Source organism: Roseiconus lacunae, assembly GCF_008312935.1.
Taxonomy (GTDB): domain Bacteria; phylum Planctomycetota; class Planctomycetia; order Pirellulales; family Pirellulaceae; genus Stieleria; species Stieleria lacunae.
Genome location: NZ_VSZO01000001.1, coordinates 749729 through 807399, shown reverse-complemented (window position 1 = coordinate 807399; position 57671 = coordinate 749729). Strand labels below are relative to the sequence as shown.

Sequence of the window (57671 nt, the reverse complement as noted above, 5' to 3'; positions counted from 1 at the left end):
GCTAAGGCTGAATCGTCCCACAACTTGCGGCTCAAACATGAGTGTCCTGTATATCGCTTTGCCAATTGCTCTGTTGCTCGGTGGGGCGGGATTGATCGCTTGCTTGTATTGCATTCGCGATGGACAGTACGACGACCTCGACACGCCTTCGGTCCGTATTTTGGTGGACGAACGCCGCGTCGACGAATCCACGCGGGGGCCGGAGAAAAAACATGCCGACTGATTCGACGCCCCCGTCAAACGCTGCCACGCCGATTTCGAACCCGCCGCTCATTGACTCCCCGAGCATTGATTCGTCCACGGCGGCCAAAGAACGGATTGAATTCACGGTCGGCGGCATGACATGCGTCAACTGTGCCCGGTCGATCGAAAAATCATTGACCCGTAACGCGGCCGTGGAATCCGCTGTGGTGAACGTCGCCGGGGGAAGTGTCGTCGTTGATTATCAGCCGGGTGAAACCAGTCGGGATGAGTTGGCCGAGGCGATTCGGCAGACCGGTTTTACCGTTCAAGATGACGAGCAATCGTTTGAAAACGACGCGCGTGATTCGGAGCGTCGCGCCCGTTGGTTGATGTGGCTTGGCGTCGCGCTGACCCTGCCGCTTTTCGTACTTAGCATGGGACGGGATTTTGGTTTGTGGGGGTCATGGGCGATGGCTCCGTGGGTGAACTATTTAATGTTCGCCTTAGCGATCCCGGTGCAGTTCGTGGTCGGTGCAAAGTTTTATGTCGGGGCGTACCGCAGCCTTCGAAACGGTGTCGCCGACATGGACGTATTGGTTGCGATGAGCACCAGTGTGGCGTTTGCTTACAGCGTCGCCGTCATGATTGCGTTGACGTTTGGCAGTCACCTACTTGGTCATCATGTTTACTTTGAAACCTCGGCGACCATCATCACACTGGTCATCTTGGGGCACTGGATCGAAAGCCGGGCACGTTCTCGCACGGGTGATGCGATCGGTGCGTTGTTGAACTTACAATCCAAGTCGGCACGCGTGCTCAAGAATCTGCAAGAGGTCGAAGTTCCGATCGATGAGGTCGTTCGCGGTGATCATGTCATCGTTCGTCCGGGAGAGAAAATTCCCGTCGACGGAACGGTGTTGTCGGGCAGTTCGGACGTCGACGAAAGTATGATTACCGGGGAAAGCGTTCCGGTCGCCAAGCAGGCTGGCAGCGATGTGATCGGGGCGACGATGAATTGCGACGGTATGCTGACGATCCGTGCAAGCGCCGTCGGTAAAGAGAGCACGCTGGCAAAAATCGTACGCCAAGTCAACGAAGCCCAGGCGACGAAGGCACCGATTCAACACCTTGCCGATCAGATCTCTGCGGTCTTTGTTCCGATCGTTGTTTTCGTGTCGTTGCTGGCGTTTTGTGTTTGGTTCTTCGTCGTTGGCGATCCCCTCGCAGCGATGCTGCGAATGATCGCGGTGTTGATCATCTCGTGCCCTTGTGCGATGGGTTTGGCGACGCCGCTGGCGGTCACGGTTGGGATGGGCCGGGGCGCAGAAAACGGTGTGCTGTTCAAATCAAGCGGTGCGATCCAGCAGGTCGGAGGGATCAATCACGTTGTTCTGGACAAGACCGGGACCGTTACGTTGGGCCAACAATTCGTCACCGACGTGGTTCCTTTTGGCGATTTCGATGCGTCGACCATACTGCGTGTTGCGGCGAGTGCCGAAAGAGGCAGCGGGCACCCGATCGCCAAAGCGATTGTTAAAAAGGCTGACGAATCACAGATCGAGTTGTCTTATCCCGATGACGTGCAATCGTTCACCGGACGCGGAATCGAAGCAAAACTCGATCGATCACAGGTCAAGGTTGGACGCCTGGAATTTGCCTGGAGTTCATCCGATGCTCCTGCGACCGACGAGATGTCAAGGTTTGAACAACAAGCTGCAAAGATTCGTGCGGAGGCAAAGACCGTTCTCGGCGTCTCAGTCGACGGAAAGCCCGCCGGTTTGATCGCAGTTGCCGATCAGATCAAGCCCGAAGCTGCCGACGCGATCCGGTCATTGCGAGATCGCGGCATCGAAGTGTCAATGCTGACCGGGGACAATCAAGAAACGGCATCGGCGGTCGCGGACAAGGTTGGCATCACCGATGTGATCGCCGAAGTGCTCCCCGGTGAAAAGACAGACCGTATCAGCCGACTGCAAGCCGCTGGGCATCGTGTGGCGATGGTGGGCGATGGTATCAACGACGCCCCGGCGCTTGCCAAAGCCGACGTCGGTATCGCCATCGGCACCGGCACCGACGTCGCGATCGAAGCCGCCGATGTGACCTTGCTCGCCGGTGATCTACACGGAGTGGATCGTGCGATCAAACTCTCGCGGGCGACGATGCGGAACATTAAGCAAAACTTGTTCTGGGCATTCGCCTATAACATCGCGCTGATTCCGATTGCGGCCGGAGTCCTTGCCGGGGTCGACGCGTTGCCGCTATGGCTTCGCGAGCTTCATCCGATTACCGCGGCGCTCGCGATGGTCGGATCCGATTTTGTCATCGTCACCAATGCGATGCGATTAAAGCGGATGTCGTTGTAAGGGCCGATTCGAAAATCGGTATGATCCAATGCGTAAGCCGACGGCGCCGCCCACGGTCCCGGTGTTCGGCAGAGCATTAAAACCAGTGGTGGTCGCGATACCATTGGCTGGTTTGGTCCAGACGTTCTTGAAGTGAACAACCAAACTTTAAATCAGTATCCTTTCGCAGTTTGTCTGCACTACAAGTCCATGACCCTGCCGCGGCTTCACGGGCTTTATCGAGATTAAGGATGTGTGGACGGTGACGCAGTTTCGAAATCCACTGGTTTGCCCCGGCGATCGCCCGCAGCACCGGCATTGGAAGGCGGATGATTCTTGCTCGCTGCCTTCCGAGTGACCGCGCGATCATGTGTCCTAGCTCTGCATAGGTGGGGCGTTCGGGGAGCGTTACAAAGTAAACGCCGTCATCGATCGCAAGCGGGCTGACCCGTTTACCGACTTGTGCCAAGCGGATTAACGCATCGCATAGATCGTCGACATGGACGACGGAGAACCGGTGGTCTTGAGATCCAGGAACGATATGAACGCCGAAACGCTTGATACCCTGAAACATTTCAAAGCCATCATGATCGTTCGGCCCCACGACAATCGGCGGACGCACGATGGTCACCGGGATCCTGTTGGCGAAAGTTTTAACTGTCTCTTCGCCGGCGAGTTTGCTACGGCCATAATCCGAAACCGGTGATGGCAGATCGGACTCCACCCGGGCGTCGTTTCCCGAACTGGCTCCGACGGCGGCGAGCGACGAAACGTGAATCATCGTGGGCGGATCATCGCATTCGGCACAGACTTGAGCGACGTGACGAGCGCCATCGACGTTTGCTTCGTGGAATGTCTGCCGCAGCAGTGCTTTCGTCGTTCCGGCAAGATGGAAGACAACCTGAGTCCCTTCGATCGCACGTCGTAGCGATGTTAGATCGTTCAGTTGGCCAACGTAGATGCGAGGTTGCGACGACTCTAATACCGAACAATCGGATGTCGGCCGAACAAAACAGCTGACTTCAGTCCCACCCAAGGTCAGATGCTCCACCAGTCGCTGGCCGATGAATCCGGTAGCGCCGGTCACAAGAGCATGCTTGATTTCACCTAATCCGTTCATGCGATTGAAAGTCGAAGTCGACAGGGGAACTCTGCCAGGGACGAAATGTCTGACCTACTTTACGGAGCCGGCGTTAGATGTTGATCGAACCAAGCGATCGCTTCGGTGATCGCGTGGTGCATGTCGCTCCCCAAGCCGTGACCGGAGTTTTCATAGACGATGAATTTGTTTTCGACATCTGCCTCATCCATCTTTTCATGGATCCATCGGCCCTGTTCGGGAAGGACGAGCGTGTCTTTGCCGCCGGAGATGATTAAGCAGGGTGCATCATCGGGAGTAACGAAGTACAAGGGCGAGACTGATTTCGCTTCCTCCTTGGAAATGTCCAGTCCGGGAAAGCGGCGATACTGGTCGGCGAGCCCCGGAGTGCTCCAGACATAATTGGTCAAGTCACTCGGCGGCACCAAGGCAACGCCCGCCGTGATTCGGCTTCCTGTCTTTTCAAGAGGATCACTGCTGTCGCGATCACCATCGTCACCAGTGGTGGCCAGCATCAACGTCAAGTGACCGCCGGCGCTCATTCCGATCGAACCGATCCGTTGGGGATCAATGTTGTACTGCCCCGAATCATTCCGGATCACACGGATGGCACGGCGCACATCCGAAACCGCTTCCGCGATCGAATACCGTGGGCTGCTGCCGTGCCGCACCGCGAAGACTTTGTAACCGCTAGCCAGAAAAGGCGAAAGCAAAATCCGCATTTGAGTCGGTGGTGACCACTTCGATCGCCAACCGCCACTGACGATGAATACGACTGCGGCCCCGTTGGCTTCGCCGTCGGGCTCAAACACATCAAATGTCATCGCCAAGCCGTCTTTATGACCGTAGATGACTTCGCGGTGAAAGACGCCACTGGGGCGTTCGGATGATTCCTGAGCTTCCACAACGGTTGCACTCGTCAGCACGACCAAGTTCAACAGTACAACAGAAGCCAATCGAACGGTTCGGGGTGTCATGAATCAGACTCATCGTAGAACTAACACGAGTGAATGACTGCCTATGATTGAAGCACGATCATCGAAAGCAGCCTTGGTCTTGAACAATCCAAGCGTCCACGCATTCTAAGCGATCGGCGAGCGACGCTCGCGCTTCGTCAACATTTGGAAACAGGATTAGCCGGTTGGCGTTAGCCACGGTTTCGGTGCAACACATGGGGCTAACACCCATCGGCTGATGAGTCGAACCCGAACAGTTGGTCTAGCGCGGTGCGCTAGCGGATTCGTCCCAGGAGCTTCGAATTGGTGCTCAACGAGACCATTCTTGTTCGTAGTATCGTACCAACGCTTGGTTGTTCAAACGGTTTGCATCGATTTTTAACGGCTGTACGTCAAGCGGCAACGCAAACATTGCCAACCGGTTTTGATCATTCAAAAAACGCAAATGATCGGGTAATTTACGGAATGCGAACGCCGATCCATCGGGAACACTCTTTAACGGTGACTTGTCCGCCAAGGCAAAGCCCCACACGCCGAAGGTAGGCACCGAGGCACGGTAGCCTTGGACGTCGAATCCGGCCTGACGGATGGTTTCTAAGATGCACCAGTATGATTTTGGCGCGACAAGTGGTGAGGTACATTGCACCGAAATAACCGCGTCATCGGTGAGGCGTCGATGAAGCAAGCTGAAGAAATGAGTCGTATAAAGCTTGCCGACCGAGTAGGTGCCGGGGTCTGGGAAGTCGATCACAGCGGCATCAAACCGTTCGTCGCCTTCGTCGATCCAGACGAAGGCATCCCGGTTGATCACTGTCACGCGCGGATCGGTCAACGAGTGTTGATTCAGTTCGGCAAGTGGCTCGAAATTCGTCGCCAGTTCCGTCATCGCGGGATCGAGGTCGACAAGTGTGACCGATTGGACATCGGGATAACGTAGAATTTCACGAACCGCCAAGCCGTCACCGCCGCCCAGGACCAGGACGTTTTCGATCGACGGTGCGGCACCGAGCACCGGATGAACGAGAGCTTCGTGGTAGCGATACTCGTCACGTGAATTGAATTGCAAGTGACCATTGAGATGAAGCTGGAAGTCATCACGATGCTTCGTCACGACGATCCGTTGAAACTCCGATTGAGACGTATGAACGATCGGGTTTTCCAAAATGGATTCTTCAGACCACTGCGTCAGCGCATCGGCTTTGATGAACACGATCGCTAAAATCCCAATCACGAGGAAACTACGACCGCGCAGCCCGCCCAGTCCACGACTCGATAACAGCGGTCGTAGCAGGTACGTCCCCCATAGGCCGACGGCGGCATTGAGAATTCCGAATACCACGGACGTTCGAACCAGCCCAAGCCGTGGCACGAGAAAGATCGGAAATAGAACGGACGCCAGCAGAGCGCCGATGTAATCAAACGTCAGGACACGGGCGACCAGTTCTCGGAAATCCAAATGCTCGCGCATGATCCGCATTAAAAGCGGTAATTCGAGTCCGACCAGGGTTCCGATCGCGACGACGGAACTGAATAAGGCGATGCGAAACCAAGTGATGTGACCGAACGCCAGAAACAACAGTGGGGTCGAAAGGCCACCGAGCAGCGCGAGCGCAAGTTCGATCTCGATGAACGTGCGGGCGAGTTTGTCGTCGACGTATTTCGACAACCATGACCCGATGCCGAGCGCCGAAAGATACACGCCGATCACGAATGAAAATTGCGAGACGCTGTCGCCGAGCAGGTAACTCGCCAGGGTGCCTGCCAAAAGTTCGTAAATCAGACCGCAGGTCGCGATGACCAGAACGTTCAAATACAGCAGGTAATTCGGCGCGCGATTGATCATCCTAGGATGGCTGCCGCGATGATGATCGAGATGCCGAGAAAGATCGCACCGAGGATCGTTCCGAGGGCTTGGTTATGCTCCTCGATGATCTCCTTGGAAATCGAAAACGGTGTCAGTTTTTCCATCAACAAGATCGCGATGCCGAGCACCACAATCCCGACGACCGAAAAGACAATCGCGGCGACCAAGTGTGCGCCCAAAAGCTGTAGCGCCGTGGGCGTCTCTTGAGCCAAGGGCAACGCCGTTTCTAAAAATATCATCGTGTGATTCTCCATCTCTTTGATTCGATCGTCGATTGTGATCGCGTTCGGTTATTTTCCAAAGCCCCATGATCCGCCATACGATCGGCCTCCACCGTAGTATCCGCTGCTCGACCGCGAACCACTGCTGATCGCTTTGGCGACGCCCAGGCTAGGTGCTTTCCAGCCGAACGCGGCGGCCATCGTGAACCAGGAACAAACTAAAAAGCCGACCGTAAGGAAGGTGATCCAGACAGTTTGTTTCATCGATCAATCCTCCGACGCGTAGGGGCTGTAGTCACTGTCCTTCCATCGTTGGACTTCGAAATTATGCAAGTACAACAGCATCAAAGCGGGGATGATGGAAACGCCGATGGCCGCGTAAAGGAACAGCCAAAAGTCTGCTTTGCCACGCCCGATCACGACGGCGGCGAACACCAGGTAGAACAGGAACCCGATCCAAGCCATCCAGAATCGTGGCCCCGGCGTCGGTTTGGGTTGGATCACGCCCACGCCCCAAGGTCGCTTCAGGTCTTTGACCCCGAAGATCGTTTCGACCTCTTCGGGGGTGATGTAGTGCGATTCGGAAATCGTGACTTCTTGCGACTTACCAAATCCGGCTCGTTCGAATGACAACATCCGTGGCGGACAGATATAGTCAGACGTCTTTACCATGTCACCGATGTTGACCTTCCAGTAGAACTCGCCGAGTAGGTATCGGACATGGGCGGTACCACGATCGTAGATGCGAAAGGTATCGCCATCGTAGCGAACCTTGGCAGAATCGCCTTTGGGAGCTTCGTTCGTCGGTGCGGCCAGTGACCAATGTCCTTCGTTACAGATCAACCATCGATAGCCGGTGTCGCGGTTGTAGAGCAAGTATTCCGCCCAGGGAAAAATCTGCCCCATCCACTTGGCATACCGTTCCATGAATCCGATCACGACGTACTTGGTGTCGCCAAACATGCCTTCGCTGCCGAGTGGGATCTGAATCAGTTCGGCTTCTTGATGCAGCGATTTGAACAACGACAATTTACCGTCATCGACATCCAGCATCGACGAACAGTTCGGACAGGCGATGCGCAGTGTGTCGTCGGGGGATCGCAAGGCGAGCGGACCGGCGCATTTCGGGCAGGAAAGCTGAACGGCGTCAACGCTATCGACGACCTCGGGTTTCAGGTGCTCGACGTCGATTCCAAGTTCACTGAGCGTGACGACGGTGCCGAGGAAAGCCGCTTGGCCTTCGTGGCTGCCTTCGTCGCCATACTCAAATGTGGCGACTTCTTTGGCGTCCCCTTGCAGGTCGACGTAGTAATGTTCTGAACCGGGAACGAACTCCCAGGGGATCTCACCTTCGGCACCTTCGGCGGTGGCAACGCCTTTTTCACGGACCGTCAGTTCGGTGCCTTTCAGCGGAATGCGCTGCATGACTTCGACGCCGTCGTAGGACGGCAGGTCGATCCCTTTATCCAAGTTGTAACGGGTTGTCAGGGCGAATTGCCCCTGCGCTTCGCTCAACCAGCCGACACGGTTGCCGGGAAATTCCAGGTACCATTCGTCCCAGCTACCGCCCCCGGAGTGACGATAACGGACACGGCCGACGATGTGAAACCGTTTGCCTTTCCAGCGACCACTGATCCCACGACGCAGGCCCGATGCCGGGTCGCTGACCTCGGCAAATTTCCCCAGGTCTTTGACGTCACGGTCGGTGCGTCCGATCGTCGTGCCACAAAAATCGCAGATCGTGACGAGCGCCCAGCTATTGCGAAAAACGGTCGGACCGCCACAAGATGGGCACTGGGTTTTGAATCCTTTCATCGAGAGCTGGCTCCGCTTCGTCGGGCGAAATTCGAAGATTCCGCTGGAGTGATCGCATCGACGTTTCGATCGATCATACGGACCCGCACCTCGGTCGCGCCAAGGTGTTGCCGCAGGGCATCCTCCCAATTCCAACGCGGACGCTGCCGGCAGCAGTACAGGTTGAAGGTCGCGAATCCGACTTCTGGGTACGTGTGGCAGGTCAAATGGGATTCGGCCAGCAGATACATCGCAGTGACGCCGCCGGGCCCACCGAATCGATGCAACAGCGGATCGGCGACGACATTTAGTTTTAAACTTGCCAGGACATCATCACAGATCGCGCGAATGCATGCCGGATCGGTCAGTCGATCGACACGACAGCCTTGGGCATCGATCAACCATTCCGTTCCGCCAGAGAAGTCGATAGATAACTCAGGTCGAGAACCGTGCACGCGATTGTTTTCGATTAGGGAGCAGGCGGAGGTGGGGGCGGGGCTTGTGCGCCGAAGAGGTTTGCCAGGGCGGGAACCGTCGACGCCGCCGACCAGCCTTGCATGCCGGAGGTCCACACCATCGTGTCCCGCGAAACCTCGCCACTGGCGATTCCCGAGGAAATCTGTGCGATCGAAAAAGGGCCCTGGGTTTGACCGTTCACCGCGATGTGCCAACCCGCCGGAGGTGGCGGCGGCGGAGCCGCACCGGCTCCCATCGCGCCTGCGTTTCCGGCATTCATCGCGCCGCTGAGCATTTGATTGGCCATCGCCATTCCCATGCCAAGCCCCATGCCTTCGGACGCGCCGCCGCCGGACGGGTTAGAAGCGGCTTCGGTAAGCGCGTTGCCCATTTGGAATTGTTGATACCGGTTCATATCTCCGATCACGCCCATGCTGGTACGTGTGTCGAGCGCCTTCTCGACCTCTTCGGGCAGCGAAACGTTGACCAGTACCAGCTGTGGGCAGTCCAAACCGTATTCGTCGTCGATTTGCTCGACAACGTGATCGCGGACACGTCCGGCGATCTCATGGTAACGGCTAGCCATGTCAAGCGCCGCGATCTGCAATTCACCCAGCGTTTGGCTGAACGCCGAAATGATCATCGATCGCAATAGCTCGGTGATTTCGTCGGACCGGAAATCATCATCGGTTCCTACAATTTCCCGCAGCAATGCTTTCGGGTCCGTCGCTTGCAACGCGTAGGTGCCAAAGGCACGGATTCGGATCGGACCGAATTCTGGGTCTCGCAGCATGATGGGGTTCGGCGTGCCCCATTTTAAATCGGTGATTTGGCGAGTGCTGACGAAGTACACCTCGGCTTTGAAGGGGCTTTCGAAGCCATACTTCCACCCCATCAACGTCGACAGCACGGGCATGTTTTCGGTGCTGAGCTCGTAGTGCCCCGGCTCATAGACGTCGGCAATCTCGCCGCCTTTGACCAATACAGCCATTTGTCCGGGACGCACAATCAACTGGGCGCCATTTTTGATCTCGTTCTGATAGCGTGGGAAACGCCAGACAAGTGTGTGGTGCGAATCATCGATCCATTCAATGATGTCGATGAGTTCGTTGCGTAAACGGTCGAACAAGCCCATGTGTCAGTCCGCTGTGTAAGTTCGCTTTTAGAAAAGGGAAATCAAAATGACTCGAACCGATCGAGTGTTGGTCTAACTGTACGATCGCTTGGTTACATGGCCACTACGGAGTGATCCAAAAATTGTTGTCTACTCACTTGTGAGCCGAACAAACGAGTGTTTCGTCCGCACCCGAATTCAGCGTTAGCCACGGTTACGGTGCAATAACCGGGGCTAACGCCCATCGGCTGATGAGCCGAATTTAGGACCAGCCGAATGGCGTTAGCCACCCAATGCCACCGATCCACCATTCTAATTTTGACGAGGCACCGGTTGGGTGCCGAAACCAACATCGGACAGGACACCACCGAAAGTCGCACCGAATCGACGTCAATTTACCAAATCACACGAGTCTCTGGGGCGACGGTCCGACGTCGTTGCCGACTTTTGCGGCTTTATCAAAACACAGGTTGGGTGGCCGGTGAAGGCGACAACGAGATTGGCTAGAAAGCCCCGCGATCGGGGCGCGAAACCCTCTGGTTTTGTCGCGATTCGCTTCTGACCACTTTTGCCGTCGCGGGTAATCCACGATGATCGGAAACACGAAGCAAACCGATTCGGCCATGATTGTTTCGATCATGAGTCCACTAGCGAAGCGAACTCGGCTTCGACTCGCCTACATTCTCGCAACATCTGTGCTCTCTCGGCAAACTGTTTGATGCCCAACGAAACCCAAGACCTTTTCGCCGCCGACAAAAAGCTGTACTTGCTCGATGGGATGGCACTGATCTACCGCGCCCACTTTGCACTGATCCGTAGTCCACGGTTCACCTCCGGCGGTCAGTGCACGTCGGCGGTCTTTGGCATGCTCAACGCGATCACGGACATCTTGGTCAAACAAAAGCCGACGCACATCGCGTGCGCCTTTGACACCGACGAACCGACGCAGCGACACGTCGATTTTCCCGACTACAAAGCGCACCGGGACGCGATGCCCGAAGACCTGTCGAGTCAAATTCCGCTGGTCGATCGCTTGATGGACGCGATGAACGTGACGGTGATTCGGATGCCGGGCTATGAGGCGGATGACGTCATCGGAACGCTGGCACATCAGGCCCAAGCCCAAGGCTTTGAGACTTGGATGGTAACGCCCGATAAAGATTACCATCAGCTAGTGACCGATCAGATCCATGTCTACAAGCCGGGGTCGAAGGGAGGCCAAGCGGAAATCCTGGGCGTCGACGAAGTTCGGCAATTGTGGGAAATCGAACGTGTCACACAGGTCATCGATGTGCTCGGTCTGATGGGCGATACCAGCGATAACATTCCCGGTGTTCCTGGGATCGGCCCAAAAACGGCGAAAAAATTGGTTCAACAGTTCGGCAGCGTCGAAGGATTGCTGGACAATATCGATCAACTCAAAGGCAAACAAAAAGAACGCGTTCGGGACAATCGCGATCAGGCGCTCCTAAGCAAGCGTTTAGTGACCATCCAGTTGGATGTGCCAACGGAAGTTGATTTGGAATCACTTCGCTGCAAAGGTCACGACGAGTCGAAGCTGCGTGAATTGTTGGTTGATCTTGAATTCGAAACCGTTGGCAAGCGGATTTTCGGTAAGTCATTTTCGGCGTCGGCGGCACGAACGGCGGTCGTCCGCGAAAAACGTAAACGCGAGATTCAGGAATCGCTCTTCGAAGAACCGAGCGAACAGAAGACCCTGGCCGACGTTCCGCATCAGTATCACACAATCGAATCGAGTGAACAGCGCGCCGAACTGATCGCAAAGATTCGTGATGCGAAGCAATTCTGTTTCGATACCGAAGCGACCGGCCTTGATCCTCGAAAAGCATTGCCGCTTGGGATCGCGATCAGCTTGCAACCACACGAAGCGTACTATGTCGTCTGCCCCCAAGAACGCGATCAATGTCGGGTGGTGTTGGAAGAGTTTGCCGAGGTGCTCCAAGATCCTTCGATTTTAAAAATTGGACACAACCTGAAGTACGATGTCTCGTTATTGCGATGGCATGGCGTGAAAGTCGCGCCGCCGTTGTTTGACACGATGCTCGCACACACGATCGCAGAACCGGATGTCCGTCATGGCTTGGATTCGTTGTGCGAGTTGTACTTGAATTACAAGCCGATCCCGACAAGCGACTTGATCGGTCCGAAGGGCAAGGAACAGCGGTCGATGGCTGACGTGCCGCTCGATCGCTTGGCCGAATACGCTTGTGAAGATGCCGACGTCACGCTGCAAATCCAACAGGTCTTGCGACCGATGATGAAAGAGCGTGAAGTCGAAGAGGTTTCCGAACGCGTCGAGTGCCCCTTGGTCCCCGTGTTGGTTGAAATGGAATACAACGGGATCACGTTGGACACTGAATCGTTGGCGACGTACGCCGAAACACTGCAACGTGAAATCGATAGTCTACAAGCGACGATCTTTGAGGCCGCCGGCCATGAATTCAACGTCGATTCGCCGCGGCAATTGGGCGTCGTCTTATTCGAAGAATTGAAGCTCGAGGAAAAGCCCAAGAAGACGGCGACCGGCCAGTACTCTACCCGAGAAGCCGAACTCGAACGGCTCAGTGGCAAGCACGATATTATCCGTGACGTGCTGGATTATCGGAACGCTCGGAAATTGAAATCGACTTATGTCGATCAGTTACCGTCGGCGGTTGATGCCGACACCGGCCGACTGCACACGCACTACAGCCAGATGTGGACGGCGACAGGACGCTTGCAATCGAACGATCCCAACTTGCAAACCATCCCGGTACGGAAGGAACGTGGGCGAGAAATTCGCGCGGCGTTTGTCCCCCGCTCCGACAACCATCTGATTCTATCTGCCGATTACTCGCAAATCGAATTGCGGATCATGGCAGAACTCAGCGGCGACGAAGCGATGATGTCGGCGTTTGTAAACGAGGAAGACATTCACACCGTCACCGCATCGAAGGTCTATAAGGTTGACCCTGCAGACGTCACTCGCGAGATGCGTGCGAAGGCCAAGACGGTGAACTTTGGGATTATCTACGGCATCAGCGCGTTCGGATTGCAGCAACGTCTGAACATCCCCCGCGCCGAGGCGGGCGAGTTGATCGATAACTACTTTGAAAAGTATCCCGGCGTACGTGACTACATCGATTCGACGATTGAATTTGCCCGGGAGCACGGCTATGTCAAAACCAAAACCGGGCGCCGTCGTTATTTACGTGACATCACCAGTCGTTCGCGAAACGCCAAGTCCACCGCCGAACGCTTGGCGATGAACAGCCCCATTCAAGGCACCGCGGCCGACATGTTGAAACTGGCGATGATCGGCGTCGACAAGGTCCTGCGTGAAGGCAACTTTCGGACGAAAATGTTGCTGACCGTTCATGATGAATTGGTCTTCGACATGGTCAAAGAAGAGGCCGACAAGGTGATGCCGGCCGTGGAGCAAGCGATGAAGGAAGCGTTGCCAATGCAAGTGCCCATCGTGGTCGAGATGGGCACCGGAAACAATTGGCTGGAAGCCCATTGAGATTCATTTCCGATTCGGCCCTTCGAAACAGCGCTGATCGCTCGCCTGCTGTTTCGCTAAACGCCTCTTCAGCGGACATGTCAGATATCGCAGCCACCGCCACAGCAGCGGGGGGCTCCGCAATCGGGGCGGGCGGTCGGCAAGCTTTTGCTACCGTTCATGTTGGGCGCCGCAGTCGCGCTCATCAAACGGACTAACTCGTGGCCGCCGCATTCAGGACACTCGGGTTTTTCCTCTGAATTGCGAACGAGAACTTCGACCTGATGATTGCACTTTGAGCAGTCGTATTCGTAAAGTGGCATGACGAAATCCATGGAAACAAGGGAAAGGTTTGCCGTCTATTTTTGTCGGCCCGGCGAAACTGGCAAGCTCAGAAAATCTGAAAATGGGACTGCGAAATGAAGCGTGACGAAGTTCGGCAAGTCGACCAGATCGCGATCGAAGAATTTGGGATCAGCGGCGTGGTTTTGATGGAGAACGCGGGGCGTGGGGCGACCGATTGGATCTTGAAAAAGACGTCGCCTGAAACCCCCGTCGGGCTGCTCTGTGGTGGCGGAAATAACGGCGGCGATGGATACGTGATCGCCCGCCACTTGGAACTGGCCGGACGCGCCGTTCGCGTCATCTCGATGGCGGAACTCGACGTACTAAAAGGCGACGCGGCGGCCAATGCCGCGATCGCCTCCAAGTCCGGGATACAAATCGAAGTCGCTCGGAGCGAGGCGGAGCTCGAAGACCTTATCCGCCCGAGTGATTGCCTGGTCGATTGTTTGTTGGGCACGGGGGCCACCGGCGAACCCCGTGGTTTGTACGCAACGGCAGTTCAATTGGCCAACGATACACCGGGGTATCGTGTCGCGATTGACTTGCCAACGGGCTTGGATTGCGACTCCGGCGAGGTGAGTGAAACGACGTTCCGGGCCGATCTCACGCTTACCTTTGTCGCTGCCAAAGCTGGCTTTTCGAACCCCGCGGCGGCGGGCGTGATCGGCGAAGTTCAGGTGGTCGGAATCGGCGCCCCAAAATGCCTGCTCGAACAGTTTGGGGTGTTTTGAAAACGGCGGTTTCCCGTTATGGTGCCCCTCCGTTGTTTCCCCATCCGATCCCTGACGAGGTCATTGAAGTGGCTACCGTAATCGAAGCATCGCCGTTGAATTTTCCGATGACCGACGCGCTGCGTTTTCTTCCCGAAGGTCCCTACCAAAACACCCCCGGGGTCTTTTCATGGGTTGGGATTCAGCACGGAAGCGATGCGACCTCCGGCAGTTTGAACCGGTTCGACCTGGCGACAATGACGAACACGTCGTCCGATTTGCCCGGGCGACCCGGGTTCGCGTTCCCGTGCAAGACACCCGGCAAGTTTGTCGTCGGTTGCGAACGAACGCTGGGCTTTTTTGATGTCGAAAGCGGGGCCTGGGAACCGTTTTGCGAAGGCGTTGATCAGGCCGTCGAAAACACAATCATCAATGACGGGTTGGCGATCGGCGACAACCTCGTTTTCGGCTGCAAAGACTTGGAATTTGCCCACAAGAAAGCCGGATTGTATCTCTATCGTGGCAGCGATTCGAAGTTAATCTGCCTGCGTGACGACCAAATCTGCAGCAACGGCAAGGCGATCGTCGAAGACGGGGACCAACTTTCATTGATCGATATCGATTCCCCAACCCGTACGGTGGTCCGATCAACATTGGATCTCCAAGCGGGCACCGTCGGAGAACCCGAGGTCGTCTTGGATCTGACCGAAGATCCTGCCGTTCCAGATGGTGCGATCCTCTCGCCCGATGGCAAAAGCTTGATCGTATCGATGTTCTTACCGTCCGCCGGACCTTACGGAGAAACCCGTCAGTACGACTTGGAATCCGGCGATTGCATGCGGGTTTGGCGAACACCACTGTCGCCCCAAAACACTTGCCCGGCGCTGGTCGAATTCAACGGCAAGCTGATGCTGATTATCACGACGGCGGTCGAGCACATGTCAAAGGATGATCAAGCGGTCTGTTCAAACGCAGGAAAGCTGTTTTTTGCCGAAACGGACTTTGATCCGGCCGGTTGGGCACCGCCGGTCTATCAAGCCTAGCGTTGCGGTTCGCTGTCGCGAAAGTACTCGGCGGGAAAGGGCGCCTGCTTGGAATGATCCGGGTGTCGCCAGGGAAACACCGGACCGCGGTCTTCCAGCAACGGTATCTCATGGCCGTCTGTGTGATGCAGTAGCGACCAGAGCGTGGTGTTCATGGCCCTGACGCGATCGGCGTGCCGAGGGACGTCGATCAAATTGTTCATCTCTTCTGGATCGTTTTCCAGATCGTACAACTCGTCACGGTCCCACAAACCATGGCAGCGAATGTATTTCCACCGTCCGCCAATGACCGCGTGAAGCGTTGGCGTATGCGGGTAGTTGCGTTCCCAGTAGTACTCGTAAAGTAGGTTGCGATCTGGATCGACCGACGCGTTGTCTCCGCAAATCGCTTTCCAGAAACTTTCGCCATCAGCATTTTTAAGCGGCGGGGCACCCGCCGCTTCTAGCAGTGTTGGACCAACATCGATGTTGCCGACGAGCCCCTCGAATTTTGGTCCGGCGGGGATTTTGCCTGGCATGCGCATCAATAGCGGAACGCGGGCGCTTGCTTCATAAGCCACGCGTTTGTCGATCAGGCCGTGGTCGCCGAACTGAAAGCCGTTGTCGCCCATGTAGACGAACAGCGTGTTTTCACGCAAACCCTCCCGTTTAAGAAACGCATCCAGCTTTCCGATGCTGTCATCGACGGCAAGCAGCGATTCGCAGTAACGGCGATAGTAAACCGCCGGTGAAAAGTCGGCGAGGTTGTATCCGAAGTCGACCCCGTGGCGGCTGTTCCGTTGATTGCGAACCCACATCGGCAGGTTGCCGCGTTTCATGTCCGCCGCGCTGGGGATATCGATCGGCAACGGTTGTTTGTCATAGCGGCCGCGATGCCGATCGGCGGGGACAAAGTCCGCATGGACACCTTTGTGACTGACATACAGGAAGAACGGTTTGTCGGTATCGCGTTCACCAAGCCACCGAAGTGCGTAGTCGGTCAACTCGTCGGTGATGTAGCCTTTTTGCGGGACACGTTTGCCGTTGATGTTGAAGCCATCGTAGGTCGTTTGCGGAACTTCGCGTGTCGTGCCATGCCCGTCAGGCCAATAGGTCCCCTGGCCTTTGAACGCAATCCAATGATCGAAACCACGCTGTGGGTCGTCGATTTCACCACCCATATGCCACTTGCCGATGAACGCGGTTTGATAGCCGGCTTTTTGGAGTTGTTGCGGAAAGAAAACCAGTTTCGGATCGACCGGATGATAGTTATCGACGACGCGATGATTGTGGGCGTACTGGCCGGTCAAGATTGACGCACGGCTGGGCGAACACAGCGAAGTGGTCACGTAGGCGCGGGGCAGCATAACGCCTTCGTGTGCCATCGCGTCCATGTGAGGCGTCTCGATAAACGGGTGCCCGGCGACACCCATGCAATCGAAGCGGTGGTCATCGCAAAGAACAAAGATGATGTTGGGTGCGTCCGCGGTGCATCGGCTGGCAGGCAGCGACAACACTGCGGCGAATGCCAATAAAGCAGAGATGCGAGCCAAACGGGCGAACGAAATCGAGGCGAGGTTCGCAGTCAGTCGCGCAGGCATAGACGGACGCGGTAAGCCGAATTGGCGCATGGTGTGAACGCTTGATAGAAGGCTGGGGAGCGGGGAAGCCCCAGAGCGTACACGACTTGGTCGCGAAAGCAATCAACCGGGCCAATCAGAAACGGCTCATGAAGAGCGTGGCCCGGTACTGTGAAGTCGCTTGCGAGCGAAGAGAAGCCGGAGTGGTTAACGTTCCCGGTAGGTAATCCGACCTTTTGTTAGGTCATACGGAGAGAGTTCGACACGGACTTTGTCGCCCGGGACGATCCGGATGAAGTGTTTGCGCATCCGTCCGGCGACGTGTGCCATGACTTCATTACCGGTTTCCAATTGAACTCGGAACCGGGTGTTTGCGAGGGCCTGCGTGACAGTGCCCTCGACCTCAAAGGCTTCTTCTTTCTTTCCCAAGTGTTTATCCAAAAGTTATCGTTTGCTGAACTGGACGCCACGTCGGGCACCACGCAAACCGGGTTTCTTTCGTTCCTTCATGCGAGAATCGCGAGTCAGGAACCCACCGTCGCGAAGCGCGTCGTGGAGAGCTTCGTCATAGCTGACCAATGCACGGGCGAGTCCCATGCGGACGGCACCGCTTTGGCCTGTCAGGCCGCCACCGCTGACCCGGACGATTACATCTAGTTTATCCGACAATTCGACTGCCGCTAGTGTCTCGGTCACGGCCTTTTGGTCTTGGTCGTTAACGAAGTACTCGTCGATCGGTCGTCGGTTGATCGTGATTTTGCCGGCGCCGTCACGAACGCGAACTCGAGCGACGCTGCTTTTACGTCGGCCAGTCCCCAACGAGTCGCCGTTAATTTTGTCTTTTTTGACCAGGGTCATCAGTACAGTTTGTCAAAAAGGGAAGTGGGTCGGTGAGGCACCGCAGCACTAGCTAACTTTCTTGCTGGTGCGCTTTAGCGGCTGGGGGTTTTGGGCCGAGTGTGGATGCTCGGGGCCGGCGTAGATCTTTAGCTTCTTGAGCATCTGTGTTGCCAGCTTGTTCTTTGGCAACATGCGGCGAACGGCGTGGTAGATCAAATCTTCCGGTTTGCGTTCGTGGCGATCGCCATAGCTTTCCAGGCGGAGCCCCGGATAGCCGGTGTACCAGGTGTAATGCCGAACTTCCATTTTGCGGCCAGTCATGGCGACTTTGTCGGCGTTGGTGACGATCACAAAGTCACCGCAATCAACGTGTGGGGTGTACTCGGGGCGATGCTTGCCCATCAAAATGACAGCGATGTCACTCGCCAGTCGTCCGAGCACCTCGTCGCTGGCGTCGACAACATGCCAGCTCTTTTCGACTTGGCCCGCTTTGGCCATGTAGGAACGTTGCACGGTCACGGAAATGTTCTGCGGTTAATGTTCGATGTACGGTAATCGCGCGTTCGACCACAAAGGGGTTGACCACGCGGGTCGGGGGCCAGCTCGTCCCGTTTCGATCGGTCTCGCTGAAGCAGCGTCACCAGTCGACTTGGGCCATGAAGCGTCTTTGTCGGAATGATTTCCGATCGCCTTGCGGACGCCGCTTGCGACGACTCGTCCGACGGAAGGTTTGCAGACCGCCGATGAAATGACTGCCGGTGAAGCTGTGTCTCACGAGCCGGAGCTGATCCGCCGCTGGCACCGTCAATTTCTGGGCCTCGGGCGGAGAATTCGGAAGGGTATCGACCCGTGCCCGGATCGGCAAGGGCTTTTCGTGAAATTAACGTGAGCGAAGCCCAATCCGAAAGGCGTCTCCCCCCCCTCGGCGTTCAATCTCGCTTCGCTCCAAACTCCGTTTCGGCCAGATTCGCCGCTGAAATGATCGATTCGCCCAATATTGCCAGAAATGCTTTCAATAGGAAGGGGGCGACGGGGACGCATCGCCATCAGCTTCACCTTCCCGCTTGGAGGTTGAGCGGTTCGAGGTGGGCCCTCACCGGGCCGGAGGCCCGACTCTCCCCGAGGGAGAGTGAAGTGATAGGAAGCAGTGTCCAGCTTGGCGTCGTTTGGTTTGCGGTTTATCGGGCATCGCGATCAGCTTCACCTTCCCGTTTGGAGGTCGTGCGGTTGAGCGGCCGGGGCCCTTTCCAGGCCGGAGGCCCGGATCTTCCCACGAGGGAGAGTGAAGCTGTGGGGTGCTATTGCTGCGTGGCCGATTCGGCGCTGTACCGGTTCAGATAGCCGTTCAACCGTAGCTTGCGTCGTGCGCTGTCGGTCGTCATGTAACGCAAGCTTCCGAAAACCGGGCGTTTGGGACCCCAGGCCCGATCGTAGCGGCCGAGTACCCAAAAGATTCCGCTGTAGGAATTGGGGTCGCGACCGTCGAGCCCATACTTGTTGTTCAGGTGAACCATGATCTGGAGTGCCTGTGACGCCGATTCGGTCCAGTGCAGGATCTTCTTGCCCCACAGCATACGAATGTAATTGTGCATCATGCCCTCACGGACCAGTTGACGCTGACCGGCATTCCAAACTTCGTCATGCGTTTGGGCGGTTTCAAACTGTTCCAGCGTGTAGGTCACCGGGCGAGGGTCCTCGGCGGTCTCGGCAATCGTTCTCTTCGCCCAATCGGGAAGCGATTCCAGCTTGTCGTACCTTCGGGGTTCACGAAACGCCAAGTTAAACCCCATCTCACGCCACGTGATGATCTGGTCCAAAAAGCCTTCGGCCGATTCGCTAGTGTTCCAGAATCCATGATTTTTCCCGTTCGGTTTGGACAGCTGATCGGGAGTCCATGATTCGTGATCGAGTACGCTTTGGACGACTTCGTGGGCGGCGATGTGGCCAAAATGCAGATGCGCGCTCAGCTCGGTTGTCGCATGTTCGTCGGGGTGATTGCGCTCGTCACCGTAGTCTTCGAGCCGTCGATCGACGAATCGGCTCAGCTGCTTTGCCGCCGCTTTACTGCCACCGGTCAGTACCGGACTGGGGCGAACGTCATGATCGATCGGAATTTGGTCTAGCCCGCCGGCGAGCAGGCGGTCGAAGTCGGCAGGTTTCCAACGCCGCGTGATCGCACCGGGCAGTCGGTCTAGCGTCGGCAGCTTCAGCCTCGCCAGCGGGTTGGCCTGCGGTAATTCGGTCAGGCAATCGAGGATATTTTTCTGCATCCAGCGGCGAAAACTGTGGGCGACGGTGAACGTCCGATCGGGCAGTCGCAGTGGGACGATCCCGTTGCCGTCGACCACTTCCAGCGGAACGGGCAATCGATGCCGGACCGCTGGGATCAAGTGCGGCAAAAAGAAACAGGGGTATTCATCGGTAACGACGGTTGCGGCCTGTTTGGCGAGTGAAACCAGGAGCGCCGAGCCGGCCCCCGGCTTCGGTTCGACATAGGGGAAATAGGTGACCGGTTTGTCGCGAAGTGACACCGCGTTGTCCCGCATCCCCTCGATAATGAACTGGTGGATGCGATCGCTGGCCCATCGATATCGCACCCGCAGGGGTTCAAAGATCACCAGCGGAAGTGCCAACTCGGTGGCTCGACGGATTGCGTGTTGCAACGAAAAGTTGTATCGAACGCGTCGGGCCGATGTCATCCAGTACAACACGTACTGGGCGTCGGGGTTGATCTCCCGATCGTTGGCTTGGGTCAGTCGGTTTTCGGGAATCGGAATCATCGGCTCGCGTTTGGATTAAAGTCGTCGTACGGGAATTCTTCCATGACGACAAGCAAGCTTGCGATCGCGCGACCATCGGCGATCGAATCGTTTCACTCCTCGCTCCCTCACTGCATCACGGACTTTCGGTTTGAAACGACATCGACTGCGGAAACGTCTGCCGCTTTTGTTCACGCTGGTTGCGATCTTGGTCGGTGTGTTGGCTTATGTCATTGGCTTGGCCTACGTCCAGTCGCGATTCTACGCGCACTACGAGTTTATAGACCTGATTCGGCCTCGATTGGTCGACGCGATGATCGCGTCATGGTTGATTTACTTTTGCAGTTCTATCGGTAGCTTTTTGAACGTCGTCGCTTGGCGGATGCCACGTGGGGAGGGAATCGGCGGTCGGTCGCACTGTCCGCGATGCCATTCGACGCTGCGAAAACGCGACAACGTGCCGATCTTGGGCTGGATCTCCCTTCGGGGGCGATGCCGAAGTTGTTCGTTGCCGATTTCTCGTCGTTATCCTATCGTCGAAGCATTGGTGGGAATCACATTAACGCTGGTAGGAATTTCCGAGTTGTACTCGCTGGCAATTCCGGCCCAAGCGGTTCACGCCCATGGCGGTCCTCTTTGGGCACCCCGTGTCGGCCCAATTTTGATCACGATTTTGACGTATCACGCGGTCGTGCTGAGCTGTTTGTGGGCGATGGCGCTGATTCGAATCGACGGCGTGCGGTTGCCTGCGGTGTTGTGGTTGTTTTCGATCGCTGTTGCGGCGGTCCCCATGTTGGTGTATCCGACGTTGATGGTCGTTCCTTGGCAGGCGAGTCGACCGGACATGTGGTTTCCGGGTGGTCAGCGTATCGACGCGTTGATGCGCCTCGTGACCGCGGTGGTGGCGGCCGCCTTCGTCGGACGGGTGCTTGCCAAGGGGCTGTGCCCGACGGCGGACCTGAAACTCGATCCTCTCGGCAAAGGAACGTCTCGGCTGGTAGATTTGATTGCGATGTTGTCGATGGCGGCGATCCTGGTCGGTTGGCAATCATTTCCGGCAATCGTCGTTGTCACCGCCATGATGTCGGTACTGCTGCGGCCGCTGTTAGCGACGATACCGATCAACGACCGGCCAGGTGCTGCCGAGCAAACCAACAGCGGGTCGGCAAGCCAACTAGAATCTCGTGGTGCGATGGAAGCGTTCGCATTTGCGTTGCCGTTTGCGACCACGCTGCATCTGGCATTTTGGCGAACGCTCTGGAGTTTCGACTATTGGCCCAGCGATCGAAGTGACCGCTGGGTGGTCATCAGTTGGTCGCTCGCCGTGTTGGTCGTTCCGGTTTTCCTTCGCGATCGATCGCAGCGGCTACCGGAGCAGCCGCCGCTTGACGCGTCCGAAGGTTACATGATCGAAGGCAGTGACCTTGAAGGCAGTGACCCTGAAGGCAGTGAAGATGTCGATCAGGAGCGAGAAAGCTGAGCTTCCAGCATCGCATCGAATTCGTAGCGAATTGAATCTCGTCGATCGGAAGTGATCACGATCGTGCGTTCATCGGTCGAGCATGTCTTCGCCAGCACTTGACGCACCGAGGGTGACGTTCTTCCGGTTTCGATGACCACGATCGGGATTTCCGGTTGCTGGCTGCAATGACGGATGATGTCGATGTCGGCCGCGCTGACCGGGACGTGATCGAAAACGATGGCGTCTGCTTTGCGGGCACGTGAAAGTTCCAAGAAGGCGTGGAAGCCGTCGTCGACCTGGCTGAATTCGACCCCGTCGCGCTGTGGGGCTGACAGGCTGCTTGCGAGATCATCGTCTTGTTTGACAATGATCACGCGACGGACCTCATCGATCGAATCAGAGCATCGTCGGTGGGAACACGCGGAGTTTTGGTAGACGGTCGCCGTTTCACCGACCGCTTGTCGATTGTCCCAAGTCGACGGATCTGACGAAGACGCTTGGTCCGAGTCGACGCGTGGGGTGGGATCATCCGCGCTGTTTTGCAGACGCAGGTGATCGAGTTCGGCGATTGCTTGACCGATCAACGCCAACGCATCGTGCTCGTTGCCCTCTTGAAGTTCTTGTCGGGCGAGAGTAATTCGATCGGTGGCAAGCTGAATCTGCTCTTCGACGTCGGCGGGAAGAGTTTGCCGGTCGTTAGCATTCAAGTGTCTCGGTCGATCCGATGGCTGATAATCCGAAAGCAACTCTTGGCGAATCACATCAATGTGCTTGGGGGCGTTGATCCCAAGCGTGGTCTTTCCACGTTGAGTTCGAGTGATACAGATACTGATACCAATCTGGGGAAAGTACACCTTTTGGTTTTCACGTCGCGACAGCACAAGCATGGCGCATCTCCATTGCAGGGTTGGGCGAACGATAGCGGTCCACTCCCTAGCATCGCCCTTCTTCTGAGAAGCCTCTCTGCTTCGTGTGGTGCGATTCTACCCGGCTTGGGCGGATCGCGGAACACCAGTCCGGGCCATGCTAGCAACGCTAGCGATCAGATCAACATTGCTGTCGTCCCCCGGACGTCTGTACGATCGCCGCGGCGTCGACACTGTTTTCAACACTGACTCGTAATCAGCATCCTTTTATTGTCGGACGGGGCAACCGCATCATGACCGGATCACTCACACCAGACCTGAACACCACTTTGCGCGCGACCTACCCTGATTTGGTCGCCGCGGATGAGCATCCCCAGACAGCCGTTTTGGGGCTTGGGGCGTTTGGGCATGACGCCGCCGTCGCGTTGGTCGATGCAAGCGACGGGCGTGTCATTCATGCGATCGCCGAAGAACGATTGAGTAATCGAAAGCACGATTGGCATTTTCCCATCGGCGGCATTCATGAGTGTTGCAAATTGGCTCGGCAGCAAGGTTACAAGATCCGCTCGGTGGCGGTGAATTTCCGAGCCGAAGAGTTCGTGGAAAAGTCTCTGCACCATTTGATCGATCAGTGTGTGTCTTCGTCGGCGATCGGCTCTGAGGTGAAGCAGTTTCTTTACAACGGTTTGCCGCAACTTGAATATGTTGACATTGAAGCGCGGAACCAACCGGCGTTGCGACTGCAGCAGTTCTTGCAGACCTTGGTAATCGACGACGCTTCGAAGCGGATGCTGATCAAACGCATCACTTGGTATTGGAACTGGGCCGTCAAGTATCGCCAGATCGAACAGACGATCGATCGCTACATGGATGGAATCCCGGTTGAGTACTTCAACCATCATCAAACACATGCGGCCTCGGCGTACTACAACTCGGGTTTCGATGCGGCGACGGTTTTGGTCATCGATGGCCAAGGCGAAGCGGACACCGTGACGGCGTACTCGGCTAGCGACGGCGAGTTGGAACGGGTCAGCGAGACACGCTGGCCACACAGCGTCGGGATCTTTTACCTGTTCGCCACTCAGCACCTCGGATTCACCATGGGGGATGAGTACAAGGTGATGGGGATGTCAGCCTATGGCCGTCCGGTTTACGAAGAAGCTTTGCGTGGCATGGTGACCGTCAATAGCGATGCGACACTGCAATTCAACGAGACGGATTACTTGCGTTTGAATGACCTCGGTCCCCATGGTCACGTCGTCTTTCAGTTCACCGAAAAATTGCATCAATTGCTTCCGGCGCGTCAGCCCGGCGAGCCTTTCGAGCAGCAACACTTCAATTTCGCCGCTTCGATTCAGGCGTTGACCGAATCGATCGGTGTCCAGTTGGCCACCCAAGCGATGAAGAAGACCGGGCATCGCAACATCGCCCTTGCCGGCGGCGTAGCACTGAACGGCTTGATGAACGAAGCGATTCGCCAAAACACAGATTGCGACGAAATCTTTATCTATCCCGCTGCCGCCGATGATGGGTGTGCGGTCGGTGCGGCTCAACTGGCCATCGCCAAAGCGAATCGATTGAAATCGGTGCGCCTGCGTTCATGCTACTTTGGCCATAACGTCCAAAATGACGAAATCGAGTCCACACTTCGGCGACGCAATGTGGTCGCAAGCCGTCCCGATTCGATTCATGCGACAATCGCCGACGCATTGGTTGAAGGTGCGATCGTCGCCCGCTGTGTCGGGCAAGCTGAATTCGGTCCGCGGGCTCTCGGACATCGTTCGTTGTTGGCTCACCCAGGCTTTGCGAATATGAAAGAAATTCTCAATGCTCGCGTCAAGCATCGCGAGGAATTCCGCCCGTTCGCCCCGGCCTGTTTGCACGATCGCGTTACCGAGTATTTCGAGCTCGAAGATGAGTCGCCCTTCATGTTGCTAATCGGACGAGCCTTGGAGCACACACAACAATTGGCTCCCTCGATCGTTCACGCCGACATGACCGCCCGGGTGCAATCGGTCAGCCCCGATGCCAATGCCGATTTGTTCAATGTGATCACGGAATTCGATCAACGGACCGGATTGCCGATCGTGATTAACACCAGCTTTAACGTGAATGGTGAAGCGATCGTCGATAGCGCCGAAGACGCCTTGGAGTCATTCGGGTACATGGACGTCGATTACTTGGCGCTGGGCGATTATTGGATCGCCAAGTCTGACAATCCAAATCTGCTTCCTAAGCTAGACGGCCCGACTTACTTGCGACGCCGAATCGATCGATTTGAAAATCGAGACCTTGGCTTGCTCGCCGAAATGGATGTCTCTCAGTTCGGTCCCGCGTTTACGGCGACCGATGAAGCGATCGCGCAGTACCTCGGTCGGCGCCGCGCGGCCTAACGGATCGACGACCAATTGGTCAAACGCGTCGGCGATGCGATCCATCGCCGATGTGCTTGATCGCGTCGTCAATCAGGGCTCGGTCTAGCTTCTTGTCGGCTGAGTCAGTGGGACGAAATTCGATCGCTTCGCATTTACCGATCAACGTTTGTACTGCGTCGCGGTCGACCCAATGAAGTTCGCGAAGCCCCTTTCGCAAGGCGTCGGCGACCTGTGCGGCGGCAGGTTTCTCGGGTAGGTGAACGGCCGACTCGATTTCGTGGCGTAAACGGCTAACCAAGGTTTTGGTTTGCCGCAGTGATGGGTCGACGCGACGACGTTTCCGGTCGATGAAAGACCAGATCAAACAAAGCAATCCAATCGCATACGCCGACCATTGAAACGCGCGATTTGCGAGCCAGCCTTCCGTTGATGCGAACAACACCGATGGCTCTGTCGTGATTGATAGGTCGGCTCCGGTCAAGACAAGCGATTGTTCTGTCCGGGAAGCAGTGGAATTCGGTTCGTCCTGCTCGCCTGAGTTTCGTGATGTGCCGTCTGATTGGGCATCGGTCGTCGAGCCGGCTTGGTTCACATTGGAACTAACGACCGCATCGGCCGTGACCATCTGGGCTGGCTTGACCCGCATCGCGATCGGACTTGACCGGGTCGTGCGGTAGCGTTCCGCCTGTGGGTCAAACCAAGAATACGCCAGCGCCGGAATCTCATCGACCGATTCATCTTCGATTCGCACCAGCACTTCGAATGATTTGCTGGACGTTTCCGGATCGTAGATACCAGTGACGTCACCGTCAGGAACTTGGAAGCGTTCACGATCTAAGCCACCGTCGGCAAAGAGTGATGGCAAGGTAGCGTTTTCAAGGTTTCCGTCACCACGCAAATTGATTGACAAGCGAATCGGATCTCCGGCATGTAGCACCGTTCGATCGGCGGCGACATCGATCGCGAATCCTGAGCCGACGGCCCCGGCGAAGCTTTCCGGGCGTCCCCGGTCGGGGAACGGTTTGACTTCGAAGTGGATCGGGTCGCCTGTCACCCGAAATAGTTGGACTTCCGCCGGACGTGATCGCCCACCAAAGGCTTCTTCGAGCAACGACCTGCCAAAACCAAAATCGCCCATGTCCAACGATTGTTGTTGCCAACGTGTGACCAATTGCACCGTCGCATTGATCGGATCGAAATCGTATTCGCCCGATCGATCTGGAATGAACGTGCGTTTGGCGGACAACACCGTGAAGGATTCGTCGTCGATGGTTTCAGAACTGGTCGTCGCCTTTAATGCTACGGTGCCCTGCGACGTTCGGATGGGCATCTTCGCGGACCGACGATCGCCTTGTTCGTCGGGGACAAAGCGAAACTGGTCGAAAACCGGTGAGCTGACTAGCAGTGAATTAATGTTGCCGGTCTCGCCTGCGAACGCCCAGCGGACTTCGATCTCGACGCGTTGATCAGGGTACGCCACTTCGGGCATCACCAGTTCGATTCGCATTTCGTCGTTTTCGGGGACGTCCTGGAACGTCAGTTTGATCGAATCGACTTCGGTTTCGGTGTTGCCTTGGCGGATAATGAAAGGTCCGACATCAAACGTCCCCGCGCGGTCGGAATCGATTTGCACTTGGACCACATGGGTAACGTTTTGAATTCGGCGGAGTTGGCCTCCGGATTGATAAAGTTGCTGAAAGATCCGTGGTGAGACGCTAGTTACGGTTCCGCCGATTGCCGGATCGGATGACTTGATTTCACAGGTCGGTTTGGGCTTGCTTTCCAGGCCGTGGACCGTGAACTGAAGCGTCACGCCCATCCCGACATAATGGGGCGGCTTTTGTTTGGCAATCTCGACGGTGACCTCTTTGTCGTCCTGGGCGGACGCGGTCATCGAAGCGAACGTCGGCATCGCGATGACCGCCAGGCAAACGATTGCCCGCTGAATCGCGGTCGGCAAATGCCTTCGGTCAGGATGGCTTTGAACAATGAAACCCTTCATTACCAATCCTTTGTTACCGGGGCTTGTCGTGTGCCGAGATTCATTTCGCGTTCTCGGCGACGCTGGGCTTCACGATCTCGAACCGCTTGCAGAATCCGAGAGGGATCCAACTGCGGTTGAGCTTGCTGCTGTTGTTGTTCTTGCTGCTGCTGATCTTGATCTTGTTGCTGGTCCTGCTGGGACTGGTTTTGCTGCTGCGATTGTTCTTGCTGTGCTTGATCTGGGGGTGGTTGGAGTTCTTGCAGTGCTTCGAGCAATTTTTGCAGTGCTTTCGTTTGTACATCGGTCGGATCGGGACGCGCTTCGGTTTCGTTCGCCAAGTCTCCTTTCGCCTGGTTCATGAATTCGCTGCCTTCGCCAATTAACTCGGAGGCACGCAGGCTTTTCTGTGCGGATTCTTGCATCGCTCGTTGTTGTTGCTCCGGTGCTTCCGGTGGAGGTGATTGTTGCGACTGTTCTTCGAAGGCGGTCGCCAATTGGGTCGCGACCTCGGCAAGCTCCGCTTGCTCCTGTGCTAGTTCCGCGAACCGAGCTTTTTCGGACGATCCATCATCGGCATCGGCTTGCGATCGAAGTCCGACGGCCAGCTGTGTTTGATCGTTCAATTCGGATTGCCGTCGGGCGGTTTCTTGTAGGTGTTCGATCAACGAGAAGAACAGTCGGCGAAGTTGTTGAAGCGATTGATGTGCGTCCTCGGCGTCTTGGGCAGCTTCGGCGGCATGATTGACTTGCCGATTCGATGGGACGGCGTCTTTCGGTTCCGTTTCAGTGTTCTCCGATTCCGTGTCTTCTGCTTTGGGACGTTCAGCTTCGTCCTTTGATTCATCTGGAACGTCCTTTGCGGACGCCTCGTCGACACTTGTTTTCGCAGCTTCTGCGAGTGACTGGTTGGTCGCTTTCATCTGCTCGATCGCATTTGATGCGAGTTGACTCGCCAGCCGATAGCGTTCCTTTTCGTGATCACTGTTTTGCTCCGTGCCCTGCTCTGATGATGGATCAGTTTCGCTCGCAGTATCGAGTTGCTGCAATTGTTCGGCGATCAAGCCGGCGATCCGTTCGGCACGTCGGATGTTGGATTGTTGCCGGGCGATCAGGTCTTTGGTGACAGCGGGATCAAGCTGGGGAGGGTCCTGAGGGGCAGCATCAGCGCCGTCAATCGATTCGTTCCATGCAGACGATACTTCGGCAATTTGTTGCTGACCATTGGCCGCGAGTTCGATCAACGCTCGCAAGTCGGCGAACTGTTCGCGAGCGTGTCGCAGACTTTTGATCGAAGCGACTTGGTGTTCGATCGATTGGATGTAATTCGGCGTCGCCAGTTCAGTTTCAGAGCGTCGCATGTGGTCGAGCGCGATTTCGAGCGATGGGAGGGCGAGTCGGATCTGCCGGAGCAGTTTGGCTTGACGTTGTGCCGCTTGAGGATCTTCGGAAGGGTCGGTCTGCTCTTGATTGTCGGCCGCTTCAAGACCTGCGGTCAAACGATTGGACAATTCATTGGTACGGGTCGACAGATTGGCCTGTGTCTCTTGTAGAGATTCCTGGTCGATCCACGCCGGAACGGGATCGGGTGTGGCAGTTTTTTCCGACGGTGTGAAGGTGGTTGGGTCTTCGCTGGCGATCAGAATTGTCTCGCGCAAATGCGGTGTGGCATCGGCTAGAAGTCCGTCGAGCATTTTGAGCGGGTCGAGCAGTTGTTCGCGGGCTCGTTTTAGCTCATCAAGAGACGCGCTAGCCCGGCGAAAGGCTCGCATCGATTGGCGACGACGCAGTTGACTTCGTGTGGCGCCGAGTCGCTGTCCGGCGGTTGCCAAATGTTCGGCGGCGGCTTGAAGTTGCAGTTCGCGGACGGCATCTTCGGGTGTCTTTTCCGATTCGTCTTTCGCCGCAATCGCATCGATTTCATCGGCAACGGCTTCGACCAGGCCTTCGAGGTCTGACAAGGCGACTCGGTGGTCGACCGCGGCACGGTTGAACTGGGCGCGATACTCGTCGACGATATTCGGATCATCAGATCGATTGATCTGCTGCACCAATCCTCGCAAGGATTGTAAACGCGTTCGTTGGGATTCGATCAGGGCCTGCAATTGTTGCATCACGTCCCCGGCTTCGTTGCGATTGATCTGATCACGAAGCTGGATGATTCGCTTTAATACAATTTCAAGATTGTGGCGGGCATCGTCGGACTCTGGACGCAGCCGCACCGCATCGCGAAACCAGTCCGCCGCTTGTTGCAACTGCGTGAGTGCCTGCGTCAACGACTCGTTTGCTTGTTGTGACGGCGAATTGATGAGCAAGTCGGCTCTCTGAACCGAAACCCAGCCGAGGTTATACGTCGATCGAAAACGCAACTCGCCATCAGTGTCGGCTTGGTCTCGGGCACTGATAAAATACTGTTCGGCATCATCAAGACGTTGTATTGATGATGATCCGAGAAGCTTCAATCCTCGGTTGTATTGATCGCGGACGTCAAGCGTTTCTGTGTCGGCCAGAGATGTTTTTGGCGATGGTGTCTTTGACGATTCGGATTCAGACGATGCTTCGGCAGTCGCGACGGCGTCTGTATTGAGTGTTTTGGGATTCGGCGTTTCTGCGATCGCAATCGACGGCGACGCGAGGGCAAGCATCAGGAGAAGCGTCGCCGCGTGCACGGTCAGCTTCGACGCAGACTCCCCCGAGGCATCCTCGCCCCGAACCGTTGCCGGGCGTGAGCCGAGATAAATAGCGATCGCGGTCAAGATCAAGCCGGCGAGGATCGCCCATTGAAATGCCTCCTGTCTGACCGCACGACGTTCGTTTTCAAGTTCATCGCGGACCAATGGTTGCAGATGAGCTTCGTAAATTGACTTTAGGTCCAACCGACCGGTGCCGGCAGGAATGTAAACGCCGTCGGTTGCCAGGGCGAGTTCACGAAGGGTTTCGCCATCCAAGCGACTGATGACCGGATTGCCGTCTTGGTCGAGCAGCGTTTTGGTGCCGCCTGTTTGTGAATCGGTAAGTCGGATTTCGCTGCCGGTTTCATCGCCAAGGCCAACGGCGATGATGCGGATGCCACGTTCCCTGGCTTCTTCGGCCGCATCCATTGGACGCGAATCATGGTCTTCGCCGTCGGTGATCAAAACCACCATGCGGGACACATCGCCACCTTCACGATAGCCTTCGATCGCCTTGCGAAGAGGCTCTTCTAAACTGGTGCCTCCGCGTCCGACACTGTTGGGGCTGGCGCCGTCAAGGATCAGTCGGAAGAATCCATAGTCGGTGGTCATCGGGCAGAGGACGCTGGCACGTCCGGCGAAGGCGATCAGTCCGACTTGGTCACCGTCGAGGTATGACAGTAGTTCGGTGATGTCCGCCTTGGCTCGGTCAAGTCGATTCGGCGCGGCGTCTTCGGCAAGCATTGACTTACTGACGTCCAAACAAAACATCAGTTGGGCACCGATTTTGGGCGAACTGACGTATCGCAATCCATATTGTGGTCGCATCAATGCGAAGACGAAGCAAATCGTCGCGATGGCATAGAGTGCCAACACCACGATGCGACGCAGTGGCGACGGTTGGCGGATCAATCGTTTTTGCATCAAGGTTGACACCAGACGTGTCAGCACCGTTGACCGCCGATACAGAAACCAAGCCAAAACGACAAACACCGGCAGCGCGATCCAGAACGTCGCGGACCAGTGTGGCGATTCGAAGCGAAAGTGGTTCATGTGTCGCGTCAGCAGGACAATGGGCAAGACGTCAATGGATTATGGCAATGATCGGAACACGGTGGCTTTGGAAACCAGCGAGACCGCCATCAGGACCAGTCCGACCAACAGCGGGACTCGGTACCACTGATCGTATTGTAGGTAACGTTGTTCGGTGACTTTTGTCCGTTCCATCGCATCGATCTCTTTGTAAACGGCCAGCAAGCCATCGCGGTCGGTCGCACGAAAGTATTGCCCCTGGGTTTTGTCGGCTATCATTTTTAACGTGTCTTCGTCCAGTTCGACTTCGATTTCCGTTAGTACCGCCCGCCCGGTGAAAGGGTCGATCGTCGGAAAGGGCGCTCGGCCGCGGGTCCCCGTGCCGATGCAATACACCTTGACGCCGCTCGCTTGGGCGACGTCGGCCGCTTGCCGTGGGGCGATGATTCCGGCGTTGTTGGAACCATCGGTCAAGAGAATCGCAACTTTCGATTTCGTTTCGCTTTGCCGAAGTCGTTCGACGGCCAGTGCAAGCGCGTCGCCAATCGCGGTCCCATCTTCGCGGCGAGTCTGGGCGATTTGTAAATCGTTGACCATCGAAACCAGGTTGCCGTGATCAAGCGTCAGTGGGCAAAGGCTATCGGCGAATCCTGCAAACGCGACCAGGCCGATCGCGTCATCATCACGTCCGTCTGTTCCCGAATCGTCATCGCCAAGGACAAATTGTCGAAAGACATCTTTCACGACTTGCAGGCGGTCGACGCTATAATCGCCCTCGACCAAATCACGCGCCTTCATCGAGCCGGATCGGTCGACCACCATCATGATCGCGATGCCTTCGCGTGAGACCCTGCTTTCTGCGTTGGGGGTCTGCGGGCCCGAGAGTGCAACGATGAAGCACGCAAACGCGATGGTCAGCAGAATTCCCGGCAACTTTGATAGCCAGAGCCGGATGGATTTGGCACCTTGATCGGGAATTCGCAGCGACGAAAACCGGAGGACACTGGGGGTTGCCACGGCCATCATATAAATGACCGGCAAAAGCAGGAGCAACAGCAGGAAAGCGGGAGTGCGGAACTCAATGCCCATCGCCTTCGCCTCCTTGTCGCGTTTCGTTCAAGAAGCGTTTGGCGGTGTCGATCGACCGAGTCATCTCGTCGGACGAAGGCGTCGCGCCGGCGAATTTAACCAAGTCCGCGTGGCGGAGGAAATCACGCAGCAGCGACTGGTGCTCCGATGAAAAATCGGGCGAGCGACTGATCGATGCGAGGAACTCTTCGGTGGTCAGTTCCGGTGCCCGCATGTCGAACCGGTCTTCGATGTACTGGCGAATGATTGCGGTCAGTTGAACGTAGAAAAGATCGATTTGTTCTTCGGTTTGTCTCGGCGTTTGCAGTAGCTTCTGGAGGCTTGCGTCGGCGATTTCAAAGGCCGATCGCTGTCGTTCTTTCCGGCCGCGTTTGTTCCAGTAGAACACACCAGCGGCAAGCACCGCGAGGCCGACGATGACCGCCGCCACGATTGCCCCAGTGCGTTTTGGAATCTGCGACGGCGTGATCGGTTCCAAACGGCCGAGTGGCGGTTTCAGTTCGTTCGTCGTGCCTTCGGGGAGCACGCTTTCGACGGTGAATTTCATTCGGTCGGTGAGGATTTCGTACGCGTCGAGCCCCTCCGGTGCGGGCGTTTTGCCCTCGCGGCGATCGACGTACTCGATCAGGATCGGCGGGATCACTTGCGGTCCGGACGAAGGCGGATCCAACCGATACGTTTGTGTCGCTACGGTCCGCCCGTCGTCATCGATCGTCTGCCTGGGAGCAAAATCGACAATCGAAAATCGGTTGAGTGCCGACCCAAAGTCCGGCATCAAGACTTCGACGTCTTTTTCCGCGGTCACTTCGATGGTCAGCTTCACGGGATCGCCGATGACCGGTTGTTCGGGTTCAAGCGACACGATCACCGTCACCGGTCCGGAGACCCGTGTGGTGGTCAGTGGTTCCGCGATCGCATCGCCAACCATAGCGACGATCAACGCAAAGCATCCTGACAGGCAAACAGCAAGTCGTGCCAACCGTTCGTGTATTCGGACGGATTCGTTCATCGTCGCATCCTCCGCTGCCGCATGTGAAAGAATTTCACTAGCGGATCGACGACGTCGCGACTGGCATCGATGTGAATGAAGTCGATGCCCGAAGCGACAAATTGGCGGCGTAGAGAATCGATCCGACGTTGGCTTTGCGCGACAACTTTTTCACGAAATGAGGATGACGATGTGTCATACTGACGGACCTCGCCCGTCTCGGCGTCTTCGAGGTTGACCAGGCCGACCGCTGGAATGTCGATCTCGCTGGGATCGGTGACTAAGACCGCGATCACGTCATGTTTGCGATTCGCACTTTGCATCGGCTGCAAATAATCGTCGTCAAGAAAGTCGCTGATGACGAAGCAAATCGTTTTGCGTGAAGAGACCGACATCAGGAACTCCATCGCGCCGGCGATATTGGTTGCTTGTCGTCCGCTTCGCCACCAAGTGCGGCGCCGAAACGGTGGTAGCCAACGACGGAACCGTTTTGGCTTGGATCTCGATGGAACTTCCTCCGTCGGTGACGCGGTGGATCGCTTGGCATCGACTTGACCGTGGGCCAAGACTTCACGCACGACCCGCAGTGAGTGTTTGCCGCCTTTACGAGCCGGGATGTACTGTTCGACGTTGCCATGGAACAGCGTCAAACCGATTTTGTCGTCATTCTGGTTGGCCGAAAAAGCCAGCAGTGCGCTCAGTTCGGCGGTGGCTTCCCGCTTGCTTCGATGGTGCGATCCAAAGTCTTGCGAAGCGGATACGTCGGCCATCACCATCAAGGTTAGTTGGCGATCTTCGACATAGCGTTTGACGTAAGGTTCGCCGACACGGGCGGTCACGTTCCAATCGATCGTCCGGATGTCGTCGCCGGGCACGTAGGGGCGTACTTCGTCGAACTCGATCCCGCGGCCTTTGAACACCGATTCGTACTGCCCGGCCAAAACGTCGGCGACCTGACGCCCGGTACGAATCTGGATTTCGCGAACACGTCGAATGACTTCCCTTGGCAGCATGGTGGGACTGGTACTTTGTTCCATTTGGAAATTTGGGTGCGAGTCTTCAGCCGACGGGCGTGAACGCCGGTTATTGCTCGGAAACCGTGGCTAATCCTAAAATGGAACTGGAACAAAGCACAAGGAATCCGAGGACGGTTTTTCAGGCGGCGAAATCACGATCGGTGTGCATCGTTTCGGGCACGTCTCGTTCGCTAGGTTGTGGCATCAAGGGACCGGCACATTGTCCAACAAGTCTTGCAGCAAGCTATCAACCGTTTTGCCTTCCGCTTCGGCTTCGTAGGTGAGCACGATTCGGTGGCGGAGGACGTCCGGGGCGAGTGACTTGATGTCGTGCGGAGTCACGTAGCTGCGACCGTCCAGGAATGCATGCGCTTTGCCGGCCTTGAGCAGGAAAATCGACGCCCGGGGACTCGCGCCCATCTCGATCATGTTTTCAAACGCCGGCGTAGATCCTTCGGTTGGCTGCCCTGGGGTGCTGTCGGAGGGACGAGTTGCACGGACCACGTCGACGGCATAGTCGCGGACTTTGTCGTCACACCAGACCTTTTCGACGACCGCGCGTGTTTCCAAAATTTCCTCCGGTGTGGCGACCGGCGTGATCTCGGGTACCGGTTTACCGCCGGCGATCCGGTCAACGATCTTGCGTTCGTCTTCGCGGCTTGGGTAGGCGACGGATGTTTTTAACATGAAGCGATCGACTTGCGCTTCCGGCAACGGATACGTTCCTTCTTGTTCGATCGGGTTTTGCGTCGCCATGACAAGAAATGGTTCGGCGAAGCGGAAGGTTTCGGTGCCGATGGTGACCTGCTTTTCTTGCATCGCTTCGAGCAGTGCCGCCTGGACCTTTGCCGGGGCACGGTTGATTTCGTCAGCCAGCACTAGGTTCGAAAAAATCGGTCCACGCTTGACGCTGTAGGTCGCGTCTTTGGGATTGAAAATTTCGGTACCGATGACGTCGGCCGGCAGCATGTCCGGGGTGAACTGGATTCTGGAGAAATCCGTTCGGATTGATTTGGCGAGGGAGCTGACGGTGAGCGTCTTTGCCAAACCGGGGACGCCTTCGAGCAGTACGTGGCCACCGGTGATCAGTCCGATCAGCAGTCGCGAGACCATACGTTCTTGACCGACTAACAGTCGTGCGACTTCGTCGGACAGTCGATTGCAAATCCGTGAATACTTGGCAATCTGTTCGTCGAGCTGAGGGGCGTTCATGCGAATGGAAGTGTCAAGCGTCGATGATCGAGTCGGGTCGGGTAGTCAGGACCGACCACTAGAACGGTTGACCGTCGTCATGACAAGGGATGCAAACACGCGGGAAGCGCTCGCCAGAAACACGGCAAGGCGTGTCGCCGGCGAGCACTTCCCGCGATCCAGAGAGACCTGCGAAAAGTGCGACGTGACGATTACTTCGTCTTGATCTCGATCTTCTTCGGAAGCACTTCGGCGCGTTTCGCGAGTACAACTTCCAAGACCCCGTTGATGTAGGTCGCTTCGATCGATTCCGGGTTGACCGAATCGGGAAGCGGGATCACTCGGCGGACTTCGCCCCAGTGACGTTCGTCATGCAAGTACTTGCGTGATTCGTTCTCGTCACGAGTTCGGGACGCCGCGACCGACAGATGCCCGTCTTCGAACGACACGTCCAGATCCTCTTGCGTAAAACCGGGAAGGTCCATTTGCAGATGGAACTGATCGCCTTCTTCCCAAATCGAAACCGGTGGTGCCCAGCGACGCCCGTTGTTGGTCACGACCGGGTGGAACAGACGATCGAACAACTCATCCATTTCACGACTCGCCAAAGCCAGAGGGCTGTTGCCGAGCGAGCGAGACAGAGCCGAATTTAAATTACCCATCGTTCAAATCCTCCAAATCACTCGTAGTGAATGAAACACTGTGATTGACAAACTTTCCAAACCTTGCCTGCAACTTTGACAGGCGTTTTGTTCGCCGGCTACAAAAAGCAAGGGGCGTGCCAATTGAGGACGACAGTGAGGGCAATCCTTATGGATTTTGTTTCTGATCTTTCTCCGTCGGGTTCGTAGGTCGGCTTCATTCGTTGTTAAAATCCAATGGGTCAATCCCCTCGCATGCTTCTCAACTCCTTTGCCCCCACCGCGCCCGAGACTGCCGCCGCCGATGCAGATCAAGTGTCCTCATTGTCAAACCACGCTCTCGCTCGGTACCCCCAAGGCGGGCCGATACAAGCCGACGTGCAAGAAGTGCAATGAGCCGTTCCTGTTGACGGTCAGTCAGGACCTTCCGCCCAAGGTGCGTGTTCGAAAGCCTCAGCAAAAAACTTCGTCGTCTGCGAATCAGTCGTCAGCACATCGCTCAGCATCGCATCGCCCAACCGAGGCGGCTTCGCAATCCGCCCGTCGCGGCAGCCAGCGGGATGCGAAGCCAGACGAATCGATCGATCAGTCCAATTTGACGCGCCCGGTGATCGATCCGAATCGAACCCGCGGCGGGTCGAGCAGCGACGGGGTTCAGCAAACCGGGCTTCCCCAGGATTCTCGCGACCCAGCCGCGTCGATCGCAAACGGCGACTTACGCTCAAATTCAAAGTCCGCCGAATCGGAGGCGGCGGATCGCAACGCGCAAGAGTCCGCAAACATGCCGGCGCGACTCGGTGGCTACAGGCTCATTCGCTTGCTTGGCCGTGGTGCGATGGGAGCGGTGTATCAGGCAAAGCAAGTGTCCCTCGACCGTGACGTCGCGCTCAAGACGATCCGAGGTCGCCTCACCAGTAGCCCCGCATCGCTTGCTCGATTCACTCGTGAGGCCTACGCGGCGGCCCAGTTAACGCACCACAACGTGGTTCAAATCTATGACTTCGGCGAAGATAACGGGCAGCATTACTTTTCGATGGAGTGGGTTCGCGGCGGTTCGCTCGCCGATTTAGTACGCGAGAAGGGTCGCGTCGCACCGAAGCTAGCCGCCACGTATATCTTGCAGGCGGCACGAGGACTTCAATTCGCCCATCGCAACGGTATGGTGCACCGCGACGTCAAACCGGCGAATTTGCTTCTGGCCGATGACGGGGTCGTCAAGGTCGCGGACTTGGGGCTGGTCAAGATTCCCGATCAAGTCGACCCGGATCCGGTCAGCGAAGGCGCGCTGCTGAGCGGACTGCAAAGCGGCACTCAGGTCACGATGCAAGGCACCGCGGTGGGAACACCGGCTTACATGGCGCCCGAACAGTCAGCCGATTCAAGTTCCGTGGATCATCGCGCGGACATCTATTCACTTGGCTGCAGCCTGTTTTATTTATTGGCCGGCCAGTCGCCGTTTCTTGGCGATGAACCGGCGGATGTGCTTCAGCAACATGCGTCCGCCCCGCCGCCAGATCTGACCGCCGTCAATGCACGGGTGCCGGATAAGCTGGCTCGCGTCGTCGCCAGATCGATGGCGAAGCGGCCGAGCGAACGCTACGCGTCATTGGCGGAAATGATCGATGACCTGCAGGCATTCTTAGGGTTGGAATTGACGGTTGGGTTTTCTCCGACCAACGAACAGGCCGATCGCTGGGAAAGTCTTGCCAGTGCTTACGCAAAAACACAACGGATGGCGCGACTGACCAGTCCGTTGTTGTTAGGCTTGACCATCGTGATGCTGATGCTCACGTTGGCGATGCCGTTTGGTTCACTCTCGATGATCCTTCTTCCGCCGGCGTTATTGATTGCGACGTGCCTGACTGTCATTGTCATCGGTGGTATGACGGGCCATCATCCGGTTGCCGATCACCTGCGCCGCTGGCTGGAAACGCTGTCGATCTTTGAAATGCTTGTTTGGGGCGTGGCCGCGATCGCACTGACTTTTGTTACCGTGATGATGGGGCTATGGCTCGGAGCGATCATCGGTTTGATTGTTGGCGTTGGCTTGGGGACCGCGTATCACTTTGCCGTGTTGGCAACGGCCGAGCAGGCCGGTCGCACACCGCTCGACAATGCCAAACGCTTTATCCGGGATTTACGAATCGAAGGTATCGAAGAGAACAGCCTTCGTGATTTCGCCGCACGCTTCGCGGGGCCATCGTGGCAGACAGCGTTTGAAGCTGTTTTTGGTTACGAAGCGATGGCCGGCATACGTTCTCGGTTGGCGGCCGATCAAGCGTTTACCGGCCCCACCAAAGCAGATTCTGTGAGAGACCGTTTGTGCCGGTACCTCGCCGACAAAATCAAGGCGAAACGTGAAGCGGAGGATCGACGTAAGCTGGCAAGACTTGAACAGCAATCGCTGGTCAGCCAGGGTGTTTCCAATAAACAAGCCGAAGAGCAGGCATGGCAAGTCGCCGCGGCGGTGATGGAAGGCGTGCAAAAGGTCGTCGATTCTTCGTCCGGAGATGAACGAGTACAAGCCGAAGCGAAACGCCAACGTATCAAGGCGATGTTGGCGGACGCTCGGAGCGGCAAATACAAACGCCCACGCGATCGTCACGCGAGTTGGAAGCTGGCCTTATCGGGATACACTCGGATGTTGCTTGGGTGCATGCTATTGACGGTCTTTGCGTTTGCGGTTCAAGCATCCGGCGTCGTCGACGAAGCATTGATTGCCAGCGCACGCCAGGGTGACTTACACTTGCAGGATCTGCCGCTTGATGCGACGACCGATGTCTTAGGAGTCCGCACGAGTGTTTGGTCGGTCGGGATCGCAGGTTTGTTGCTTTGCATGTCTGCGTTCGTCTCCGGTTGGCGGATGTCACCGTTTGCCGCCGTCGCGACAATTGTCATTCTTTTCGGGCCGGCGTTGGCGATTCCCTCGCTCGCGATCGCAGGATCGGTGACGATCCTGCCTTGGATGATCGCGGTCGTAATCGCAATGGTGATCTATCTACCCGGTGTGATCTATGGTGAAGAGGCCGAGCGATAGAGCCGATTCGGAAACCAGGGCGTCAAAGAACCCGGCGAAATTCATGCGCCGAACGCGCTAACGTCGGGCCGGCATCGCAAATGCCATGCAATAAGTGGGGCCCGCGGCTAGCGCCGTCGGCTCGCAAGCTGACAGACATCCGTCCCCAGTATGCAACCTTGGCGGGGCATTCGACGATTGCATGCGGATGCGAAGCAGTCAGTTCACCGCCTATCCGCTGAAGTAGCGATTGCGGACGCGGCGTTCACAGAGTGGAGGGCGATGATGCCTAAATCGACCGGCCGATGCAGGTATCAGCCGATCGCTCCGAAAGAACGAACGCTACCGGTCGTTCTTCGCGCCCAGTCCTAGTTTTTGCATCCAACGCGTCGACGCACCGCTACCGACTTCGAGGTCCAGGCGTTGCTTTAGATCTTCGACTTGACGCTGCAAGTTATCGTTCAGTTTTTGAAGCTCATTGGAACGACGTGAAAATTGAGCACGTTCGAGAGAAGACCGGATTTCGATCGTGCGCAGTTTCTCTTCGACCTCCTCTTGAAGTAACGTCAGTCGTTCGCGTTCTTGGGCGATGATTTCATCGTTGGCCAAAATCGCGTCAGCCTGTTTATCACCTGTGCCCTGTTGATCACCCGTACTTAGATGAGTGGGGCCTCCCGATCGTTCGGCCCCTAAGTGAAGCGTTTCGAGTTCTTCACGCAGAAGATGTAATTGATCTTGGTAGATCTCCTCTGCCTCGCGCAATTGGACGAGTTCGCCGTAAAGCTGCTCGACCATCGAAGTGGCTTGATCGAGAGCAGCCGTCGGCGATGCAACAGCGTCATCTCCGGGCGGCTTGATATCGATCGCCGATTTGGCGGGGCCGCCTCGGAGGCTGGACAGGAACGCCTCGGCATCGAACGAGCCGTTTTCGAGTTGCTCAATTATTTGTTGCTTCCGTTCGTTCCAACTCGATGCATTGGAACCGGTTGCGTTGGTCCTGGTTTGGCCGGATGCCGATGCTGTTTCGGCGGATTTTGACGATTGCTTGGCTTCTTGTAGTTGTGACGAGAGGGTCGCGTTTTGGCGTTTGAGCTGATCGATTTCTTCGAAGACGCCCTGCAACTGTCGTCGCAGTGCTTCGTTCTCTTCCCACAAACGATCGTTGTCATCGATGATTGCGAGCGAATCGTCATTGACATCGCTCACCAATCCATCGTCTGTGGTGGTGTCATCGCATGCGTCGATCGCCGCGTGAATCGGAAGCGATTCATCGACCAGCGACGGCAAAGCGTCGGGTTCAACAGTCATGGCAGATTAGTAGAAAAGTCGCGTCCGGGTCGCGTGGGCGGTGGGAGACGCAAGTCGTGCCTGGGAAATCAGGGTCGTCGACTACATCGACAACTCGACAAACTGATCTACGTCGCGACAATAGACACGTCAATCAAGAAGGCGGCCCCAAATCGTATTCCTGCTGGGAAACCCGCCGATTCGCTGGAATTCCTATGGCCAAGAAAAAGCAATCGCCGTCATCGAACGCATCATCGAACCCGAACGACATCGATTTCGAATCCTCTCTGCAGGAGGTTGAAGCGATCGTCGAACAGCTCGAAAGCGGCGAACTCGGTCTGTCGGAATCTTTGGCCAGCTACGAAAAAGGCATCGCCAAGATCAAGCTTTGCCATGAAGTCCTGCGGCGGGCAGAGCAAAAGATCTCGCTGTTAACCCAGGTTGACGAGGATGGCACACCCCATGTCGAACCGGTCGAAGGCGGTCCGTCAGAAGGCAGCTGCAGGCACAGTGATGAAGAGGCCGAAACGCAGACTCGGCCGAGGGCAAAACGCAAAAAACGTGAGTCCGACAACGTGGACGATCTGGGAGGGCTTTTTTAGACTCTACCATAATCGCGGACCCTTCTTTCCCCTCGATATCTTGGCTTCGATCGCTTGCCTGCCCCCTCCACCGAACCCACCAACGCTGCCCTCGAATCGTCTCCGCAATCGGATGCGCCGCTGAAAGACCAATTTGATCGCGCCATGGCAGACTTCCGCCCGCTGGTCGAGCGGGCTCTCTGCGACGCGGTTGCCGATGCTTGTCAGCGAGCGCCGAGTTGGGATTCCGGCAGTTTCGCCGCCCATTGGATCGGCTCCGCCCCCGACTGGGCGGCCGCCAACGATGACTTGGAATCTGGCGATACCACTGCCCCGACATCGATATCGCCATCTGTCCCCTTCGCGCGATGCCCCGAACGGCTGACCGCCGCGATTGAATATGCACTTCTCGCCCCCGGCAAACGCCTCCGTCCGGCGCTGGTGCTGATGGCGGCGGAAGCTTGTGGGGGCGACATCAAAGACGGTTTGCCAGGCGCCGTGGCGGTCGAAATGATTCACGCCTACTCGCTGATTCATGACGACCTGCCTGCGATGGACGACGATGATTTGCGGCGAGGTCGTGCCACGGTGCACATCGAATTTGATGAAGCGACCGCGATCTTAGCCGGCGACGCCCTGCAGCCGATGGCCTTTGCCCACCTGTGTCGTCAGATTTCCAACCCGAGCCGACTTGCGACGGCCGTTGAATTACTCGCTTTTGCCGCCGGTCCAGCCAATTTGGTCGGTGGCCAAGCCGATGATTTGGCCGCCGAACGGGAATCGGCCGAGCAGGAACGCTCTGAACAGGATTGCTCCGAGCAAAATTCCGCGGCGAGACGCGACGAAGCTGGCCCCGATTTGGCTGAACATCCGCAGACCGTCCCACGTACCGATGGAACAAGCGAAGAACTTGATCGACGCTTGGAAAAATTGCAAGCAATTCATCGGCGTAAGACTGGGGCGTTGTTTTCCGCATCGCTGCAGCTTGGTGCGGTGCTGGTCGGCGCAGACGCGTCGATGCGCCAATCGCTGGCCAATTACGCTTCCGACATTGGGCTGGCGTTCCAAGTGGTCGACGATTTACTCGATTACACTGCGGACGAACACGAACTCGGTAAACGAGCGCAAAAAGACGCGGGGCGAGGCAAGCTGACCTATCCGGCGATCATGGGCATCGATGGTGCCCGTCGCCGAGCGGGTGAGCTAATTGAGTCCGCGAAGGGGCATGTCTCGGTTTTCGGAGACGCCGCTTGGCGGTTAAATACGTTGGCTGACTATGTGCTGGCCAGAACTCATTGACGCACACACTCCCCATCACCAACGGATTGGTGACAGACGCACGCGAACCACGAAGAAGGATGGGCCATTGACCGAAGCTTATCACCCTCACCTGGCTGAATTGACTGATGCCAGCCCGCTGAAGGGATACTCCCCGGAGCAGCTTGAATCGACCGCGAGCGAGATTCGAGACGTATTGTGCAACTTGCTGGCGACCCGCACGGCGCACTTCGCATCGAACCTCGGCGTTGTCGAGCTCTGCTTGGCGTTGCACTGCGAGTTCGATTTTCGGACCGATCGTTTGATTTGGGACACCGGTCACCAGATCTATCCGCACAAACTGATCACCGGCCGCTATCACGATTTCCCGACGATTCGGACTCAAGGCGGGTTGATGGGCTATCCCAACCCGGCCGAAAGCGACTACGACTTGTTCATGACCGGACATGCCGGGTGCAGTGTTAGCACCGCGGTGGGACTGCGTAGCGGCGACATCTTGGTCGGCGAACCCGAGCGACGAACGGTTGCGGTGATCGGCGACGGTGCCTTTCCGAGTGGCATCGTTTTCGAGGCACTGAACAACGCCGGCGAACTGGAAGACGACCTGACGATCGTTTTGAACGACAACAAAATGTCGATCTGCCCACGTGTCGGATCGGTCGCCGGGTATCTCGATCGTCTTCGCAGCAATCCCTACTACACCGGGCTGAAAAGCGAGATCGGAAAGCTGCTCGAACAGATTCCGATGCTGGGGGATCCCGCCGAACGCTTTTTGGCTCAGATGAAAGAAGGCGTCAAAGCTGGCTTGCTGGGCGGAATGTTGTTCGAAGAATTGAATATCCGCTATGTCGGCCCGATCGACGGTCATGACATCGGATTGCTGCGAAAATATCTGGCAATGGTTCGCGACATGAAAGGCCCCGTGCTGTTGCATGTCGTGACCGAAAAGGGGCACGGTTATAAACCCGCCGCCGCTGATCCGGTTTACTTCCACACGCCCCCGGCATTTGAAGATCGCGACGGCAAACCGGTGACTCGCAAAAGTGATGGGCTGCCGGCTTACACCAATCACGCTCGCGACGCGATCAGTCGCGCAATGTCGGCAGACGGCAAAGTCTCGGTGATCACTGCCGCGATGTGTCAGGGTAATAAGCTTGAACCGGTCCGCGAAAAGTTTCCCGATCAATTCTTTGACGTTGGTATCTGCGAATCGCACGCGGTCGCATTTGCCGCCGGCCAATGCAAGTCGGGCGCCCGCCCGATTGTCGATATCTACAGCACGTTCTTGCAGCGCAGCTACGATCAGATCTTTCAAGAAGTTTGTCTGCAAGATCTGCCGGTCGTCTTCATGATGGACCGCGCCGGTTTGACCGGGCCCGATGGTCCGACACACCATGGCGTCTATGACATCGGTTACATGCGAATGTTCCCCAATATGGTCGTGATGGCTCCGGGGTATGCCCAAGAGTTGGAACTAATGCTGACGGCTGCGTTGGGTCATGATCATCCTTGCGGGATTCGTTATCCGAAGACGTCCGCCATGCAGCTTGAATCGGAACCTTTGCCGATCGAGATCGGCAAGAGCGAGACGATCCGCGAAGGCGACGATGGGACGATCGTGGCCTTCGGTGCGACGCTCGAAAACGCCCTCGCCGCTGCCGACCTTCTTGACGGCGAACTGAGTATTCGTGTTGTGAATGCTCGCTTTGCCAAGCCGATTGACGTCGACATGGTGCGTCAGGCAGTGACCGATGGACGCTTCGTCGTCACCGCCGAAGAGCACACGCAAGTCGGCGGATTTGGCTCGGCGTTCTTGGAAGCCGCTGTCGCCGAACGTCTCGATACCCGATCCATTCACATCGTTGGTCTGCCCGATCGATTTGTCGAGCACGGTGATCGCAACGACCTGCTTCATCAATGCGGCTTGAGCCCCGAGGCACTCGCCGATCGCTGCCGGCAGGCCGCAAAGGAAGCCGGTATCGATCATGTTCTTCGCTCTTCCACCGTTTCGGCTGACTGATCGTTCCTGATCTGCTTGCCCATTGCCCGCCATGTCTGATTCCGGCGACATCAATATGACCATTGGAAAGACGTGGCCGGGTGAAAACCGGACCAAGCCACGGGTTGTCATCCTTGGCGCCCCCGACCGCGATCGCGTCCGAGCGGAGGCAATCCGGCTGCGCCCGATCATCGCGCAGCATGCCGAGATCGTGGTCGAGGACTACGAGTTCGAGTATGCGTTTACCGATCCCGACATCGACTTGGTGATCGTTCTTGGCGGTGACGGGTCGATTTTGCAAACCGCGCGGCAACTCGAAGGCCGTTCGATCCCGGTCTTGGGCGTCAACTGCGGGAACCTTGGATTCCTGGCCGCACTGTCCCCGGACGATTTTCTTGGGGTCTGGCCAAAAGTCTGCAGCGGTGTCTTTCGAGTGATCGATCACCTGATGTTAGAAATCAGCTTGATCCGCCAGGGGAAAACGATTGCCAAGCAACTGGCGCTCAACGAGGTCGCCGTGCTTGGCGGTCCGCCTTATCAGATCCTGGGCATCGACCTCTTTGCCGACGGCAATCTTGCGACCCGCTATCGCTGTGACGGTTTGATTTTGGCGACGCCGGTCGGGTCGACGGCGCATAACCTTTCGGCCGGAGGTCCGATCCTTCGTCGGAATCTACAAGCCGTGGTGATTTCGCCGATCAGTCCCCACACGCTGACGTATCGGCCGCTGGTCGATTCGGCAGACACCGTGTTCGAACTTTCCGTAGGTGATCCCAGTGAATCGACCAGTGTCGTGGTCGACGGGCGAATCCTCAGCCAGCTCCTTCCCGGTGATCGGGTGAAGGTGCATCGTGCGAGTAGTTCCTTCGAGATGTTGTCCGTACCGGGACAAAACGACTATCGCACCCTACGTGAAAAGTTGGGCTGGGGCGGATCACTGTAGCTCGCCGAATGCGGCTGTCGTTCCGGTCAAACGTCGCAAACTTGATAGGCTTGTTCGAGTGAATCGATCGGGTTGTCGCTCGTGGGAATGAACTCCTGCGCGACGTAACCGGTGTAGCCGGTGTCCAGGATCGCTCGCATCACGGCCGGATAGTTGATTTCGTTGCGTTCGTCTAGTTCGCGGCGTCCCGGGTTACCCGCGGTGTGGTAGTGACCGATGATCGATTGGTAACGCCTCAAGTTGGCGATCAGGTCGCCGTTCATGATTTGGACGTGATAGATATCGAACAGCAGTTTGAATCGTTCGCTACCGAGTTCGTTGATTAACTCCGCGCACAGGTGCACGTCATCACCCCAGTAACCGGGATGACCTTTCATGGGATGAACCGAGCCGTCAGGATTCAGGTGGGCTTTGCTGTTAAGGTGTTCGAGTACGAGCGTGATGCCTTTTTCTTCGGCGTAGGGGATCACTCGTTTCCAGCAATCCAAGCAGTTCTTGCGAGCCGCGGCATCGTTAATACCTTGCTGTTTCATCCCCGTAAATGTGATCACCGCGGGGGCATTGTATTTGACGGCCAGGTCGATGCTTTTGCGAAGCTTCGATTCGACTTCGGCATGGTTGTCGGGATCGATCGGACCCTTGGCGAACCCATGGCTACCGACCAGTGAAATCTTCAGACCCATGTCGGTCACTTGGTCGTACAGCTTGCTGTCGATCCCTTCCATCGCTTCGAGACCGATCCGCTTGCAGTGTTGGGCGAGTTCCAGCATATCCATCGGTTGGAAACACCAGCCCATGATTGACTGGCGAATGTGATTGGCCGGGCGAGAACCGGTTTCACTTGTTTCTTGAGCCCACAAGTGACGCGGACGAGCGAGGCTGGTGGCGGCAACTGCGGCGACAGCTTGGGAGATAAATTGTCGACGTTTCACGGCAAACCTGAAGGGAAAGGGGAGAGTCGGTGGAAGGCATCGTCAGACGAGACAACACATTGTAGTTGTGCGATGGTGTCTCCGTCACGCCGTCCGGGTAAACGGGAAACGAGGCCGCCGTTCCCAACGCGGGAGAAAATGGATGCGAACGAACATCGACGGCCTTTGCCCAAGTCTCAATTTTCAAGCGACCTCAACGCCGCGAACGCCGGCGGCGGTGCTGCTGCCAAAGGCATCGATTTCTACTCCCATCCATTGGGCCAGCGAAACAAAGAGATTGGCCAGTGGGGTGTTGTCTCTTGCGTCATGGGCGACGTAGCGGCCGTGGCGAAAACCGCCACCGGCCAAAATGATCGGAAGGTTGTGCCAATCATGCGACGAAGCGTTACCTAGGTTCGATCCGAACAAAATCGACGTGCCATCGAGCAACGTTCGGTCGTCCTCGCGAGTTGTTTTAAGCATCGTGAGGAAATTGGCAAAGGCTTCGAACTCGGCGGTTTCGATCAATCGTAATTCGGCGATTTTTTGTTCGTCCTTGCCGTGGTGCGAAAGGTTATGCCAATCGGTTTTGACACCAGGAATGTTGCTAGGAACCGAATTCATCCCGCCGATCGAAAACGTCATCACACGTGTTGAGTCAGTTGCGATCGCCAACCGCATGATGTCGTACATCAACGTTTGTTTGGCGATGATGTCTTGTTTGTCGACGACGTCGCTCGGCGGTTCGTAGTCGACAACCGGTTTGGGACGTGTCACCCACTGTTGTGATTGACCGAGGCGATTCTCGAGATCACGAATCGATGAATAGTACTCGTCTAGTTTTTCGCGATCGCGCGGTCCGAGTGTTTTTTCCAGTCGCTTTGCATCGGTCCGAACGGTGTCGAGAATACTTCGGCCACGTCTTAGGTCGACCAATTGTGTCTCAATCTGTTCCGCCGTTCCGTTGACAAACAATTTTTGGAAGATCTTTGCCGGCGACTGCTCATCGGGGATGTTGACGCCGTTCGCCGTCCACGAGAGCGATCCATTTCCGCTCGACAAACACAGGTATGGCAGTCGTGTGACGCCACCGAGTTTTGACGCGATCAATTGATCGAGCGAAATGGTATTTTTGAATCCCGCTAAACCCGGGCGCTGAGCAGACGTCAGCCAAGTCATCGCAGACGCGTGCCCGTTATTCCCATTTTGGTTGGGATGTGATAGCCCGGACAGCAATGTCATTTGATCACAGTGATCACGAAGATTGTCCAAGTACGGCGTCGTCGCATCGAGCCGACCTTCCGCGGCGGGAAACAGGTGAGGCCCATGGAATCCCAGTCCGGCACAGATCGCAATCAGACGCTTTGGCGGTGGCGTTGGCCTTGCCGAGAACGCCGGTCGCATCGCTGACAACATTGGTAGCGCGATGCCTGCGCCTGCACCGCGCAGCAGATGGCGGCGGGATAGTTTTCGGTTTCGAAACGCGCCCAAGCTGGAGCGATCGGTTTGACGAATCATGTGGCTACTTGGTGTGGAAGATGTCGCTGGCAATCACAGCATGCAATAACTCTTGCAGGGGATATTGCTGGTCCGACGTTGATTCAACGATCCGCTCAATTTCGGAACGATCGGAAAAACCCATTTCGCGGCCACAGGCAAACGTCAGTAGTTTGGTGACGAACGTCCGAGCGAGCATTCTATCTTGTTCGGCGAGCAGTTTTTGGAATTCAGTGAACCCTGAAAATGCTTCACCGCCGGCAAGCTGACCGCTGGGATCAACCGGTGGCCCAAGTTTATAGGCGACGCGCCGATTGTTGATTCTAAGGTCGATACGTTCGCCTTCTCCCAACGATCGATAGCGTTCCCGATAGCCGCCGATCGGGTTGAAAGATTCCATTGCGAAACCCGGTGGATCGATCTTTTGGTGGCACGCCCGACAATTGTCCGCGTTGCGATGTTTGTCCAGCAATTCTCGCAATGTTGTCGCCCCGCGGATGTCTGGTTCCACGCCTGGAATTCCTGGCGGGGGCGGCGGAGGTGTGACCCCGGCGATCCGTTCCATCACCCAAGCCCCGCGTGTCACCGGCGACGTGTTGGTCCCATTGGCGGTGACCTTCAAGATGCTTGCTTGAGCCAACAAGCCGCCGCGGATTGAATCGTTCGGCAAAGTGACTTTGCGAATCTGCGTGCCACGAACGTCAGCATTTTCCAGACCGTAATGTTCCGCCAAACGTTCGTTAAGCATCGCGAATTCGGGGGCGACTAGCGATCGCGCCGGCAGGTTGGACTCGATGACCTCTCGCAAAAACGCCAGCGTTTCTAGCGGCATCGAATGGCGAAGGAATGGATCGTATTCGGGGAAAAGTTTTTGATCGGGTGCGGTAAAGTCGATTTCGCGAAGGTCGAGCCAACTGTTCGAGAAGTCAACCAGGAAGCGTTCGAAACGTGGGCTGTTCATCAAACGCTCGGTTTGTATGCGAAGCTCACCGTCTGCCGTAAGCTTGCTTTCGCGAGCGAGTGCGTCCAGGGTTTCGTCGGGACAGGTCCGATGCAGGAAGTAGGACAGGCGATTGGCGATCGCATGGTCATCCAAACGACCGGGCGATTCTTGGAAATACAAGAATCCCGGCGAGCACAGCAGTGCGGTGATGGCGGTGCGCAAGGATTGCTCGATCGATTCACCGTCTTGCATTCGCTGCGAAAACAGATCGACGTAGGGTGACAGTGCTTCCTCTTTCATCGGCTTTCGCATTACCGCATCGGCGACTCGGCGGAGCGATTTCCGAGCCAACGAATTCGGTTCGTCGGCTTCAATCGAAAACTTGGGGACATACCAACGCTTCAGTCGGTCACGCGGATTCCGGGGCATGACTTCCTGGCGATCGATACCGGAGAAAATTAGTTGATGGCCACGGCTGGGAAACTGTTCGAGCAACGGGCCTTCGAGAAATACCTCGCCGATCGCTAACCCCGGCCCGGCATGTTCGTCAATGCTCGCTTGCTTGTAGCGATTCGGATGGGTGATACCGTGAGGCTCAATCGCGATCATGTAACGTCGCTCGATCCAGGCTTCCAATTCGATGGTTGTTGGTTCCCCGGGCGGCAGCCGAAAGTAACCATAAATCGGCTTTTCGCTGCCTGCGGCGAAACTGGTTCCGCCAACACTAAAGGTCACCGGTTGGTCGCTTTGGTATGCATAGCCGGTAATTCGAATGCGATAACGTCCAGGGCGCTCGACGTTGGTGTTGCGAAGCATCCCGGAGGGATAGCCACCGCCTTCGAAACGAACCATGTAGTCATCATCGAGCAACTTCCATGCTGACCCGACATGCTTCTCCGCTTCACGGGTGTCTTTGTACCAAGCCGAAATTTGATCGACGCTGGGCCGTTCATTGGATGTTGCGATCGCGGCATCAAGTACCTTGGATGCGGCATCCATGTAGCGTTCCAGATGCACCATCGACAGTCCCAACGCTTCGCCCACGTTATCGAATTCATGAGACCGCGCGTCTTCGGGAAGCAATCCGGAGAGCTCCAGTTGTGTGCCGAACAGATCGTTCATCGTGTTCTGGTACTCTTGCCGATTCAGCCGCCGCAAAACAGTTGATCGCCGGGACCGATGGATTCGTTCCAGTGGGACGCTTAATGTCTCAAGGAAAGACTGTCGTTGTTCAGGTTCCGGGGGATTTCCGTCGGGCGGAGGCATTTCACCCGATTGCACCCGGTCATGAATGGTGACCCATTTGGCGAACACTGCTGGGTCTAAGAGGTCTGTCGAAAGTTCATCGAGGGCAAGCCCGCCTTCGTGTTCCCCGTCGGCGTGACAATCATTGCAGTGGTTCTCGAAGAACGATTGCAGAGAACGTTCAAACCCAGCGACTTTGTCAGACGACGCGACCTCATTCGCTGATACAGGTGTCACAACGTCGGTCAACACGAGCGCCGATGTGATCCAAACCATCGCGAAGTAAATCGTTTTTGTCATCGATCGATTGATCACCGGTGGAATCGAAGGTCTGCTAAGAAATATAACACCGCAAGGCCGCTGCCCGATGTTCGAGAGCAGACTGCCTGCGGTAAATCCTGTCTCATTTACGATGAGCTCCGAATCGGGTTTGTATTGTACTTTGCTTGCCTTGCAAGCGTCGAATCCGCCGGAAATCCTTTGACAATCCGGCGTTGTGCCGATGCCAGACATTTCAGGTGAGTTGAGCTATGATGACGTCATCTCACGCATTCCCTTCGCCTGTTTTAGTTCCAGTTGCAGCCTGTATGCCCGCTTCACCACCGAACCTATTTCGACTGGCTCTCGCCGCCTTGGCGGTCGTAACGCTTGGCCCTGCGGCACGAGTTTCCGCGGCGGCTCCGGACATCATTTTGGTGATGGCCGACGACATCGGCATTGAAGGTCTGGGGTGTTATGGTGGGCGTTCCTACAAGACCCCCAATCTTGATCGACTGGCCGCCGGCGGTGTGCGTTTCACTCGGGCATACTCGCAACCCTTGTGTACCCCGACTCGAGTCGAGTTGATGACCGGACTTGATAATCACCGGAACTGGCAATCATTCGGGATTCTTGATCCCCAGACTTGGACGTTCGGTCATGCGATGAGCGAAGCTGGGTACGCGACGGGAATCTTCGGGAAATGGCAGTTGCAATCGTATGACCCACCGGATTATCCCGGCGGCACGCATCGACGCGGCACCGGCATGCACCCCAAGGATGCCGGGTTTGACGAGTACGCATTGTTTCACGCACTCGATACCGAAGACAAAGGGTCTCGCTACGCCAATCCGACGATGTTGGAAGGCAAACGTGGGACCGACGGTGAATTGAAAACCTATCCCGGGCGATATGGCGAAGACGTTTGGGTTGAAAAGATCCTTTCCTTCTTTGACCGTCGGAAAGACCACCCGCGATTCGTCTACTATCCGATGGCATTACCGCACTGGCCATTTCAGCCGACACCTGATTCAGAAGAATGGAATCCCGAAGAGCCGTCGTTAACTGACCTGCGTTTCGCGGGCGACATGATCGAGTACATGGACAAGACCATGGGCAGCTTGATGGACGGGCTTCGAAAGCGCGAGCTTGAACGCGACACGATCGTGATTTTCTACAGTGACAACGGAACCCATCTCGACGTAGTCTCAAAGCTAGACGATGGCCGAGCGGTCGCCGGCGGAAAGGCAACGCCACTGCAAACGGGGATTCATGTTCCGTTGATCGTTCATTGTCCCACACGGTTCAAACCCGCGGTCCGCGATGGCATCGTCGAAGCGTCGGACTTCTTTCCAACGCTGTTGCAGATGGCCAAGGCGAAGCCGCAGCCGGAGCAGACGTTCGACGGGGTCAGTTTTTTGCCGTTGTTGACCGGGCAAGCCGAGGCAACTCGCGACGCCGCGTTCTTTTGGTATGACCCTCGACCCGGCTGGGACAAGGAACGTTTTTCACGTCATGTGTTTGCGTTGAACCAGACCCACAAGTTGTTTCGAAACGGAGGACTTTATCGGATAAATGATCCGATCTTGTCGGAAACGTTCGTCGAATCTGAAACTGCCGGCGACACCGCATCGCGGCGGCAGTTGCGAGCGGTGATTGACAAAGCGATGGCTGGCGTCGAAGAGCCGCCCTTGGTCGACTCGTTTGGCCGCAAAACTAAGTAAACCACCGCGGCCGAAAAGCCCCGATTGCAGGTAGGCTTGTAAGCCGGGTTCTGTACCCAAGCGATGCTTGGGCGGCGACCATTTATCTGTGCGCGACGATTGCTCGTCGCCTCAATCGCGACCTACCCGGATGTCATCGTGAAGCGGACAACTTCTGCACCCTGTTTGGTCTAGCTCCGGATGGGGTTTACCGAGCCAATCGAGTCACCTCGACTGCTGGTGCGCTCTTACCGCACCGTTTCACCCTTACCACGCATTTGACGGGCGAGCCCATCAAATCGTTCGGCGGTCTACTCTCTGCTGCACTTTCCCTAGTCTCGCGACCGGTCGACGTTATCGACCATCCTGTCCTTCGGAGCCCGGACTTTCCTCCCGCCGGCGCTAAAACCGTGCGAGCGATCGCCCCGCCTACTGCAATCGGGAAGCTTGCTAAGATGAACGATTCGATTCATCGAGGCAAGGTTCATCCGCCAAACATTTTTCGTGCCGCTAGTCACTTGCCCTCGACATACTCCAGTTGAATCTCTGTCGTGGGGAGCGAATCTTGAAGGCCATCGACACCCGCTTGCGTGACCGCTGTCCGCGTGACGATCAGTTTGCGGAGCTGTTTTAGGTTGGCAAGACGGGGCATTCCCGCATCGGTGATCTTGGTGCTGCCGAGGTGCAAGAACGTGAGCGATTCGAGCTTACCGATCCCTTCCAAGGCGGCGTCGTTGACATCCGTCTTATCGACATTCAGCCACTGGAGTTTGTTGAGCTTCGCCAGCAATCCCCAGTCACCTTCGCCAACGCCGGTGGCATAAAGATTCAGTTTGACTAGATCTGAGAAACCGGCCAGCTCGGTGACGCTGGCCGAATCAATTTTTGGGCAATCGCTGATGTCAAGCTCGGCGATTCCCTTGACGGAAACAAGTTGCCGGATCGTTTCGCCTGACAAGTCGTTCGACGCGAGACGCAGTTTTGTAAGTTGATCGAATCCTGCCAGTGTTTCAGCCGATTGATCGGTCAGTGAAGTGCCCGCCAGGTAAAGCTCGCGAAGTTCTGGCAACCCAGAGAGCGACCGAACGCCTGCGTCACCGACCGGCAAGAAGTCGAGCGCGATGACTTTCAAGCTTTTGATTTGGCCGAGGGCCGAAACGCCATCCGCGGTGACTTTCGTTTGACCATCGCGTCCGGACAGTTTGATCGCCTTTAATCGCGGCAGGTTCGACAACGCAGAAAGCCCCGCATCAGATATCGCACAGCCGCGTAGATCGAGGTTTTCCAGCGTCGTGATTTTTCCAATCTCTGCCATCGTCGCGTCATCGGCATCCGATCCGGACAGCAGGACGCTACGCAGTTTTGGCAGAAGCGATAGCTGGCCGGCAACATCGCCGACGCTAGAACCACGAAAGCTCACTTCGATAATTTTGTCATTCCCATCGCGACGAACGCTGACCGCCGCCTTCTCGACTTGTGCTGCGATTGGGACAACATCAATCGCCGATTGGTCGTCTTCGGAAAGCTTTTTCTCGGCGGTTGGCTCGGTACCGTCTTCGGAGGATCGATTCGGCTGGCATCCTGCGCAGGTCAATCCCAATAACAGAGAGAACAGCAAGCCGGGGTGAGAAAGGCGAAGGGACATGGGGTGGGATGCGGGGGGCTGAGGGGCTAAAAGCTGGGGACAGAGTCAAACGCGAGCGACGCACCAGTGTAGCAGCCTGGTCGTCCGTCACGAATCCGCGCACCGCCGCGTAGATTTTGAATTCAGCGAGCCCGGCTCGTGCTTCGACACTGTCTAAAATTTGAGTTAGCCGATTGGCGTTAGCCACGGTTTCGGCGCAATAAATTAGCCGACTGGTATTAGCCACGGTTTCGGTACAAGAAACTGGCCTAATGACCGTCGGCTGGTCAGTCGAACCCGATCATGTGGTCTAGACAGAGCACTAGACATTCCAGTGCCGATTCGCTTGCTTGCGAAAGCCGCTCAATCGCAACTCGCCTTTGGGATCGATTTCCAAGACCGAATACCCATTGTTTTGCTCACCCGATCCCTCGACCATCGCGACCAAGGTGCAGTAATGGATGCCGTTGATCTCGTTCAAGTCATTCGCGTGGCTGTGGCCTTGGAAGACCGCCGCAACATTGCCAGATGATTCGAGAATCGTCCGTACGTCAGCATTGTTTTTGACACCATGGCTGTTACTGACGTCCAATCGTTGATGGGCAAAGACGATGACAGGTTTCGTGTTGGCTTTTAAATCTGCTTGCAGCCATTGCAACTCTTCGTCCGAAACGTTTGCGTCGGTCCATTTGAAATTGCGGCGACCGTACGGTGTCCCATCACTTCGGAAGCAGGCGTCGAGGATGACGAAGTGAATGCCACCGCGATCGAACGACTTGTATGACTTTTCCTGGCCGACGGAACCAAGGAATTCGTCTTTGGTCAACGTGTCGACACAGTGATTGCCAAGCACATAGTGACGGTCATCGGCGATCGCGGAGTATTTCCGGTTGATCGTTTCAAGATAACGAAGCTCGTCATCGACCGAGCTTGCCGCATCTATCAAGTCGCCGAGTTCGACCACCAAGTCGACGTTTTGTTGTTCGAATTGCTTGGCGGCTTCGTCCAGCTTACCGAGCGTTTCCCGATAGTGGCGCGAGCCGACGGGGGCTTTGTCGGCGTAGTGGAGGTCGGTGATCAAGCCGACCTTCAGCGATCGCGCGCGATCATCAGTTGTGATGTCCTCGGCCGCCGAGGTTTCTGGCAAGCCCCATGGGGAACTCAGTTGTGCCGCAGCGAGTGTCAGCACGCCGCCTGAGAGAGTCGCCCGCCGAGTCAATTGGAATCGCCGATTGGATTGTGTTTCGCGTTCGGTCGTCATCATTCACTTCTCCCAAGGGCAGTTGCTGTGCGATCAAATTCTGACAGGGATACCCGCGTCTCGCATGATTTGTTTCGTTTCTTCGATCGTAAATTGTCCGAAGTGAAAGATGCTTGCTGCCAGTGCGGCGCTGGCTTTGCCTTTGATGATGGCATCGGCGAGGTGCTGGGGGTGTCCGGCGCCACCGCTCGCGACGACCGGGATCGAGACCGCTTCGCTGACCGCCGCGGTGACGGGCAGGTCATAGCCATCGCGGGTTCCGTCGGCGTCCATGCTGGTCAGAACAATTTCACCGGCGCCGAGCGATTGGACTTCCTTGGCCCACGCGACGGCCTCCAGCCCGGTGGGTTTGCGACCGCCATTGATATGAACTTCCCAGAATTCTTTTCCATCTTTTGTGACCCGTTTGGGGTCAATATTGACGACGATACATTGGCTACCGAATCGATCGGCGGCGCGACGGACGAAATCGGGATCTTTGCAAGCGGCGGAATTGATGGAGACTTTGTCGCAGCCGGCATTGAGCAGGTCGCGAACGTCTTCGATGGTGCGAACGCCGCCGCCAACGGTCAGCGGCATAAAAACGCAGTCGGCGGTCCGCCGGACAACGTCCAAGATGATGTCACGTTCTTCGTGGCTGGCGGTAATGTCCAGAAAAACCAATTCATCGGCGCCCTCGGCTTCGTAACGGCTGGCCACCTCGACCGGGTCCCCGGCGTCCCGCAAATTGACAAAGTTAGTCCCTTTCACGACGCGTCCACCATGGACATCAAGGCATGGAATCACTCGGGCAGCTAGCATCGGGCGGGATCAATTGTGGAGTAAAGAACAGGTCTGCAACCGCGTTATATGAAAACGGACAGACCGTTGAAACCTCCGTGCCGGTTGACCGCATGCCGTGTCGCGAATTTAATTTGCTAAGTAATCCATTGTGACTCAAATTTAGCTGCGGCGAGATTGTTGCCGAAGCGAGCGGCGGTTCGCCGTCCTTTCCCCCTCGAATTCCTGGGTTTGTATTCCGTGTCAAACGTCACTCCGGTTCGCAATGCCTTGATCAGCGTTAGCGACAAATTGGGCCTCGCCGACCTCGCAGCCGGATTACAACGAGCGGGGGTGAAAATCTACAGCACCGGCGGAACCCGCCGACACCTCGAACAGTCTGGGATCGAAGTCCTGGACGTGGCCGAATACACCGGTTTCCCGGAAATGCTTGACGGTCGTGTGAAGACACTTCATCCCAAGGTCTTTGGCGGAATTCTGGCCCGTCGTGATCGCGATGATCATCTCGAGTCGATCAAGGAGCACGGGATCGCCACCTTCGATCTGGTGGTCGTTAACCTGTACCCCTTCGCGGCAACCGCTTCACGACCGGGCGCAAAATTCGAAGAGTGTGTCGAACAGATTGACATCGGCGGACCGAGCTTGGTTCGTGCGGCCGCGAAAAACCACCAAGACGTCGCCGTGGCGACCAGTCCCGAACAATACGGCGAACTCCTCGAACAGCTCGACGCCGGCGGAACGACCCTCGAACTGCGGAAGCAACTCGCCGCCGACGCCTTTGATCACACCGCGGCCTATGATCGAGCGATCGCCGATTACATGCGTGGCGATAAGATCGCCGGCGAGTTTCCTTCGGCGATGCACCTCTCGCTTCGCAGAAAGACTCAATTGCGTTACGGCGAGAACCCTCACCAGCGAGCCGCCGTGTATGCCGACCCAGCCGTTCGCAGCGCGAATTTGGTTTCGGCGCGTCAGATCAGTGGCAAGGAATTGTCGTACAACAATTTGTTGGATCTCGATTCGGCCTTGGAAATCGTCCGCGGTTTGGCGACGCCGGCTGTGTCGGTGATGAAGCACAACAATCCTTGTGGCGCGGCGACCGATGCCAACTTGGCGACCGCGTGCAAGAAAGCACTCGAAGGCGACCCGCTGAGTGCGTTTGGATCGGTCTTGGGGATCAACAAAACCGTCGATGTCGAAACCGCCGAAGTGCTCTGCCAGCCGGGGCTGTTTATCGAAGCGATCGTCGCGCCTGATTTCGAAGCCGGCGCGGTTGGGATGTTGACGACGCGCCCACGCTGGCGGGAGAACGTACGACTGATGCAAGTCGGTATCCTTGATGACCCACCGCCATCGGTCAGCCGTCGTTTCATCAGCGGCGGCATGTTGGTTCAGGATTCCGATCGGATGACCAGTCCACGGTTGCAGTGGGAAACGGTCACGGACACCGAAGTCGATGACGCCTTGTGGGATGACATCGCGTTCGCTTGGGAAATGGTGCGGCACGTCAAGAGCAACGCGATCGTGTTAGCCGCCGATACGTCGTTGATCGGAGTCGGTGCCGGACAGATGAGCCGGGTTGATAGTGTTGAAATCGCAATCGACAAAGCCGGCGATCGGGCGAAGGGTGCCGTTCTCGCCTCGGATGCGTTTTTCCCATTCCCCGATTCGATCGAAGCGGCGGCCGAAGCGGGCATCGTCGCCGTCATCCAACCCGGCGGATCGCGACGTGACGAAGAAGTCATCGAAGCGTGTGATAAACATGACATCGCGATGATTTTCACCGGTCGTCGACACTTCAAACATTGATCTCGGCCCACAACGATGACCATCCTTGACGACATCTTGGAAAAGACTCAGTTGACGATTCAGCGGGATTCCGCTGCCGTCTCGGTCGATGACTTGGAAGCTCAAATCCGAGACCTGCCGCCCTGTCGTGATTTTCACGGCGCGCTCGCTGCTGGAGACCAGGTCAACGTGATCGCCGAAGTCAAACGCGCGAGCCCTTCGGCGGGACTGATCCGCGATGACTTTGATCCCGTCGAGATCGCCAAGGGGTATGTTGCCGGCGGAGCATCGTGTATCAGCGTTTTGACCGACGAACCATTTTTCCAAGGTTCCCTCGATTATTTGCGCCAAGTTCGCGCGGCCGTTGATGTGCCGTTGCTTCGCAAAGACTTCATCGTCGATCGTTATCAGTTGCTGCAAGCTCGCGCCGCAGGTGCGGACTGTGTGTTGTTGATTG

The 57671-nt window shown here is 56.5% G+C and carries 46 protein-coding genes and 1 other RNA gene (2 of these 47 running past the window's edge); 17 read left to right on the top strand and 30 right to left on the bottom strand.

Features of this window, described 5'->3' with window-relative positions; genetic code table 11:
* The 3 genes in view from FYC48_RS02780 to FYC48_RS02770 are tightly spaced (at most 32 nt apart) and all read left to right on the top strand, a layout consistent with a single transcriptional unit that may run on beyond the window.
* Positions 1-5: the end of a heavy metal translocating P-type ATPase gene (locus FYC48_RS02780; RefSeq protein WP_390622101.1), read on the top strand. The gene continues 2536 nt to the left of window position 1, outside the view; 5 of the gene's 2541 nt are visible here — the last part of the coding sequence; the start codon falls outside the window, past its left edge; it ends in the stop codon at positions 3-5.
* 32 nt (positions 6-37) lie between these two features.
* On the top strand, positions 38-223 hold the full coding sequence (gene ccoS / locus FYC48_RS02775; RefSeq protein ID WP_149495148.1) for a cbb3-type cytochrome oxidase assembly protein CcoS: 186 nt from the start codon (positions 38-40) through the stop codon (positions 221-223).
* Positions 213-2546, top strand: coding sequence for a heavy metal translocating P-type ATPase (locus tag FYC48_RS02770; protein WP_149495147.1), 2334 nt, complete (start codon positions 213-215; stop codon positions 2544-2546). The genes ccoS and FYC48_RS02770 overlap by 11 nt, the downstream gene beginning before the upstream one ends.
* A 76-nt stretch (positions 2547-2622) precedes the next feature.
* Here FYC48_RS02770 and FYC48_RS02765 read toward each other — a convergent pair whose 3' ends face one another.
* From FYC48_RS02765 to FYC48_RS02730, 8 genes are all read right to left on the bottom strand, one after another.
* Positions 2623-3645 (bottom strand): NAD-dependent epimerase/dehydratase family protein, encoded by a 1023-nt coding sequence (locus FYC48_RS02765; protein ID WP_149495146.1) that lies wholly within the window; start codon positions 3643-3645, stop codon positions 2623-2625.
* A 59-nt stretch (positions 3646-3704) separates the two neighbouring features.
* Positions 3705-4601, bottom strand: coding sequence for an alpha/beta hydrolase (locus FYC48_RS02760; RefSeq protein ID WP_149495145.1), 897 nt, complete (start codon positions 4599-4601; stop codon positions 3705-3707).
* Positions 4602-4890: 289 nt separating this feature from the next.
* Positions 4891-6423, bottom strand: a complete 1533-nt coding sequence (locus FYC48_RS02755) for a polyamine aminopropyltransferase (protein ID WP_149495144.1) — start codon at positions 6421-6423, stop codon at positions 4891-4893.
* Complete coding sequence (locus tag FYC48_RS02750) at positions 6420-6683, bottom strand: DUF350 domain-containing protein (RefSeq protein WP_230780319.1); 264 nt, start codon at positions 6681-6683, stop codon at positions 6420-6422. The genes FYC48_RS02755 and FYC48_RS02750 overlap by 4 nt, the downstream gene beginning before the upstream one ends.
* A gap of 51 nt (positions 6684-6734) precedes the next feature.
* A complete protein-coding gene (locus FYC48_RS02745) occupies positions 6735-6929 on the bottom strand; it encodes a hypothetical protein (protein WP_149495142.1) in 195 nt (64 codons plus the stop codon).
* Between the two features lie 3 nt (positions 6930-6932).
* Complete coding sequence (locus FYC48_RS02740; RefSeq protein WP_149495141.1) at positions 6933-8480, bottom strand: DUF4178 domain-containing protein; 1548 nt, start codon at positions 8478-8480, stop codon at positions 6933-6935.
* The gene (locus FYC48_RS02735; RefSeq protein WP_200836520.1) at positions 8477-8914 is read right to left on the bottom strand and encodes an S-adenosylmethionine decarboxylase family protein; all 438 of its coding nucleotides are present in this window, start codon (positions 8912-8914) and stop codon (positions 8477-8479) included. The genes FYC48_RS02740 and FYC48_RS02735 overlap by 4 nt, the downstream gene beginning before the upstream one ends.
* Positions 8915-8928: 14 nt before the next feature.
* Entirely contained in the window at positions 8929-10050 is a 1122-nt protein-coding gene (locus tag FYC48_RS02730; RefSeq protein ID WP_149495140.1) for an SPFH domain-containing protein, read from the bottom strand.
* Positions 10051-10305: 255 nt separating this feature from the next.
* Here FYC48_RS02730 and FYC48_RS02725 point away from each other — a divergent pair, with 255 nt between their 5' ends.
* Both FYC48_RS02725 and polA read left to right on the top strand, forming a co-directional pair.
* Positions 10306-10536, top strand: a complete 231-nt coding sequence (locus FYC48_RS02725; RefSeq protein ID WP_149495139.1) for a hypothetical protein — start codon at positions 10306-10308, stop codon at positions 10534-10536.
* 211 nt (positions 10537-10747) lie between these two features.
* Positions 10748-13552, top strand: coding sequence for a DNA polymerase I (polA, locus tag FYC48_RS02720; RefSeq protein ID WP_149495138.1), 2805 nt, complete (start codon positions 10748-10750; stop codon positions 13550-13552).
* Between the two features lie 80 nt (positions 13553-13632).
* Here the strand turns inward: polA and FYC48_RS02715 are convergent, their stop codons facing one another.
* Positions 13633-13854, bottom strand: a complete 222-nt coding sequence (locus FYC48_RS02715; protein ID WP_149495137.1) for an FmdB family zinc ribbon protein — start codon at positions 13852-13854, stop codon at positions 13633-13635.
* Between the two features lie 96 nt (positions 13855-13950).
* Here FYC48_RS02715 and FYC48_RS02710 point away from each other — a divergent pair, with 96 nt between their 5' ends.
* Both FYC48_RS02710 and FYC48_RS02705 read left to right on the top strand, forming a co-directional pair.
* A complete protein-coding gene (locus FYC48_RS02710) occupies positions 13951-14607 on the top strand; it encodes an NAD(P)H-hydrate epimerase (protein WP_149495136.1) in 657 nt (218 codons plus the stop codon).
* A 68-nt stretch (positions 14608-14675) separates the two neighbouring features.
* Positions 14676-15629, top strand: a complete 954-nt coding sequence (locus FYC48_RS02705) for an SMP-30/gluconolactonase/LRE family protein (protein ID WP_235034036.1) — start codon at positions 14676-14678, stop codon at positions 15627-15629.
* Here the strand turns inward: FYC48_RS02705 and FYC48_RS02700 are convergent.
* From FYC48_RS02700 to FYC48_RS02680, 5 genes are all read right to left on the bottom strand, one after another.
* Positions 15626-17209, bottom strand: coding sequence for a sulfatase family protein (locus FYC48_RS02700; protein WP_149495134.1), 1584 nt, complete (start codon positions 17207-17209; stop codon positions 15626-15628). The two genes, FYC48_RS02705 and FYC48_RS02700, sit on opposite strands and share 4 nt — an antisense overlap.
* Positions 17210-17395: 186 nt before the next feature.
* Positions 17396-17617 (bottom strand): translation initiation factor IF-1, encoded by a 222-nt coding sequence (gene infA, locus FYC48_RS02695; protein ID WP_094411247.1) that lies wholly within the window; start codon positions 17615-17617, stop codon positions 17396-17398.
* A 15-nt stretch (positions 17618-17632) separates the two neighbouring features.
* A complete protein-coding gene (gene rpsI / locus FYC48_RS02690) occupies positions 17633-18046 on the bottom strand; it encodes a 30S ribosomal protein S9 (RefSeq protein ID WP_149495133.1) in 414 nt (137 codons plus the stop codon).
* 48 nt (positions 18047-18094) lie between these two features.
* Complete coding sequence (gene rplM, locus FYC48_RS02685) at positions 18095-18547, bottom strand: 50S ribosomal protein L13 (RefSeq protein ID WP_230780304.1); 453 nt, start codon at positions 18545-18547, stop codon at positions 18095-18097.
* Between the two features lie 779 nt (positions 18548-19326).
* On the bottom strand, positions 19327-20808 hold the full coding sequence (locus FYC48_RS02680) for a deoxyribodipyrimidine photolyase (RefSeq protein ID WP_315853760.1): 1482 nt from the start codon (positions 20806-20808) through the stop codon (positions 19327-19329).
* Between the two features lie 130 nt (positions 20809-20938).
* Here FYC48_RS02680 and FYC48_RS02675 point away from each other — a divergent pair, with 130 nt between their 5' ends.
* Positions 20939-22267 carry an A24 family peptidase gene (locus FYC48_RS02675; protein WP_200836519.1) on the top strand — a complete coding sequence of 443 codons (1329 nt, stop codon included), beginning with the start codon at positions 20939-20941 and terminating at the stop codon, positions 22265-22267.
* On the opposite strand, the gene FYC48_RS02670 is transcribed toward FYC48_RS02675, so the two are convergent.
* A complete protein-coding gene (locus FYC48_RS02670) occupies positions 22249-23136 on the bottom strand; it encodes a carbon storage regulator (RefSeq protein WP_149495132.1) in 888 nt (295 codons plus the stop codon). The two genes, FYC48_RS02675 and FYC48_RS02670, sit on opposite strands and share 19 nt — an antisense overlap.
* A 272-nt stretch (positions 23137-23408) precedes the next feature.
* On the opposite strand from FYC48_RS02670, the gene FYC48_RS02665 reads away from it, so the two are divergent.
* Positions 23409-25508, top strand: coding sequence for a carbamoyltransferase family protein (locus FYC48_RS02665; protein WP_149495131.1), 2100 nt, complete (start codon positions 23409-23411; stop codon positions 25506-25508).
* A gap of 19 nt (positions 25509-25527) precedes the next feature.
* Here FYC48_RS02665 and FYC48_RS02660 read toward each other — a convergent pair whose 3' ends face one another.
* The 7 genes from FYC48_RS02660 to FYC48_RS02630 all read right to left on the bottom strand — a co-directional run bounded on the left by FYC48_RS02660 (position 25528) and on the right by FYC48_RS02630 (position 36121).
* A complete protein-coding gene (locus tag FYC48_RS02660) occupies positions 25528-27492 on the bottom strand; it encodes a BatD family protein (RefSeq protein WP_149495130.1) in 1965 nt (654 codons plus the stop codon).
* A complete protein-coding gene (locus FYC48_RS02655; protein WP_149495129.1) occupies positions 27492-31196 on the bottom strand; it encodes a VWA domain-containing protein in 3705 nt (1234 codons plus the stop codon). The genes FYC48_RS02660 and FYC48_RS02655 overlap by 1 nt, the downstream gene beginning before the upstream one ends.
* A 39-nt stretch (positions 31197-31235) precedes the next feature.
* Positions 31236-32264 carry a VWA domain-containing protein gene (locus FYC48_RS02650; RefSeq protein WP_149495128.1) on the bottom strand — a complete coding sequence of 343 codons (1029 nt, stop codon included), beginning with the start codon at positions 32262-32264 and terminating at the stop codon, positions 31236-31238.
* Positions 32254-33273, bottom strand: a complete 1020-nt coding sequence (locus FYC48_RS02645; RefSeq protein ID WP_149495127.1) for a protein BatD — start codon at positions 33271-33273, stop codon at positions 32254-32256. Before FYC48_RS02645 ends, FYC48_RS02650 begins: the two co-directional genes overlap by 11 nt.
* A complete protein-coding gene (locus tag FYC48_RS02640; RefSeq protein WP_230780285.1) occupies positions 33270-34289 on the bottom strand; it encodes a DUF58 domain-containing protein in 1020 nt (339 codons plus the stop codon). The genes FYC48_RS02645 and FYC48_RS02640 overlap by 4 nt, the downstream gene beginning before the upstream one ends.
* A 183-nt stretch (positions 34290-34472) precedes the next feature.
* Positions 34473-35480 (bottom strand): AAA family ATPase, encoded by a 1008-nt coding sequence (locus FYC48_RS02635; protein ID WP_149495126.1) that lies wholly within the window; start codon positions 35478-35480, stop codon positions 34473-34475.
* A 191-nt stretch (positions 35481-35671) separates the two neighbouring features.
* Positions 35672-36121, bottom strand: coding sequence for an Hsp20/alpha crystallin family protein (locus FYC48_RS02630; protein WP_149495125.1), 450 nt, complete (start codon positions 36119-36121; stop codon positions 35672-35674).
* 283 nt (positions 36122-36404) lie between these two features.
* Between FYC48_RS02630 and FYC48_RS02625 the strand changes: the two genes are divergently transcribed.
* Complete coding sequence (locus tag FYC48_RS02625) at positions 36405-39137, top strand: serine/threonine-protein kinase (protein WP_149495124.1); 2733 nt, start codon at positions 36405-36407, stop codon at positions 39135-39137.
* Between the two features lie 321 nt (positions 39138-39458).
* Here FYC48_RS02625 and FYC48_RS02620 read toward each other — a convergent pair whose 3' ends face one another.
* On the bottom strand, positions 39459-40424 hold the full coding sequence (locus tag FYC48_RS02620) for a hypothetical protein (RefSeq protein ID WP_149495123.1): 966 nt from the start codon (positions 40422-40424) through the stop codon (positions 39459-39461).
* A 194-nt stretch (positions 40425-40618) separates the two neighbouring features.
* On the opposite strand from FYC48_RS02620, the gene xseB reads away from it, so the two are divergent.
* The 4 genes from xseB (at position 40619) to FYC48_RS02600 (ending at position 45204) form a co-directional block, all read left to right on the top strand.
* A complete protein-coding gene (gene xseB, locus FYC48_RS02615) occupies positions 40619-41005 on the top strand; it encodes an exodeoxyribonuclease VII small subunit (protein WP_149495122.1) in 387 nt (128 codons plus the stop codon).
* Between the two features lie 144 nt (positions 41006-41149).
* Positions 41150-42283, top strand: a complete 1134-nt coding sequence (locus FYC48_RS02610; RefSeq protein ID WP_149495121.1) for a polyprenyl synthetase family protein — start codon at positions 41150-41152, stop codon at positions 42281-42283.
* 67 nt (positions 42284-42350) lie between these two features.
* A complete protein-coding gene (gene dxs, locus FYC48_RS02605) occupies positions 42351-44282 on the top strand; it encodes a 1-deoxy-D-xylulose-5-phosphate synthase (RefSeq protein WP_149495120.1) in 1932 nt (643 codons plus the stop codon).
* 31 nt (positions 44283-44313) lie between these two features.
* Entirely contained in the window at positions 44314-45204 is an 891-nt protein-coding gene (locus FYC48_RS02600) for an NAD(+)/NADH kinase (protein ID WP_230780266.1), read from the top strand.
* Positions 45205-45230: 26 nt separating this feature from the next.
* Here FYC48_RS02600 and FYC48_RS02595 read toward each other — a convergent pair whose 3' ends face one another.
* The 3 genes from FYC48_RS02595 to FYC48_RS02585 form a co-directional block, all read right to left on the bottom strand.
* Positions 45231-46136 carry a TIM barrel protein gene (locus FYC48_RS02595; protein ID WP_230780263.1) on the bottom strand — a complete coding sequence of 302 codons (906 nt, stop codon included), beginning with the start codon at positions 46134-46136 and terminating at the stop codon, positions 45231-45233.
* Between the two features lie 183 nt (positions 46137-46319).
* The gene (locus FYC48_RS02590; RefSeq protein WP_149495119.1) at positions 46320-47633 is read right to left on the bottom strand and encodes a DUF1552 domain-containing protein; all 1314 of its coding nucleotides are present in this window, start codon (positions 47631-47633) and stop codon (positions 46320-46322) included.
* 4 nt (positions 47634-47637) lie between these two features.
* Positions 47638-50100 carry a DUF1592 domain-containing protein gene (locus tag FYC48_RS02585; RefSeq protein ID WP_160149286.1) on the bottom strand — a complete coding sequence of 821 codons (2463 nt, stop codon included), beginning with the start codon at positions 50098-50100 and terminating at the stop codon, positions 47638-47640.
* Positions 50101-50330: 230 nt separating this feature from the next.
* Here FYC48_RS02585 and FYC48_RS02580 point away from each other — a divergent pair, with 230 nt between their 5' ends.
* Positions 50331-51782 carry a sulfatase-like hydrolase/transferase gene (locus tag FYC48_RS02580; RefSeq protein ID WP_235034035.1) on the top strand — a complete coding sequence of 484 codons (1452 nt, stop codon included), beginning with the start codon at positions 50331-50333 and terminating at the stop codon, positions 51780-51782.
* Between the two features lie 23 nt (positions 51783-51805).
* Here the strand turns inward: FYC48_RS02580 and rnpB are convergent.
* The 4 genes from rnpB to hisF form a co-directional block, all read right to left on the bottom strand.
* An RNA gene (gene rnpB / locus FYC48_RS02575) (RNase P RNA component class A) lies at positions 51806-52196 on the bottom strand.
* A gap of 79 nt (positions 52197-52275) precedes the next feature.
* Positions 52276-53406, bottom strand: coding sequence for a leucine-rich repeat domain-containing protein (locus FYC48_RS02570; RefSeq protein ID WP_149495116.1), 1131 nt, complete (start codon positions 53404-53406; stop codon positions 52276-52278).
* 301 nt (positions 53407-53707) lie between these two features.
* Positions 53708-54646: a metallophosphoesterase gene (locus FYC48_RS02565; protein WP_390622100.1), complete on the bottom strand. Its 939-nt coding sequence runs from the start codon at positions 54644-54646 to the stop codon at positions 53708-53710.
* Between the two features lie 33 nt (positions 54647-54679).
* Positions 54680-55447, bottom strand: coding sequence for an imidazole glycerol phosphate synthase subunit HisF (gene hisF, locus FYC48_RS02560; RefSeq protein ID WP_149495114.1), 768 nt, complete (start codon positions 55445-55447; stop codon positions 54680-54682).
* Positions 55448-55666: 219 nt separating this feature from the next.
* On the opposite strand from hisF, the gene purH reads away from it, so the two are divergent.
* Positions 55667-57235 carry a bifunctional phosphoribosylaminoimidazolecarboxamide formyltransferase/IMP cyclohydrolase gene (purH, locus tag FYC48_RS02555; protein ID WP_149495113.1) on the top strand — a complete coding sequence of 523 codons (1569 nt, stop codon included), beginning with the start codon at positions 55667-55669 and terminating at the stop codon, positions 57233-57235.
* Between the two features lie 15 nt (positions 57236-57250).
* Positions 57251-57671: the 5' portion of an indole-3-glycerol phosphate synthase TrpC gene (gene trpC, locus FYC48_RS02550; protein WP_149495112.1), read on the top strand. Its footprint extends 410 nt past the window's final position; only the first 421 of its 831 coding nucleotides appear in the window; it begins with the start codon at positions 57251-57253; its stop codon lies beyond the right edge, outside the window.

Bases quoted from the DNA above. Each gene is read 5' to 3' on its own strand.
- ccoS (WP_149495148.1), top strand. From the start codon at position 38: ATGAGTGTCCTGTATATCGCTTTGCCAATTGCTCTGTTGCTCGGTGGG.
- FYC48_RS02770 (WP_149495147.1), top strand. From the start codon at position 213: ATGCCGACTGATTCGACGCCCCCGTCAAACGCTGCCACGCCGATTTCG.
- FYC48_RS02765 (WP_149495146.1), bottom strand. From the start codon at position 3,645: ATGAACGGATTAGGTGAAATCAAGCATGCTCTTGTGACCGGCGCTACC.
- FYC48_RS02760 (WP_149495145.1), bottom strand. From the start codon at position 4,601: ATGACACCCCGAACCGTTCGATTGGCTTCTGTTGTACTGTTGAACTTG.
- FYC48_RS02755 (WP_149495144.1), bottom strand. From the start codon at position 6,423: ATGATCAATCGCGCGCCGAATTACCTGCTGTATTTGAACGTTCTGGTC.
- FYC48_RS02750 (WP_230780319.1), bottom strand. From the start codon at position 6,683: ATGATATTTTTAGAAACGGCGTTGCCCTTGGCTCAAGAGACGCCCACG.
- FYC48_RS02745 (WP_149495142.1), bottom strand. From the start codon at position 6,929: ATGAAACAAACTGTCTGGATCACCTTCCTTACGGTCGGCTTTTTAGTT.
- FYC48_RS02740 (WP_149495141.1), bottom strand. From the start codon at position 8,480: ATGAAAGGATTCAAAACCCAGTGCCCATCTTGTGGCGGTCCGACCGTT.
- FYC48_RS02730 (WP_149495140.1), bottom strand. From the start codon at position 10,050: ATGGGCTTGTTCGACCGTTTACGCAACGAACTCATCGACATCATTGAA.
- FYC48_RS02725 (WP_149495139.1), top strand. From the start codon at position 10,306: ATGGCGTTAGCCACCCAATGCCACCGATCCACCATTCTAATTTTGACG.
- polA (WP_149495138.1), top strand. From the start codon at position 10,748: ATGCCCAACGAAACCCAAGACCTTTTCGCCGCCGACAAAAAGCTGTAC.
- FYC48_RS02715 (WP_149495137.1), bottom strand. From the start codon at position 13,854: ATGCCACTTTACGAATACGACTGCTCAAAGTGCAATCATCAGGTCGAA.
- FYC48_RS02710 (WP_149495136.1), top strand. From the start codon at position 13,951: ATGAAGCGTGACGAAGTTCGGCAAGTCGACCAGATCGCGATCGAAGAA.
- FYC48_RS02700 (WP_149495134.1), bottom strand. From the start codon at position 17,209: ATGCCTGCGCGACTGACTGCGAACCTCGCCTCGATTTCGTTCGCCCGT.
- rpsI (WP_149495133.1), bottom strand. From the start codon at position 18,046: ATGACCCTGGTCAAAAAAGACAAAATTAACGGCGACTCGTTGGGGACT.
- FYC48_RS02680 (WP_315853760.1), bottom strand. From the start codon at position 20,808: ATGATTCCGATTCCCGAAAACCGACTGACCCAAGCCAACGATCGGGAG.
- FYC48_RS02670 (WP_149495132.1), bottom strand. From the start codon at position 23,136: ATGCTTGTGCTGTCGCGACGTGAAAACCAAAAGGTGTACTTTCCCCAG.
- FYC48_RS02665 (WP_149495131.1), top strand. From the start codon at position 23,409: ATGACCGGATCACTCACACCAGACCTGAACACCACTTTGCGCGCGACC.
- FYC48_RS02660 (WP_149495130.1), bottom strand. From the start codon at position 27,492: ATGAAGGGTTTCATTGTTCAAAGCCATCCTGACCGAAGGCATTTGCCG.
- FYC48_RS02655 (WP_149495129.1), bottom strand. From the start codon at position 31,196: ATGAACCACTTTCGCTTCGAATCGCCACACTGGTCCGCGACGTTCTGG.
- FYC48_RS02650 (WP_149495128.1), bottom strand. From the start codon at position 32,264: ATGGGCATTGAGTTCCGCACTCCCGCTTTCCTGCTGTTGCTCCTGCTT.
- FYC48_RS02645 (WP_149495127.1), bottom strand. From the start codon at position 33,273: ATGAACGAATCCGTCCGAATACACGAACGGTTGGCACGACTTGCTGTT.
- FYC48_RS02640 (WP_230780285.1), bottom strand. From the start codon at position 34,289: ATGGAACAAAGTACCAGTCCCACCATGCTGCCAAGGGAAGTCATTCGA.
- FYC48_RS02635 (WP_149495126.1), bottom strand. From the start codon at position 35,480: ATGAACGCCCCTCAGCTCGACGAACAGATTGCCAAGTATTCACGGATT.
- FYC48_RS02630 (WP_149495125.1), bottom strand. From the start codon at position 36,121: ATGGGTAATTTAAATTCGGCTCTGTCTCGCTCGCTCGGCAACAGCCCT.
- FYC48_RS02625 (WP_149495124.1), top strand. From the start codon at position 36,405: ATGCAGATCAAGTGTCCTCATTGTCAAACCACGCTCTCGCTCGGTACC.
- FYC48_RS02620 (WP_149495123.1), bottom strand. From the start codon at position 40,424: ATGACTGTTGAACCCGACGCTTTGCCGTCGCTGGTCGATGAATCGCTT.
- xseB (WP_149495122.1), top strand. From the start codon at position 40,619: ATGGCCAAGAAAAAGCAATCGCCGTCATCGAACGCATCATCGAACCCG.
- FYC48_RS02610 (WP_149495121.1), top strand. From the start codon at position 41,150: ATGGCAGACTTCCGCCCGCTGGTCGAGCGGGCTCTCTGCGACGCGGTT.
- FYC48_RS02600 (WP_230780266.1), top strand. From the start codon at position 44,314: ATGTCTGATTCCGGCGACATCAATATGACCATTGGAAAGACGTGGCCG.
- FYC48_RS02590 (WP_149495119.1), bottom strand. From the start codon at position 47,633: ATGATTCGTCAAACCGATCGCTCCAGCTTGGGCGCGTTTCGAAACCGA.
- FYC48_RS02585 (WP_160149286.1), bottom strand. From the start codon at position 50,100: ATGACAAAAACGATTTACTTCGCGATGGTTTGGATCACATCGGCGCTC.
- FYC48_RS02580 (WP_235034035.1), top strand. From the start codon at position 50,331: ATGATGACGTCATCTCACGCATTCCCTTCGCCTGTTTTAGTTCCAGTT.
- FYC48_RS02570 (WP_149495116.1), bottom strand. From the start codon at position 53,406: ATGTCCCTTCGCCTTTCTCACCCCGGCTTGCTGTTCTCTCTGTTATTG.
- FYC48_RS02565 (WP_390622100.1), bottom strand. From the start codon at position 54,646: ATGACGACCGAACGCGAAACACAATCCAATCGGCGATTCCAATTGACT.
- hisF (WP_149495114.1), bottom strand. From the start codon at position 55,447: ATGCTAGCTGCCCGAGTGATTCCATGCCTTGATGTCCATGGTGGACGC.